The 56,915-nt window shown below is 58.2% G+C and carries 51 protein-coding genes, 1 tRNA gene and 1 pseudogene (2 of these 53 cut by a window edge); 24 read left to right on the forward strand and 29 right to left on the reverse strand.

All coding sequences use genetic code 11. The features are described 5' to 3' along the window. Nucleotides 1–3,417: the 3' portion of an alpha-2-macroglobulin family protein gene (locus ACYSMN_RS13810; RefSeq protein ID WP_488924481.1), read on the forward strand. 2,877 nt of this gene lie to the left of the window's left edge; only the last 3,417 of its 6,294 coding nucleotides appear in the window; the start codon falls outside the window, past its left edge; the stop codon is at nt 3,415–3,417. Between the two features lie 160 nt (nt 3,418–3,577). Beyond that, nucleotides 3,578–4,033: a hypothetical protein gene (locus ACYSMN_RS13815; RefSeq protein WP_488924482.1), complete on the forward strand. Its 456-nt coding sequence runs from the start codon at nt 3,578–3,580 to the stop codon at nt 4,031–4,033. Nucleotides 4,034–4,106: 73 nt separating this feature from the next. On the opposite strand, the gene ACYSMN_RS13820 is transcribed toward ACYSMN_RS13815, so the two are convergent. The 3 genes from ACYSMN_RS13820 to ACYSMN_RS13830 all read right to left on the reverse strand — a co-directional run bounded on the left by ACYSMN_RS13820 (nt 4,107) and on the right by ACYSMN_RS13830 (nt 6,087). Continuing rightward, nucleotides 4,107–4,433 (reverse strand): 2Fe-2S iron-sulfur cluster-binding protein, encoded by a 327-nt coding sequence (locus ACYSMN_RS13820; RefSeq protein WP_488924483.1) that lies wholly within the window; start codon nt 4,431–4,433, stop codon nt 4,107–4,109. A gap of 89 nt (nt 4,434–4,522) precedes the next feature. Beyond that, on the reverse strand, nt 4,523–5,536 hold the full coding sequence (locus ACYSMN_RS13825; RefSeq protein WP_488924484.1) for an NAD(P)/FAD-dependent oxidoreductase: 1,014 nt from the start codon (nt 5,534–5,536) through the stop codon (nt 4,523–4,525). Nucleotides 5,537–5,679: 143 nt separating this feature from the next. Beyond that, complete coding sequence (locus tag ACYSMN_RS13830; RefSeq protein ID WP_488924485.1) at nt 5,680–6,087, reverse strand: hypothetical protein; 408 nt, start codon at nt 6,085–6,087, stop codon at nt 5,680–5,682. Between the two features lie 511 nt (nt 6,088–6,598). On the opposite strand from ACYSMN_RS13830, the gene ACYSMN_RS13835 reads away from it, so the two are divergent. Next, a complete protein-coding gene (locus ACYSMN_RS13835; RefSeq protein ID WP_488924486.1) occupies nt 6,599–6,904 on the forward strand; it encodes a hypothetical protein in 306 nt (101 codons plus the stop codon). Nucleotides 6,905–7,122: 218 nt separating this feature from the next. Here ACYSMN_RS13835 and ACYSMN_RS13840 read toward each other — a convergent pair. From ACYSMN_RS13840 to ACYSMN_RS13885, 10 genes are all read right to left on the reverse strand, one after another. Further along, a protein-coding gene (locus tag ACYSMN_RS13840) for an IS5 family transposase (RefSeq protein ID WP_488924487.1) occupies nt 7,123–7,922 on the reverse strand; the annotation gives its coding sequence in 2 pieces (ribosomal slippage) (nt 7,123–7,592 and nt 7,592–7,922; 801 coding nt in all). A gap of 37 nt (nt 7,923–7,959) precedes the next feature. Next, a complete protein-coding gene (locus ACYSMN_RS13845; protein ID WP_488924488.1) occupies nt 7,960–8,991 on the reverse strand; it encodes a hypothetical protein in 1,032 nt (343 codons plus the stop codon). Nucleotides 8,992–9,072: 81 nt separating this feature from the next. Beyond that, nucleotides 9,073–10,593 (reverse strand): hypothetical protein, encoded by a 1,521-nt coding sequence (locus tag ACYSMN_RS13850; RefSeq protein WP_488924489.1) that lies wholly within the window; start codon nt 10,591–10,593, stop codon nt 9,073–9,075. Nucleotides 10,594–10,631: 38 nt separating this feature from the next. Further along, nucleotides 10,632–11,963, reverse strand: a complete 1,332-nt coding sequence (locus ACYSMN_RS13855; protein ID WP_488924490.1) for a hypothetical protein — start codon at nt 11,961–11,963, stop codon at nt 10,632–10,634. 6 nt (nt 11,964–11,969) lie between these two features. Continuing rightward, entirely contained in the window at nt 11,970–12,308 is a 339-nt protein-coding gene (locus tag ACYSMN_RS13860; protein WP_488924491.1) for a hypothetical protein, read from the reverse strand. Nucleotides 12,309–12,324: 16 nt separating this feature from the next. Further along, entirely contained in the window at nt 12,325–12,456 is a 132-nt protein-coding gene (locus ACYSMN_RS13865) for a hypothetical protein (protein WP_488924492.1), read from the reverse strand. 59 nt (nt 12,457–12,515) lie between these two features. After that, nucleotides 12,516–13,058 (reverse strand): hypothetical protein, encoded by a 543-nt coding sequence (locus ACYSMN_RS13870; RefSeq protein ID WP_488924493.1) that lies wholly within the window; start codon nt 13,056–13,058, stop codon nt 12,516–12,518. 147 nt (nt 13,059–13,205) lie between these two features. Further along, entirely contained in the window at nt 13,206–14,936 is a 1,731-nt protein-coding gene (locus ACYSMN_RS13875) for a T9SS type A sorting domain-containing protein (RefSeq protein ID WP_488924494.1), read from the reverse strand. Between the two features lie 405 nt (nt 14,937–15,341). Beyond that, nucleotides 15,342–16,019: a response regulator gene (locus tag ACYSMN_RS13880; RefSeq protein ID WP_488924495.1), complete on the reverse strand. Its 678-nt coding sequence runs from the start codon at nt 16,017–16,019 to the stop codon at nt 15,342–15,344. A gap of 143 nt (nt 16,020–16,162) precedes the next feature. Then, nucleotides 16,163–19,126 (reverse strand): sensor histidine kinase, encoded by a 2,964-nt coding sequence (locus tag ACYSMN_RS13885; protein WP_488924496.1) that lies wholly within the window; start codon nt 19,124–19,126, stop codon nt 16,163–16,165. Between the two features lie 69 nt (nt 19,127–19,195). Here ACYSMN_RS13885 and ACYSMN_RS13890 point away from each other — a divergent pair, with 69 nt between their 5' ends. Further along, nucleotides 19,196–19,453, forward strand: a complete 258-nt coding sequence (locus ACYSMN_RS13890) for a hypothetical protein (RefSeq protein ID WP_488924497.1) — start codon at nt 19,196–19,198, stop codon at nt 19,451–19,453. A gap of 236 nt (nt 19,454–19,689) precedes the next feature. Then, nucleotides 19,690–20,004: a hypothetical protein gene (locus tag ACYSMN_RS13895; RefSeq protein WP_488924498.1), complete on the forward strand. Its 315-nt coding sequence runs from the start codon at nt 19,690–19,692 to the stop codon at nt 20,002–20,004. A 2-nt stretch (nt 20,005–20,006) separates the two neighbouring features. On the opposite strand, the gene ACYSMN_RS13900 is transcribed toward ACYSMN_RS13895, so the two are convergent. From ACYSMN_RS13900 to ACYSMN_RS13930, 7 genes and pseudogenes are all read right to left on the reverse strand, one after another. After that, the gene (locus ACYSMN_RS13900; protein ID WP_488924499.1) at nt 20,007–20,531 is read right to left on the reverse strand and encodes a S24 family peptidase; all 525 of its coding nucleotides are present in this window, start codon (nt 20,529–20,531) and stop codon (nt 20,007–20,009) included. Next, nucleotides 20,525–20,884, reverse strand: coding sequence for a helix-turn-helix domain-containing protein (locus ACYSMN_RS13905; protein ID WP_488924500.1), 360 nt, complete (start codon nt 20,882–20,884; stop codon nt 20,525–20,527). Before ACYSMN_RS13905 ends, ACYSMN_RS13900 begins: the two co-directional genes overlap by 7 nt. A 156-nt stretch (nt 20,885–21,040) precedes the next feature. Further along, nucleotides 21,041–21,457: pseudogene (locus ACYSMN_RS13910) on the reverse strand (transposase). An 88-nt stretch (nt 21,458–21,545) separates the two neighbouring features. Beyond that, a complete protein-coding gene (locus tag ACYSMN_RS13915) occupies nt 21,546–21,980 on the reverse strand; it encodes a hypothetical protein (protein WP_488924501.1) in 435 nt (144 codons plus the stop codon). Nucleotides 21,981–22,177: 197 nt separating this feature from the next. After that, a tRNA-Arg gene (locus ACYSMN_RS13920) sits at nt 22,178–22,251 on the reverse strand. A gap of 143 nt (nt 22,252–22,394) precedes the next feature. Beyond that, the gene (locus tag ACYSMN_RS13925; RefSeq protein WP_488924502.1) at nt 22,395–23,105 is read right to left on the reverse strand and encodes a TVP38/TMEM64 family protein; all 711 of its coding nucleotides are present in this window, start codon (nt 23,103–23,105) and stop codon (nt 22,395–22,397) included. A 110-nt stretch (nt 23,106–23,215) separates the two neighbouring features. Then, nucleotides 23,216–24,061, reverse strand: a complete 846-nt coding sequence (locus tag ACYSMN_RS13930; RefSeq protein ID WP_488924503.1) for a DUF2167 domain-containing protein — start codon at nt 24,059–24,061, stop codon at nt 23,216–23,218. A gap of 234 nt (nt 24,062–24,295) precedes the next feature. Between ACYSMN_RS13930 and ACYSMN_RS13935 the strand changes: the two genes are divergently transcribed. Then, nucleotides 24,296–25,435, forward strand: a complete 1,140-nt coding sequence (locus ACYSMN_RS13935) for a cystathionine gamma-synthase (protein WP_488924504.1) — start codon at nt 24,296–24,298, stop codon at nt 25,433–25,435. Nucleotides 25,436–25,573: 138 nt separating this feature from the next. Here the strand turns inward: ACYSMN_RS13935 and ACYSMN_RS13940 are convergent, their stop codons facing one another. Beyond that, nucleotides 25,574–26,788, reverse strand: a complete 1,215-nt coding sequence (locus ACYSMN_RS13940) for a putative Ig domain-containing protein (RefSeq protein ID WP_488924505.1) — start codon at nt 26,786–26,788, stop codon at nt 25,574–25,576. A 718-nt stretch (nt 26,789–27,506) separates the two neighbouring features. Here ACYSMN_RS13940 and ACYSMN_RS13945 point away from each other — a divergent pair. Both ACYSMN_RS13945 and ACYSMN_RS13950 read left to right on the forward strand, forming a co-directional pair. Further along, nucleotides 27,507–27,980, forward strand: a complete 474-nt coding sequence (locus ACYSMN_RS13945; RefSeq protein WP_488924506.1) for an energy transducer TonB — start codon at nt 27,507–27,509, stop codon at nt 27,978–27,980. A 239-nt stretch (nt 27,981–28,219) separates the two neighbouring features. Next, complete coding sequence (locus tag ACYSMN_RS13950; RefSeq protein WP_488924507.1) at nt 28,220–31,213, forward strand: TonB-dependent receptor; 2,994 nt, start codon at nt 28,220–28,222, stop codon at nt 31,211–31,213. Nucleotides 31,214–31,386: 173 nt separating this feature from the next. On the opposite strand, the gene ACYSMN_RS13955 is transcribed toward ACYSMN_RS13950, so the two are convergent. Continuing rightward, entirely contained in the window at nt 31,387–32,394 is a 1,008-nt protein-coding gene (locus ACYSMN_RS13955) for an OmpA family protein (protein ID WP_488924508.1), read from the reverse strand. Between the two features lie 176 nt (nt 32,395–32,570). On the opposite strand from ACYSMN_RS13955, the gene ACYSMN_RS13960 reads away from it, so the two are divergent. The 7 genes from ACYSMN_RS13960 to ACYSMN_RS13990 all read left to right on the forward strand — a co-directional run bounded on the left by ACYSMN_RS13960 (nt 32,571) and on the right by ACYSMN_RS13990 (nt 39,272). Further along, nucleotides 32,571–33,623 (forward strand): class I fructose-bisphosphate aldolase, encoded by a 1,053-nt coding sequence (locus ACYSMN_RS13960; protein ID WP_488924509.1) that lies wholly within the window; start codon nt 32,571–32,573, stop codon nt 33,621–33,623. A gap of 109 nt (nt 33,624–33,732) precedes the next feature. Beyond that, nucleotides 33,733–34,629, forward strand: coding sequence for an acetyl-CoA carboxylase, carboxyltransferase subunit beta (gene accD, locus ACYSMN_RS13965; RefSeq protein ID WP_488924510.1), 897 nt, complete (start codon nt 33,733–33,735; stop codon nt 34,627–34,629). Nucleotides 34,630–34,828: 199 nt separating this feature from the next. Further along, nucleotides 34,829–35,575 carry a YiaD family glycine zipper/OmpA-like lipoprotein gene (locus tag ACYSMN_RS13970; protein WP_488924511.1) on the forward strand — a complete coding sequence of 249 codons (747 nt, stop codon included), beginning with the start codon at nt 34,829–34,831 and terminating at the stop codon, nt 35,573–35,575. 373 nt (nt 35,576–35,948) lie between these two features. Beyond that, nucleotides 35,949–36,665: a YiaD family glycine zipper/OmpA-like lipoprotein gene (locus ACYSMN_RS13975; RefSeq protein WP_488924512.1), complete on the forward strand. Its 717-nt coding sequence runs from the start codon at nt 35,949–35,951 to the stop codon at nt 36,663–36,665. A gap of 159 nt (nt 36,666–36,824) precedes the next feature. Continuing rightward, complete coding sequence (locus ACYSMN_RS13980) at nt 36,825–37,595, forward strand: endonuclease III domain-containing protein (protein WP_488924513.1); 771 nt, start codon at nt 36,825–36,827, stop codon at nt 37,593–37,595. 88 nt (nt 37,596–37,683) lie between these two features. Continuing rightward, nucleotides 37,684–38,664 carry a radical SAM protein gene (locus tag ACYSMN_RS13985; protein WP_488924514.1) on the forward strand — a complete coding sequence of 327 codons (981 nt, stop codon included), beginning with the start codon at nt 37,684–37,686 and terminating at the stop codon, nt 38,662–38,664. A 95-nt stretch (nt 38,665–38,759) separates the two neighbouring features. Continuing rightward, nucleotides 38,760–39,272, forward strand: a complete 513-nt coding sequence (locus ACYSMN_RS13990) for a gamma carbonic anhydrase family protein (protein ID WP_488924515.1) — start codon at nt 38,760–38,762, stop codon at nt 39,270–39,272. A gap of 385 nt (nt 39,273–39,657) precedes the next feature. Here ACYSMN_RS13990 and ACYSMN_RS13995 read toward each other — a convergent pair whose 3' ends face one another. Together ACYSMN_RS13995 and ACYSMN_RS14000 are read right to left on the reverse strand one after the other, a co-directional pair. Beyond that, nucleotides 39,658–40,032: an RDD family protein gene (locus tag ACYSMN_RS13995; protein ID WP_488924516.1), complete on the reverse strand. Its 375-nt coding sequence runs from the start codon at nt 40,030–40,032 to the stop codon at nt 39,658–39,660. A 66-nt stretch (nt 40,033–40,098) separates the two neighbouring features. Beyond that, nucleotides 40,099–41,430, reverse strand: a complete 1,332-nt coding sequence (locus ACYSMN_RS14000; RefSeq protein ID WP_488924517.1) for a hemolysin family protein — start codon at nt 41,428–41,430, stop codon at nt 40,099–40,101. A gap of 203 nt (nt 41,431–41,633) precedes the next feature. Between ACYSMN_RS14000 and ACYSMN_RS14005 the strand changes: the two genes are divergently transcribed. From ACYSMN_RS14005 to ACYSMN_RS14025, 5 genes are all read left to right on the forward strand, one after another. Further along, on the forward strand, nt 41,634–43,862 hold the full coding sequence (locus ACYSMN_RS14005; RefSeq protein WP_488924518.1) for a protein-disulfide reductase DsbD family protein: 2,229 nt from the start codon (nt 41,634–41,636) through the stop codon (nt 43,860–43,862). Between the two features lie 84 nt (nt 43,863–43,946). Beyond that, the gene (locus ACYSMN_RS14010) at nt 43,947–45,071 is read left to right on the forward strand and encodes an isoaspartyl peptidase/L-asparaginase family protein (protein ID WP_488924519.1); all 1,125 of its coding nucleotides are present in this window, start codon (nt 43,947–43,949) and stop codon (nt 45,069–45,071) included. Nucleotides 45,072–45,611: 540 nt separating this feature from the next. Further along, entirely contained in the window at nt 45,612–46,076 is a 465-nt protein-coding gene (locus ACYSMN_RS14015) for an Lrp/AsnC ligand binding domain-containing protein (protein WP_488924520.1), read from the forward strand. Nucleotides 46,077–46,375: 299 nt separating this feature from the next. Continuing rightward, the gene (locus ACYSMN_RS14020) at nt 46,376–47,272 is read left to right on the forward strand and encodes a TonB family protein (protein ID WP_488924521.1); all 897 of its coding nucleotides are present in this window, start codon (nt 46,376–46,378) and stop codon (nt 47,270–47,272) included. A gap of 71 nt (nt 47,273–47,343) precedes the next feature. Further along, the gene (locus ACYSMN_RS14025; protein ID WP_488924522.1) at nt 47,344–47,652 is read left to right on the forward strand and encodes a hypothetical protein; all 309 of its coding nucleotides are present in this window, start codon (nt 47,344–47,346) and stop codon (nt 47,650–47,652) included. A 102-nt stretch (nt 47,653–47,754) separates the two neighbouring features. Here ACYSMN_RS14025 and trxA read toward each other — a convergent pair whose 3' ends face one another. From trxA to ACYSMN_RS14045, 4 genes are all read right to left on the reverse strand, one after another. Next, nucleotides 47,755–48,087, reverse strand: a complete 333-nt coding sequence (trxA, locus tag ACYSMN_RS14030) for a thioredoxin (protein WP_488924523.1) — start codon at nt 48,085–48,087, stop codon at nt 47,755–47,757. Between the two features lie 196 nt (nt 48,088–48,283). Next, on the reverse strand, nt 48,284–48,673 hold the full coding sequence (locus tag ACYSMN_RS14035) for a hypothetical protein (RefSeq protein ID WP_488924524.1): 390 nt from the start codon (nt 48,671–48,673) through the stop codon (nt 48,284–48,286). A 70-nt stretch (nt 48,674–48,743) separates the two neighbouring features. After that, nucleotides 48,744–49,667 (reverse strand): TIGR01777 family oxidoreductase, encoded by a 924-nt coding sequence (locus ACYSMN_RS14040; protein WP_488924525.1) that lies wholly within the window; start codon nt 49,665–49,667, stop codon nt 48,744–48,746. An 81-nt stretch (nt 49,668–49,748) separates the two neighbouring features. Beyond that, complete coding sequence (locus ACYSMN_RS14045; protein WP_488924526.1) at nt 49,749–50,264, reverse strand: GbsR/MarR family transcriptional regulator; 516 nt, start codon at nt 50,262–50,264, stop codon at nt 49,749–49,751. 364 nt (nt 50,265–50,628) lie between these two features. Here ACYSMN_RS14045 and ACYSMN_RS14050 point away from each other — a divergent pair, with 364 nt between their 5' ends. Together ACYSMN_RS14050 and ACYSMN_RS14055 are read left to right on the forward strand one after the other, a co-directional pair. Beyond that, complete coding sequence (locus tag ACYSMN_RS14050; RefSeq protein ID WP_488924527.1) at nt 50,629–51,099, forward strand: YsnF/AvaK domain-containing protein; 471 nt, start codon at nt 50,629–50,631, stop codon at nt 51,097–51,099. 23 nt (nt 51,100–51,122) lie between these two features. Next, nucleotides 51,123–51,965: a YsnF/AvaK domain-containing protein gene (locus ACYSMN_RS14055; protein WP_488924528.1), complete on the forward strand. Its 843-nt coding sequence runs from the start codon at nt 51,123–51,125 to the stop codon at nt 51,963–51,965. Nucleotides 51,966–52,128: 163 nt separating this feature from the next. Here ACYSMN_RS14055 and dnaE read toward each other — a convergent pair whose 3' ends face one another. Further along, the gene (gene dnaE, locus ACYSMN_RS14060) at nt 52,129–55,815 is read right to left on the reverse strand and encodes a DNA polymerase III subunit alpha (RefSeq protein WP_488924600.1); all 3,687 of its coding nucleotides are present in this window, start codon (nt 55,813–55,815) and stop codon (nt 52,129–52,131) included. 341 nt (nt 55,816–56,156) lie between these two features. Between dnaE and ACYSMN_RS14065 the strand changes: the two genes are divergently transcribed. Both ACYSMN_RS14065 and ACYSMN_RS14070 read left to right on the forward strand, forming a co-directional pair. Then, a complete protein-coding gene (locus ACYSMN_RS14065) occupies nt 56,157–56,708 on the forward strand; it encodes a hypothetical protein (RefSeq protein ID WP_488924529.1) in 552 nt (183 codons plus the stop codon). Then, nucleotides 56,701–56,915 carry the 5' portion of a hypothetical protein gene (locus tag ACYSMN_RS14070; protein WP_488924530.1) on the forward strand. It continues 241 nt past the right edge of the window, so only the first 215 of its 456 coding nucleotides appear in the window; the start codon lies at nt 56,701–56,703; the stop codon falls past the right edge of the window. The genes ACYSMN_RS14065 and ACYSMN_RS14070 overlap by 8 nt, the downstream gene beginning before the upstream one ends.

Genomic DNA, 56,915 nt, shown 5'->3' on the forward strand with positions numbered 1-56,915 from the left:
AACGCCGGCCAGCCGGCTGCCACAACGGAACAGGCTTTCACGCTCTACTCCGCCGCGGCCAAAACGCTGCCCCTGCCCACTCCCAACTGGTTTGTGAGCTTGCAAGACAGCGTGGCGCCCGGCAGCGCGGCCCGATTTCTGGTCGGCAGTTCCGAAGCGCAAGCGCGCGTGTTGCTGGAAGTGGAAGCCAGGGGGGAAGGTATGCGTCGCGAGTGGCTCACACTACCAGCTGGTGAGCAGCGCCTGATAGAAGTAACAGCGCCCGCCGCTCTCGACGGCGGGCAGCTCTACGTACACCTCACGCAGGTGCGCGACAACCGCGTCTACACGCATTCGGTTACGATGCAGGTAGCTGCACCGCCCGCGCCGCTGGCTCTCAGCATCGCCACCTTCCGCGACAAGCTCCAGCCGGGCCAGAAAGAAACGTGGCGCGTTACCGTTCATCAAGCCAACGGCAAACCCGCCGCTGCCGAACTGCTAGCCACGCTCTACGATCAGTCGTTGGATGCTTTCCGCCCGCATTCTTTTGCTGCTTTGGCGTTTCCTAAGCCCTATTACCCGGCTATGCTGGCCTGGACGGGCCGCTTCGGAACGGCAGGGTCGAGGGTACTGGTTGATAAGCGTGACGAGCCAATAAGACCCTCCACCTTGGCCTACCCTTATCTCAATAAATGGGGCTATACAGCCTTGCGGGACGAGGCAGAGAATACCAATGAGTCCCAGGTTCGGAGGCGTATGCTGGAGGGTAAGGTGTATGGGAACATGGCTATAGGTGGAAGCGCAAGTGGGTCTTCGGATGGCTTGGAGCGAGAAAGTGCGTCCGATGCAGCCCCGAGAAGGGCGGTCATGGCGGCGCCAGCGCCTAGTATGGTACTCCGTGAAGTGGCCGATTCGGCTGCTCCCGCAGAGCGTCGGAATGAACCTGATAAACCCAACCAGCCCCAAGCCGACCTTTCCGGCGTACAGGCCCGCCAGGATTTTCGGGAAACGGCTTTCTGGCTGCCCGACCTGCGCACCAACGACAAAGGCGAAACGGTGCTCGAATTTCAGATGCCCGAAGCCGTGACGCGCTGGCAGCTGCTGGCCCTCGCTCACGACCAGCAGCTGCACTCCGGCCTGCTGCGCCGGAACCTGGTGACGCAAAAACAGCTGCAAGTGACGCCCAACGCCCCGCGCTTCTTCCGGGAGGGCGACCAGCTGCGGCTCACTGCTAAGCTCAGCAACCTCACTGACCAACCCATGCACGGCACCGCCCAGCTCTTCCTGCTTGATGCCCGCACCCAGCAACCCCTCGACGGCAAGCTGCTCAAAGGCGATGCCCAGCTCTCGTTCGACCTCAAAGCCAACCAAAGCAGCGCCCTCGGCTGGAACCTCATCATCCCCGAAACCGCCGAAGGCCAGCTGGCACTCGAAGCCATAACCTACCGCGTAGTAGCCCAGAGCCAATTAAGAATTAAGAATGAAAAATTAAAAATTGGCAGGAAGCCAAAAACGAAAAACCAACAACCAACAACTAACAATCAGCAAGCAACCTTCAGCGACGGCGAGGAAAACACGCTGCCCGTGTTGCCCAACCGTCTGCTCGTGACGGAGAGCCTGCCGCTGCCCATCGTGGGGCCGGCTACGCGAGAGTTCGAGCTGAAAAAGCTGATTAGCACCACCTCGCCCACGCGCCGCAACTACTCGCTCACGCTGGAAATGACGCAGAACCCGGCGTGGTATGCCGTGCAGGCTCTGCCCTACCTGATGGAGTACCCCTACGAGTGCTCGGAGCAGGTATTCAGCCGGCTCTACGCCAACCTGCTGGCCGCGAAAATCCTGCAAAGCAATCCGCGCCTCAAAACCGTGCTGGCCGAGTGGACCCGCGCCGCCCAGGCCGGCGACAAAACCGCCCTCACCAGCAAACTCGAACAAAACCAGGAGCTGAAAGCCTTGCTGCTGCAAGAAACACCCTGGGTCCGCGACGCACAGTCGGACACGGAGCGGATGCGCCGCCTCACAACGCTCTTCGACGAGCCGCGCCTGAAGGCCGAAACGGCCCGCGCCCTCACCAAGCTCGCCAAGATGCAGCAACCCAACGGCGCCTTCCCGTGGTTCGAGCAAATGCCCGACGACCAGTACATCACCCAGCTCATTGTCGCCGGTTTTGGCAAGCTGCAAAAGCTAGGTGCGCTGGACGTGCAGCAAAACGAGCAAGCCCGCCAGCTCCTCAACAGCGCCCTCGGCTACCTCGACAGCCACTTACAGCGCGACTACGCCGAGTTGCGCAAGCAGAAAGGCGTAAACCTGAAGCAAAACCACCTGTCGGACATTCATATTCAGGCCCTGTACGCCCGCAGCTTCTGGACGGCGCAGCCCGTAGCCTCAGCAGCCCGGCCCGCGGCCGCCTATTATCAGGAGCAGGCCGCTTCGTTCTGGCAGCAGCAGACGCGCTATCTACAGGCCCAAACGGCGTTGGCCCTCAACCGGCAGAAAGTGCAGCCCACCGCCGTCAAGAACATTCTCACGGCCCTGGCCGAAAACGCCTTGCACAGCGACGAGCTAGGCATGTACTGGAAGGAAGTGCGCGGTGGCTACTACTGGCGCGAGGCCCCCACCGAAACCCAAGCCACGCTTATCGAGGCGTTCGATGAAGTGCGCAACGACCAGAAAGCCGTGCACGAGATGAAGCTGTGGCTGCTCAAGCAGAAGCAAACTCAGAACTGGGAAAGCACCCGCGCCACCGCCGATGCTTGCTACGTCCTGCTGCTGCGCGGCTCCGACTGGCTGCAACCCGTCCAGCCCATTCAGGTGACAGTAGGCGGCGCGTCCGTGCAGCCTACCAAAGAGCAGGCCGGCACCGGCTACTTCAAAACCAGCTGGCCCGCCGCCGACATCAAGCCTTCCCAGGGCAAAGTAACGCTCAAGAAAACCGATACTGGCGTAGCTTGGGGTGCGCTCTACTGGCAGTACTTCGAGCAGCTGGATAAGATAACGCCCGCTGCCACGCCGCTGCAACTGGAACGCCAGCTCTATCGCGAGCAGCGCACCACCGGCGGCCCCACGCTCGAACGCCTCACCGCCACCACGCCCCTGCGCGTTGGGGACGTGCTGGTGGTGCGCCTCGTGCTGCGCTCCGACCGGGACTTGGAGTACGTGCACCTCAAAGATCAGCGGGCCGCTGGCCTGGAGCTGATTTCGCAGACTTCCGGCTACCGTTACCAGGGCGGGCTAGGCTACTACGAAAGCCCCCGCGATGCCGCTACCAACTTCTTCATGAGCTACTTCCCCAAAGGCACTCACACTTTCGAATACCGCCTGCGCGCCGCCCAGAGTGGCGATTTCAGCGGCGGCCTCTCGCAGTTGCAATGCCTCTACGCCCCGGAGTTTACAGCTCATTCGGCGGGTACGCGGGTCCAGATTGCGCCGCAGCCCTAAACCAACTCGTTCCTGCCCGATGCAAGAAGCACATAGTTTTTTATCAGAAAAAAGCACCCTTGAACGAGCCGGAATGGGCTTTGGACTAATTAGAATGCAGCGGGCCTTGAGTTTACAAGAGGCACGCAGTAGCTTTGTGGTTCCCTTTAGCCCATCTGGAATGACGAAGCGACTCATATTACTGCTGACCGGCCTGCTCTTGAGCAGCGCATCGGTGTTGGCCCAAGGCGAAAAGAAAACCACTTCTGTTACCCCTACCACGCTGCCCGGTGAAGAAAAGCTATCGGCTCAGGAGCGGGCCGAGCGGGACTTTCTGATGCCCGCCCGCCGCAAGCAGGCCGCTGCTCTCCGAGCCGCCGCGCTGGAAGAAGCCGCCGCCCAAAGTACTGGTGCCACTGATGTCTCGGCTCGCAACGAGGAAGCCTCCTTGGAAGCCAAGGCGCCGGAAGCCACCGAAGCCAAAGCCCCGGCCGCCGCGCACCGCCGCACCTATCACCGTCGGACTTCTTCCTCTTCGCGCCACCACACCACGGCCCGCAAAAAGAAGACCGTGCACAAATCTTCTTCTGCCAAGCGCAAGACCACCACGAAGAAGAAATCTAGCCGTCGTCGTTAATCACGCCAGCCTTAACGCAAAAGGGCGTTTCCATCTCTGGAAACGCCCTTTTGCGTTGTGTTTGAAATCGAGGCTACGTTGTCTGGGGCATTAGGCGCAGCACCAGGCCGTCGAGGCGCTCATTGATGCGAATCTGGCAGGAAAGGCGGCTGCCCTGGCTCATGACGGGCAGGCTTTCGAGCATGGCTAGCTCGTCGTCGGAAGGCTCGTCCAAAGCCGGGCCGGCCAGCACTTCTATGTGGCAGGTGCCGCACAGCGCCATGCCACCGCAAGTAGCCTGAATATCGTAGCCACTGGCCTTGAGCAGCTCCATTAAACTCAGGCCCATATCGGTGGGGCCCGTTACTTCCGTGCGCTTACCGGGCGCCTCTTCTACATATACGCGTACTTCGTCGGTCATCTTTTTTCAATGAGTGAATGAGTAAATGAGCGAATGAGTGAAGGTGGTTTAGAGAATTCACCCATTCACTCACTCGCTCATTCACTCATCTATAAAGTTGGTACCCCGTTCACAGTGGTGTACTTGAGCACGTACTTTTTGTCGGGGTTGATGTACTTAAAGGCACCCTGGCACATAAGAGCCGCCTCATGGAAGCCGCACAAAATCAGTTTCAGCTTGCCAGGATAGGTGTTGATATCACCGATGGCGAAGATGCCGGGCTCCGAAGTGGAGTAGTCCAGCGTATTCACCTTCACGGCGTTGTCTTCCAGCTCCAGGCCCCAGTCTTCAATCGGGCCGAGCTTGGGCGTGAGGCCGAACAGCGGAATGAACGAGTCCACCGGCAGGTCTTCGGTAGCGCCATCGTTGGCCGTGATGGTAACGGCCTGCAATTGTCCGTTACCGTGTACGTGGGTCACGTTGCTGCTGAGCACGAGGCGCACTTTGCCGGCGTCGTGCAGGTGCTTTACTTTCTCGGCCGAGTCGGCGGCGCCGCGGAAGGTGGTGCCGCGGTGCACGAGGGTTACTTCCTTGGCCACATCAGCCAGGAAGATGGTCCAGTCGAGGGCTGAGTCACCGCCGCCAGCAATGACGAGGCGCTGGTCGCGGAAGGTTTCGGGGTCCCGCACCATATAGTACACCCCTTTGCCGCTCTCAAAGTTTTCCAGGCTTTCGATGGCTGGCTTGCGGGGCTCAAACGAACCGAGGCCGCCCGCAATGGCAATGGCCTTGCACATAATCTCGGTGCCATCGGTGGTGAAGAGCTGAAACGAGCCATCTTCCAGCTTCGCGAAACGCTCCACTCGCTCACCCAGCGTGAAAGTAGGGTGGAAGGGCTCAATTTGGCGCATCAGGTTGCGCACCAAATCACCGGCCAGAATATCGGGGAAGCCGGGAATATCGTAGATGGGCTTCTTCGGGTAAATTTCGGAGAGCTGCCCGCCCACCTGGGGCAACGCATCAACCACGTGGCAGCGCAACTTCAACAAGCCGGCTTCAAACACAGCAAACAGCCCCACCGGGCCGGCCCCGATGATGCAGATATCGGTGGAAATGGAATTCATCAGCAAAGAGTGAGTACAAGAAACGGCCCTTGAGGCCATTGTTATAACAACCTACCGGGGCAAAACGTTGGCCCAAGCTGTCACAACTGCCACAAAGATAGGCACGCCGCCGCAACCCTACATCGCACCGAACAGGCGGCTTGTTAGCAAGCCATCCGCATCCGGAACTGAAAGAGGAAAGCCTCCGCTTCGGCCGGATTAGTGAATTGCCGTACCTGCACCGGCGACTCTTCCTGCAGCAACCGACTCAACTGTTGCATAGTAGGCGCGGGCGGGTGTAGTTCGATGAGCACGCCGATACCAGCTTCGTGTAGCAAGCGCCGGCCAGCGCGAAACAGAGAAAGAAGGCGCAGGTTGGGGCCAAGCGTACGCCGCAGATCACAGAGCATGGTGAAGCTCGGTTGTAGCCGCTCAATGGCTCGTTGCAAGTCGCTCAGGTAACCCGGCAGACTAGGTGCCAAGGTGAGTTCTTCCAGCCGCTCGAACACAAGATGATTGTTCGCCTCATCCAGATAAATGCGGTATTCAGGACGATAGGCTATCAAATTCATAACGGTTGCAAGCGGTTGTATTGAGCGGAACAGGTGCTTGTTCTAACGTCAACAGTAGGAAAAAATTCCGGAATTGGGAGCCAAATCCAAAAATGAAACTAAGGCATCTTGCGCGTCAACTGCTTTCATCACCAATTGTGGTTGCTGAACAGACGAGAACTGTAGAAAGCAAGCAGACGATGGGCGGAGGACAAAAATCATTTTGAGCAAGAGGCCAGTGTTCACGTTGCAATAAACTCCTGTTTAGAGGAACTGCTAGAATGAAGAATACCTAGCACTCATTCTGCTGTGTGCAAATTCAAAGCTTTTCAAGTACTTTAGAATGCATATCAAGCTTCATATTCCACGCGACATGTATTCAGGTCATGATGAATTGCTGGCTGAAGACAGTGGCCTTCTCCGCAGTGAGGGAAATACTCTAACTCCCCCGGCATCTGCTGAAGCCACTGGAACTCTGGCTAGCAGCAAGCGGCAACGGCTAGAAGGAGCAGTTGTTAGCACGGCAACCAAGTTGTTGCCACTAATCAAGCTACTCGACGCTATCCAGCCGCACGTGGCGAATGAGTCAGTATTCCACACGAGGCGAGTGAAAATCAATGCTCAAATCGCGCTGGCATATGAGCAACTTAAGACGGAGCGGCCGAAACGGAAAACCTTGACTCGTGCTTTCAAAACCATGAGCGACCTGGTCCGGGAGGAAGCCCGCGACATCAGCAAGGATGAGTTGAAAGAAGCTACCAAAGAGTTTGTGTTAGCTACCATCATGAATGCGCCCGCCATCATCAATGCCGCCCACCAGGCTAAGTTGCTTTCTTAGGAGCGACAATGTTTAAGCGAAGCGGCTCCGCCAGGAAAAGCTAAAGCAATTTTCAACAAAAAAAGGCCTCTAGCGCAAAGCTAGAGGCCTTTTCTGTGGTCGTGTAAGGAATAAAGTACCCCGCCCATCCCGACTCTACAAGTGCTAAAACTCTCCCAAACCCACTAGAAACGCTTTTTTCAAAATTCCAGCGTCGGTTAGTGCCCGATTTAGAGCCCCTAACAAAACCGTTTGACGGCTCCGAAAGTAATAAGGGCACAAGCGAGCTTGGTAAAGGCGAGGAGGATGTCGTCGCGGCGTTCGTAGCGCACACGCAGGCGACGGAAGCGGTTGAGCCAGGCGAAGGTGCGCTCGGCGACCCAGCGGTGGCGGCCCAACCGCTCGCTGGACTCGATACCACGGCGGGCGATGTGGCCTTTTATGCCGCGTTTGCGCAGTGCCAAGCGACATTTTCGGTACTCGTAGCCTTTGTCCGCGTGCAGTTTGATGAGGCGTTTGCGTGGCCGTCCGCGGGCTTGGCGGACAGGCTCGACCGCATCCAGCAGGGTTTCGAACACGGTTGAGTCATGCTGGGTGGCGCTCAGTTGCAGGGCTAGCGGGGTGTCGCGTCGGTCTACCAACAGGTGGCGCTTGGCGCCCGGTTTGCCGCGGTCCGTGGGGTTGGGACCGGTCTGCGCCCCCCTTGTGCGGCCGGGAGGCTTTGCGCGTCTAGGCTGGCGCGGGACCAGTCGAGTTGGCCGGCGACGCTGAGCCGGTCCAGCAAGACCTGGTGCAGGTGCTGCCACACGTCGGCTTCGTGCCAGTCGCGTAAACGCCGCCAACACGTCATGCCGCAGCCACAGCCCATTTCGGCCGGCAGCATCTCCCACGGAATGCCGCTACGCAACACGAATAGAATACCGCTTAACGCGGCGCGGTCCTCCACCCGCGGCCGGCCGCCTTTCGGGTGCGGTGGAGAAACGGGTAGCAACGGGGCTACTACGGCCCATAACTCATCATTAACTAACGGCTTTTCCATACCACCAGCATACGCATACCGGTTTTGTTAGGTACTCTTAAGGCTGAGGCTGCGGCACCGCCCGGCGGCCCGGCCAGAGCATCCAGCCCAGCAGCCCCCAGAAAAACAGCGGCGGCAGCAGCGCCTGCCAGCGCGGGGCGTAGCCGGCGGCGATGAAATCGTCGTAGGCAGGGGCATAGCGCACGGCCAGTGAGGCACTGGGACTGGCCCGCAGGCGGTCGTAGTCGGTTTCCTCGATGGCCACCTCGCGCCCCCAGCCCGCGTAGTCGAATGTGACCGTGTACTGGTAGGTGCGCCACCACCGGTAGTGTTTGCGCCGGCCGACGCGGCGGTCGATGTGGCGCTCGGCCCGCCGTACGGCCACCGTCAGGGGTTGGCCTTCGCGGGCCAGGGCCGCCGCGTAGCGATAATACTGGGCGGTGTCGTAGGTGAGGTACAGGGCCAGGGCCGCCAGCGCCGTCACTCCCACCGGCCGAACCAACCCCGCGGGTGCCCGCCACCCGGTGAGCGCATGTAGCAGCGCGCCGACCACCGCCAGCAGCGCCCCCGCGGCCAGCCCCAGCCCCAGCAGCGCCCGCGTTTCGGCCGAAAAATCGGGCAGCGCCTGCCAGTTCACGAGCCGCGACACGCGCAATCGGGGACCGGGAGTCGGAGCCTCCTCCAGCTGCCCGAACACATCGCGCCGCCGGTCGTGCAGCAGCGGCAGCTCGTCGCCGGCGGCCAGCCAGCGCGCGGGGGCCACGCAGCGCACCTCGTAGGGCCGGCCCTGGTAGTGAAAGCCCACATAGACGAAGTTGCCGAGCGCGTCCCACGGCTGCCGGGATGCGCGGTCGGTGCGCTCCACCCGCACCGTCACCGGCTCGCCCGCGGCTTCGAGCTGGGCGCGCTGGTGCGCTTCCTGGTAGAAGTGCCAGGCGGCTCCCGTGGCCCCGGCCAGCACCGCGGCCACCGCGAGCGTGGCTACATAAGTGTAGAGGCGGCCCAGTAAGCGAAAGAAGGCGAAGAGCATGGGCGGGGGTGAAAAGAAATTGGGCCCGGCAGCAGACGCCCTCCACGGCCGAATGACCATCGGCGTCCCGATTGATGACCGGGCAGCCGACCAAGCGGGCGAGCCAAACCGAAGGCCGCCGCGCGGGCCGGTACGCCCGGCTCAGGGCGCGATGCGGGCGCAGTTGCAATAGACGCGGACGACGCGTCCGACATCCGCGCTGTTGCTCATCATGACGCGCCACTTATGCTCGGGGTCGGCGGGGTCGGGGCCAGAGTAATGGACCGTAATGTCAGTGGCTTCGATGATGTTGTCGCGGTGGCCGCCGCCGCCGCCCATCACCCGCGTGCCGCTGGGGCAGGTGAGGGTAAAGCCTTCGTAGGATTTGAAAAACATCGTGTACGTGCCGGACACCTGGGTCCAGCCCATGCTGACGCTGCCTGTGGCCGCTATGTCGCCTCTGAACAGCCCGCTGCCAACCACCTCCAGCTTCTGGCCGGGGTTGCTCGTGCCGATGCCCACGTTTACGGCGTTTGGCCCGGTGCCGCCCAGCGCCAGGCTGTTGCTCGCGCTCACCTGGGCTCGGTAGCCGATGGCCCCGGCGTTGGTCAGGTCGCCCGTGGTGGGGCCGGCACCGTAGCCGAAGGCCCAGTTGTTGCTGCCCGTCGTGTTGCTGGAGCCACTCCCAAAACCGCTGAACTGATTGCCGCTGCCAGTGGTGTTTTTAAAGCCGCTCCCAAAACCGCTGAACTGGTTCTGGTTGCCGATGGTGGTGTTATAGCCGCTTTGGTAGCCATCGAACTGGTTGGGAGATCCTGAGGTGTTGCTATAGCCGCTCTGGTAGCCGCTGAACTGGTTCTGGTTGGCTGTGCTGGCGCTGTTGCCACTTTGGTAGCCGGTAAATTGGTTTTGGTTGCCCGTCGTGTTAGAAAAGCCGCTCCCGACGCCGTCGAACTGGTTGTTGTTGCCCGCCGTGTTGCTATAGCCACTCGCGGAACCGCTGAACTGGTTGAAGCTGCCCGTTGTGTTACGGTTGCCGCTCAGGTGGCCGTTGAACTGGTTATTGTCGCCCGTCGTGTTGCGGAAACCGCTCTGGTACCCGCTGAACTGATTTCGGTTGCCCGTGGTGGTGCTGGCCCCGCTCTGGTACCCGCTGAACTGGTTTCGGTTGCCCAGGCCGGCACTCGAATTGGGCAGCAGGCTTTGCCCGGCCTGGTAGCCCAGCAGCACGTTGTTGCCCGCCCCGTTCTGCCCGATATTCAGCCCGCCGTCGGCGCGCACGCCCAGCCCCACGCCGCCGATGCTGGCCCCGGTGCCCACCAGGGCGTTGCCTTGCAGGTTGACGGGGGTCGTGGCGATGCCGTTGCCCAGGTTGTCGGCCCCGCCGCCGGCTGGGTTGATAAACACCCAGGCCGGGGCGGCGGGCGGGCCGGCGTTGAACCAGAAACCCGCCTGCGCGCCGTCGGTCTGAAACACAAGCAGGCCCGTGGCCGGGGCGGCGATGGCCGCGCGCTGGGCCTGGCTCAGGCGCGGCACCAGCACCCCGCCCGTCGTGGAGCGCACGTCGAGCGCGGCCGACGCGTCGGGGACCGTCGTACCGATGCCCACCGATTGGGCGCGGCCCGCGCGTCCCAGCAGCAGGAGCAACAACAGGGCGAGTAAGAGAGGGCTGAGGTGTCTCATGGCAAAGCGGTGAAAATGAAGCATGGGCAGGGGTCGACTTAGCGGAGGCTGGCCTGGGCCCGTGCCCCGCCGGCTTCCAGCGCCCGCAGACGATGCTCAAAGGCGGCTGTTGTAGTCTCGGCCCGGTCGGCGCGGGCCGCGTCGTTGCCGGCCTTCAGCTCCTTGATGGCCTCGATGAGCACGGGCGCGAGCTGGGCATAATTGACGGCCCGGTAGCCGTCGGCCGTGCCGTCGCGGTCCACCTGCCGCAGGCGGTAGTATACCACCGCGGTGCCGTAGCGTAGCAGGTTCGGGTCGAGCCGCTCGTAGTCGGTGGGTGCACTGGCATTGCCCTGGCCCGCCACCTGCGCAAACTGCTGGAAGCCGCGCCCGTCCACGCTCACCTCCACGCCGAAGTAGTCGTTGTTTTGCTCGCTGGCCGTACGCCAGCACAGGCGGGCCGCCTCGCCCACGCGCACCGCCCCGAAAGCCACCAGCTCCACGGGCAGCGGCGCGCTGGCCGCGCTTACCGTGAACTGGTCGAGGGCGCCAGCCACGGCCTGGGTCAGGACGCGGCCGCTGGCGTTGGCGGCGGGGCCCACCGGCGCCCAGCCGGCGCCGTTGCGGCGCCAGAGCTGGGCGCCGGTGAAGTTGGTCAGGCCGTTGTCGTTGGCCGCCAGCCAGCGCACTTCCAGCGTTACCGGCGCGGCGGGCTGGGTGGCCGGCAACACCCGCCACACTTGGTCGATGCCCTTTTTGGTGGGGTCCAGCGGGTTCACACCGTAGCTGACGTTGGCCAGCTGCAGGTCGGCGGTGCGCACCACGGACACGTTGCCCAGGGCGTTGCCGCCGGGGTCGAGGCGCAAGCCGTGGCCGAAGTCCACGAAGCCCGTGCCGCCCACCGCGCCGCGCGCCGCGCGCAGGTTGCCGGCCACGTAGCGGGCGCTGGTTTCGCCGAGCAGCGCCGCGCCGTCGGGCAGGGTGAGGGCGGCGGTGCGCACCAGCCCGGCGGCGAGGGTGAGCTGGTGCGTTACGGTCGCGCTGGTCGGCACGGCCACGGCGGGCGCGACAACCGCCGGGTTGTTCACTATCAGATCGTAGAGGGCCGCGCCGTTCAGGTCCAGGGTCTGGGCCGCGGGGCCGACGAGCAGCACCGCGCACGTGCCGGGCATCAGGGTGCCGGCGTTCACGAAGTCGCCGCCCACGCGCAGTTGGCCGCCCGTGCCAAGGTCCAACGTGCCGCCGGCCCGGTTGGTCAGGGCGTCGGGTACTGCCAGCACGGCCCCGTTGGCGAGGGCCAGGGTGCCGCCGGCGTTGGTAACGTCCTGGGCCGCTGCGGGCCGCCCGGTCGCAGCCACGAACAGCAGCAAGAAAGTGAGTAAGCGCTTCATAGCTAGTCAAAGAATCAAGGTGTCCAGCAAACGTCTTTCCACTCCCGGCCCGCCGTAGGCCACGCCCCTTCCCGTGCCGCTGCCCGCCACATTGAAGCTGGCGCTGTTTTGCCGGATGGTCTGGTTGCGCCCCCAGGTTGTGCCCGGGGTGCAGCAGTGGCCGGCTGACCGGTTTGCTACACGAGCCATCCCGTGGCGCGGCCGAGCAGGGCCGCGCTCACGTTGTCGGCCCCGGCCGGTGAACGGGGGGCGCGGGCCAAGGTCCATCAACTGGGCTTGCTCCAGCCGGGATAGCCAAAACAACAGCAACAGGGCCGTACCCCGGTGGATAAAATCGGGTGGCATGGAGCGGGGGTGGGCCTCACTCGGCCACGGCCACGCGGCTGCTCACGGGCCGGCCCGCCAGTTCGGTGCGCAGCGGCTCTACCGCGCAAGTACTCTCTCGTACTCCTGCGGTAGAGCTGCTGCGGGCCCGCTTGGCATGACGTTCCAAAGGTTTCGAAGGCCTTCCAAACAGCTTCACTCGGTAGATGGCTTCACCCGCTGATTCCGTCAATTCGACGGATACGGAAAGCGAAAAAACCCGTCCGTCACTGTCCTTTTACTGCCGGTTTTATTGCCTATCGACGTATAATAAAATTTGCCCTCTACCCATTGACTAGTCACTTTCGTGATTTCCATCTCCCCTTTGAGGGTTCCATCTTCGGACGTTGCGGTGAGCGGAAGAAAATCAATGGTTTTTTGGACAAGCGGGGTTTTCTTCCCTACTACCAAGTATTTTGGGATGTACCTCCCACCCCCAATGGTAGGATAAGGCAACTGCAAGCCGATGTATTCCTGGCGGTAGTAACCGAGAATTCTTGCTGCATCCTTCGGCGGCAGCATGGCATCGGCCACCCAGCTTTTACCATTCACTTTGGCCCTCATCGTGTAGCCGGTGGCGCTGGTAGCCACGGTGCCCGGCCGATTGGCCTTCATGGTTGTCTGAATCTTGTCCAGCTGCTGCTGCGCTTGCTGCCGCGGGGTACCCTGCGCCTGGGCGTAGCCCGAAAACAGCAGCCCCACCGCTAGCGAGAGGAAGATTTCTTGTTTCATGGGTTTGGTTTTGTAAGTGATTCAATCAATTTTCAACGGCGGGTTTGGGCGGGGGGCCGATACGAGGGCAGCCACCCCCGTTTCAGCAAAGCGGCGACGTCACCTCCTTAGCTACGCTGACCTTCGGTTGGTAAGGAGGGAAGTTTTCTACTCCACCGTCACCCGGCAGCTCACTTCCTGTCCGGCCACGGTGCCACGTAGCACGTACAGTCCCACCGGCAGCCCGTGCAGGGGCAGCGCGGCGGCCCCGTCGGCAAACGTTCGTACCAGGCGGCCCCGGGCGTCGTAGAGGTGCAGCCCGGTGGGGGCCGGGCCGGCGGCCGGGTAGCGCAGGCGCAGCTCATCGGCGGCGGGGTTCGGATACACTCCGAAGCCCAGCGCGGCGGCTGCCCGGCTGGCTGTGCTCAGCAGCGAGCCCGAATTCTGCACCCGGCCGGCGCTGATGTCCTGGCCCGTGGGTGCCACCCCAATCGTGGCCCAGAACACCTGCACCGCGCCGTTGGGCTGGCCCACGGGCACGTAGTCCAGCAGGTTCACCCGGTTGTCGGCCGCCGTGTTGATACTCGCGCTCGGCACCGAGTTGAGCAATACCCCATCCACGGCAAACCCGACCCCGCCCGTGGGCAGCAGCTTCTGGGCGCGGAAGTTGGCCAAGTTGGTATCGGTCTGGAAAAAAGCCAGCACCGCGCCGTTGTCGGACGGGGCCAGCTTGGGCCGCGGGTAGCCGGCCGGCGGCGCGTACAGCGGCACCCCGGCGGGGTCCCAGGCCGGGGTGCCGGCCGCGTCTATTTTCTGAGCATACACCCCGTAGTCGAAATTGCCCGCGCCCGCCCGACTGTCTTCCCACACCATCCACAGCGCGTTGCTGTGCCAGATGGCGTGGGGGTTGGTTTGGCGCGAGGCAAACGTGCACAGGGTTACGTAGCCAGGGGCGGCCCAGCCCAGCGCGCCGCCGGGCAGTACCTTGGCCGCCAGCGGGTCGCCGCCGCTCGAAGTCCAGGCCACGTACAGGTTGCCGGCTGGGTCCACCAGCGGCAGCCAGTCCGACCCCCGGCCCGCGTTGCCGACCGGCGCGATGGTGGCGCTGCTGGCCCAAACTGCCGTGCCCGCCGCGTTGAAGCGCTGGGCGTAGATGGCGTCGCCGATCCCCCCGCTGCTGGCCACCGCGTAAAACCCGTCGGCGCCGTCGCCCACGGTCCGGTAGGTGTTGGGGCTGAAGGCGCCGCCCGCCACCGACAACTGCTGGCCGTTGAGGGGCAGGGCCAGAACCCCGGCCGCGTTCACCCGGTTGAAGGCCAGCCGGGCGCTGCCTCCGCTTAGGAGCAGCGCGTGGGTGATGGTGGCGTCGGTGGCAGTGGGTAGGATGGTAAGGCCCTGCTCGCTGACCTCGGTGCCGGACGCCACCAGCGTAGGTGCGGCCCACTGCGGGGTGCCGGCTGCATCATAAAACTGGCAGCGCACGCTGTCGCTACCCACGCTGAAGGCACCCTGCACCCAGGCCACCAGCAGCCCGCCGCGCCAGGCCACGGCCCGCATCCCCCAGATTTCCCGGCCCCGTGTCTGGAACAGGCGCTGGCCACCAGCGGCCAGCAGCGGCCCCCCAGCCGCGTCGAGGCGCTGGGCGTAGAGGGCCGTGCCAGGGCCGGAATTGTTGCCCCCGCGCCGGTCAATCCAGACGGCGTAGGAACCGCCCGCCCCGTCGGCAAAGGCCTGCACGCCCAGTTGGTTGCCGGGCGCGTTGCACACGAAAAACGGTGTGGTCGCCGTGGTCGAAAACTGAGCCTGCGCCGCCAGGCTCAGCAGCAGCAGCCCGGCCAGCAACCCGCGCCGGCCAGCAGCCCGGCAAAGTATCAAGAAGAAAGTCAACGTCTTTTTCATGGAAAATTAAAATTTATGGGCGTTAATAAATACTCCTCCGGGCTGACCTAGCGCATCTGGTTTGGCCTCAAAATTCTGGCCTGCCAGCCCAACCAAGCCGGGTAGTAGTTCAAATCCGGGCGGTTGGCGGGGCCTAGCAAACATGTTTTTTGAGTAAGTTCTAAGCGAACTGAAACTGCCGGGCCCGGGCACCCACCTGCACAAGCTGAAAACCACTGAACCCAGACGAGCTTCCATCAGGTGGTCCCGGCGGCCCTGGCCCGGCGGTTGAGCAAAGGTCCCGCGCTGGGCCAGGGCCCGCAATCCCATAAGTATGGGAGGGTGCTTTGAGCGGCTGGTGCGCGGCTGGCCGCGCCGCAAGCCGGCCGCCGCGCGCCGGTGGCAGCCATTTAGTTGGAAATGGGGCTAAGCCAAGCCCTGGCGCAGGGCTTTGCTCACGGCTTCGGTGGCCGAGCGCACGTGCAGCTTCTCGTAGATGCGCTTGATGTGGGAGCGCACGGTTTCGAGGCTGACGGCCAGCTCGGCGGCAATCATCTTGTAGCTGAAGCCCTCTACCAGCAGCCCGAGCACCTGCTGCTCGCGGGCGGTGAGGTGGGCCGCGTCGGCCTCGGCCGCCGGGCCGGCGGGCGCGGGCGGGCCCGGCCCGGTGGCGCTTCCGAAAAACCGCAGCACCTGCCGGGCCACGCTCGGCGTGAGCGGGGCCCCGCCGGTGCGCACCTCCCGGATGGCGGCCAGGATGTCGACCGGCGCGGTGCGCTTGAGCAGGTAGCCGTCGGCCCCCGCCTGCAAGGCCCGAAAAATGCGGTCGCTGTCGTCAAACACGGTCAGCATGAGCACCGCCGGCGCTGGCTCGCCCGCCGCCTTGAGGCCGCGCACCGCCTCAATGCCCGAGCGGCCGGGCAGGTCGATGTCCATCAGCACCACGTCGGGGCGCAGCTGGCGCACGTCGGCCTCGGCCTGCCCGCAGTGGCCGAGCGCGGCCGTGAGCTGCAAATCGGGCGCCGCGCCGATGAGCACGGCCAAGCTGGCGCGCAGCACGGCGTTGTCCTCGTAGAGCTGCACGCGAATGGGCGCGGTTTCCATGCCCGCAAAGATGCGACGGCGCGGGCGGGCGGCCAATCACATAAAAGGGGGGGAGGAATTTTTAGGGCAGGGAGGTGAGAGGGTAGAGGTTTAAGAATCACTCCTACCTCCTTACCTTCCCACCCTCTTACCCTTAAAACCCTTTACACCGGCACGACCAAGCGCCAGCGGGTGCCGCGGCCAGGGGCCGTATCGAGGGCCAGGGTGCCCCCGAGCAGGGCGGCGCGGGCCCGCACGTTGGGCAGGCCGTGGCCGCTGCCCCGGGCGGGGGCGGCTGTGTCGAAGCCGCAGCCGTCGTCGGCCAGCTCCAGTTCCAGGCGGCGCGGGGCAAAGCGCAAGGCCACCCGCACCTGGCCGGCCTGGGCGTACTTGGTGGTGTTGTGCAGTAGCTCTTTAAAGATGAGGAACACCTCGCGCCGGGTTTGCATGGGCAGCTTGAGGCCGGGCGGGGGTGGCGCGGCCACGAAGTGCAGGGCCAGGCCCTGGGCTTCGAGCAGGTCGGCGGCGTGGCGGCGCAGGCGGGCGCTCAGGTCCTGGGGCTGGTCGTGGGCGGGGTTGATGGCCCACACGATGTCGTCCATAGCGGCCAGGGTCTGGCGGGCGCTTTCGCCAATCTGGGTGAGCAGCGGGCCAGGGGGACCGGGGCCGGCGGGCGCGGCGGCGAGCTGGCTCAGGATGGAGATGCTGCTCAGGGTCGAGCCCACGTCGTCGTGCAGGTCGCGGGCGATACCCAGGCGCAGGCGCTCGACGGCCAGCACCTGGCGTAACCGCAGCCGGTAGAGCCCGTAGCCGGCGGCGGCCAGCGCGAGCGCGGCCAGGCCCCGAAACCAGGCCGTGTTCCACCACGCGGGGCGGATGACGAAAGCGTAGGCGGCGGGCCAGATAGTCCAGCGGCCGTCGGCGGTGGCGGCTTGCAGCTCGAAGCGGTAGGAGCCGGCGGGCAGGCTGGTGAAGGTAGCTTCGGTCTGGGCCGTGAGCGGCTGCCAGGCGGCTTGCAGGCCCACCAGACGGTAGCGGTAGCGCACTTGGCTGGGGTCGCTCAGGCTGACCCCAATAAAACTAAAGGTGAGCTGACTGCGGTCGTAGGGCAAGGTCAAATCAGGCACCAGGGCCGTATCGCGGCGGCCCACGCGCAGGCCGGTCAGCTCCAGCACGGGCGGGCGGTGCACGGCGGCGGCGCGGGTGGGGTCCACCACATACAGCCCGTCTTCGGTCCCCACCCAGAGCCGGCCCAGGCTGTCGGGCCGCAGGGCCCCGAACGTGCAGGCGTTGTCGGTCAGGCCTTCGGCTGCGCCGAAGTGGCGGCGCTCGTCGGTGGCGGGGTCGAACAGGTCGAGGCCGCGAAAGGTACCCAGCCAAAGGTGCCCGTTGGGCAAAGCCCACACGCTGGTGGGCGCCGGGCCGCTGGCCCCGGCCGACACCGGCCACAGCCGGTGGCCGTCGTAGCGGCGCAGCCCGTCGCCGCCCACGCCCAGCCAGAGGTTGCCGGCCGCGTCGTCGGCTATTGCCTCAATGACGAGGGGCACGCGGCCGGGGTCGGGCAGGCCGGGGGCGGGGCGCAGCACGCCGGCCGGCTCATCGAGCCAGAACAAGCCATAGGAGCCGCCCGCCACCCATAGCCGCCCGCGCCGGTCGCAAAAGAAGCGGTGCGCACCCCGCGCATCCGTGGGCCGCAGCTGGAGCGAGTGGGTGGTGACGCGGTCTGTGGCCGGGTCGTAGCACGTTACGCCCCCCGCCGCCGCCCGCAGCCAGAGGCGGCCCCGGCCGTCTTCGGCAAACCCTGCCTGGCTGGCCTGCGGCGACGACCACGGGGGCACCCACCAGTGGCCGGTGGCCGGCTCGTAGCGGGCCACGCCTTCCAAGTAAGCGGCCACCCAGAGCCCGCCCCGCCGGTCGGCCAGCACGGCGCTAATCGCGCCCATCGCCCACGTCCCGGGCAAGGCGATGCGCACGGCGCGCGGTGCCTGCCGCGGGCCGGCGGGCCAGTAGCGCACCAGCCCGTTGACGCCGCCCACGTACCAGCTGCCCCCCGGCGCCGGGGTTAGCGCCATGACGTCCGGCTGCGGCTGGCCCTGGGCGAGCCCGACCCGTTGGCACTGCTCATCGGCCAGGTACTGGGTGAGGCCGTTGGCGGTGCGCCGCCAGAGGTTGCCTTCGGCATCGGGCAGCAGCGTAGCCATGTGCCCTGCCTCGGCCACCGAATCGGCCAGGACCCAGGGCCTGCCGGAGCGGCCTACGTAGAGGCCGGCTTTGGTTTCAACCCAAGTTCGGCCGGCCCGGTCCTGGACAGCGGCATAAACCGGGCTATCGGCGGGTAGGCCCTGGGCGGCGCCCAGCAACTGGCAACGCCAAGGCTGAGCGGGGCCCCGGCGCGCCCGCACCAGCCCCCGGCTGGTAGCCAGCCAGGCCAGGGTGTCCGCTACGCACCACGTCCGCCGCACCACCGCGCCGGCCGGCACGGGCGGGGCCGCGGCGGGCAGCCGGCGCCCGGTGCGGCGGTCAAGCACGCACAACCCAGCTCCCGACACCACCCAAAGCTGCCCGTCCGGCCCCGGCCCCAGGCCTGCGAAAGCCGTGCCGGGCGGCACCCCCAGCGCGGCGGCGGCGTAGCGCGTCAGGGTAGTGTCGGGGCCGGGACCGAGGCGCAGGCGCAGCAGCTCGTCGTGCTCGCTGAGCAGCCAGAGGTCGGTGCCGCCACCGGGCAGCGCGCCGGCCCAGAGGTAGCGTGGCCCGCCGAGCTGGCCGTTGAAGCGGCGCAACACCCGCCCCCGGCCGGCCCGGTAGCAGCTCAGCCGGCCTTCTAAGTGGTTCAGCCACACGGTGCCGTCGGGGCCGGTGGCCAGTCCCATGATCTGGGTAGTGGGCAGGCCCTGGCGCGGGCCGAAGGTTTCGAAGCGCTGGCCGTCGTAGCGAAAGGCACCCCCCATGGTGCCGCCCCAGAGCCGTCCGGCGGGATCAATGGCCAGGTCCGAAACACCGTTCTGGGGCAGGCCCTGAGCCACGCCAAACGGCCGCGGCCGCGCCTGCCCCCAGCAGGCCGCCGGGTCAGTTCCGGCCGCTAACAGCGCCATCACCAAGAGCCGAAGACGAAACCAATGGTTTGCCATAGCCACCGTTCGCCAAGCCGAAACCACGCAGCAAGCAACGGCTGGCGCGGGTATGATGGACTGAGAGGGGTGGGGTTCAATTGCCACCGTCGGGTGCAGCACGGGCAGGACGAGCGGGTGCCGGGCGTGGCGCATATCAACGGCATCGCGTCGTTTCGGGGCTTTGCTAAAAGTTGCTTGCTGCTGTTTGCCGGCGTGCCCAAGCATACTTTTCTGCTGCATTTGAAAGAATGGGCGTTTCGCTTTAATCACCGCTACCAGAACTTGCAGAAAATCCTACTCAAGAATTTTCGCCAATACCCCTTACAAACTGCTTCTGCTTCCTAAACCCCTTCGAGGTCTGTGCCGGTCGGAACACGGCATTTGAGGCAGCCTCATTAGATATTTCATTGCCAGAGTTTGCTGAAATATAAAAATAGCAGCGTAAATGTTTAGCTGAACAGAAATTTTTTTCATGCGGCTTCAATCTGTTTCATACAAACTTCATGCGGACGATTAACCCCGCACGAAAAACAGGCTCCCTTTGGGTTGTCGCTGGCCAATAATCCCAGCAGCGCACCCTCATGAAGCCTGTTTTGCTTACCCCCGTTCCCTACGCCCAACTGCTCGAAGACCTGCGGGCCATCTTCCGGCACAAAACCACCCAGCGCCCCGGCCGGCCCGCTAGATGCCCCCGCCGCCGACCTGCTGACCGTGCAGGAGGCCGCCGAAATGCTCGACGTGTGCCCCCAGACGCGGTCCACGAATGGAAACGCCGGCGCTTGCTCACCTACCACAAGATGGGCCGCCGCACCTACCTCAAACGCGCCGAGGTGCTGGCCGCGCTCAAAGCCGAAAAGCGCACCGTTAAAACCGGTAAGGGCACCGGCCGTGCGTAGCGCTACTTCCGCGCCGGGGTCGTGGCTCCCTGGTTCAGGAAATGCCGCACCTCGTTGTAGTCGTGGCCCAGCAACTCAATCACTTCCTGGAGCCGTTCCATCAGGCGGGCCGCCGTGTGGTCGGGCTTGCCCGGAATGCTCGTCGAGAGGTGGTCCCGCACCATCCAGAGCTGCTGCAAATCAACCACCGGCAGCGTGTAGGGCTTAAACGCCGGGTTGTCCGAGTGCAGTCCAAACGTGCCGCGCCGGTCGGTAATCACGGCCGGAATGCGCTTGAGCAGCAGGTTTTCCGACGTTACAATGACGTAGCACTCGTCCGGCTTGAGCAGGTCCAGCCGGTCCACGTTCTTGCACACCACGATGTTGCGGTGCCGAAACGTCGGGTACATGCTGTCCCCATCTACCTCGAATGCCCGGTACTCGCCATATTCGAAGCCGGGTAGCTCATACGACTTCATGTCCTGAAGGTACACCGCCTCGTTGCACAGCGTCGGGTAGCCCGCCTGCACCGCCAGCGGCATCAGCATCGTGGTTTCATTGCCATCCGGTCCACCGTTATGGTCTGAATTTGGGCGCTGCTGAACACAGCTCGTGACGGCTGCATCGTCGGTTTGGGCAACTCAATGGGTGCCGCCGGCGGCGCGCTGTGCAGCATTGGCCCCTTGCCCATCAGCAGCCACTCGGCCGACACGTCCGGGAAAGCAGCCAGCAAGTCGGTTGTCGTTTCATACGACGGCTTCACGTCCCCGCTGAGCACTTTGTAGAGCTTGGAAGACCGGGCGTAGCCCAGCTTCTGGTTCGCCTCGTAGGTGCTAAGTCGGTAGTGCTCAAAAATCTGCTTGATGCGGCCTCCCGTGTCTCCATCTACCCCGGCTGGCATCTCTTTTTTGGGTTGTTGCTCAACAGATCCGATAAATGTGGACCAGGTTTAGTGTACATTAAGCAGTGTGTTTCCACATTTATGCGTTAATAATTCTCACAAATGTACGTCACGGATAACAAAATGGACAACAAGGATACCAGAGCAGTTTTCAGGTTAGTGTACGTGGTAGCCACAATGGTCAAACCAGTTTTTCGCGTCGGCTCCGGTCACCCATTCCGTGGCCATTTGGCTGACGGCCTCCAAGGCGTCGCGGGTGCGGGCTTGCGCCGTGCGTAGCCACGATTTGAGCTTGCTAAAAGCGCGTTCGATGGGATTGAAATCGGGCGAGTAGGGCGGCAACTACAGCAAGCGTGCGCCGCGGGCTTCGACGCGGGCGGCCAGGCCAGCCACTGTATGGGCCGGTAGGTTGTCGAGCATGACTACGTCGCCGGGCACGAGCGTGGGGCCGAGTACTTGGTCGAGGTAAGCGGCAAACACGTCGCAGTTGACGGCTACGCTCACGGGCATAGCCGCTTGCAAGCCGTTTGGGATCAGCGCCGCCACGAGCGTTACATTCGGGCCACCGTGCAGCGGCGTGGCCTAGTTGGCGCGTTGCCCGCCTGCGGCGCGAGCGTACCGGCGGCAGTACGTCAGGTTCGTGCTTGTTTCGTCCACAAACTTAAAGCAGGTAACGTCTTCGCTTTGCACGGCTTCGAGGAAGGCGGCCCGCACGCGGGCGGTGTCGCACTCGGCGGCGTGGACGCTCTTTTTTTTGCCGCCAATCCAGTCCCTGTACGGCCCGCTTCCGCCTGGCCCGGCTCACGGCCGGGCCGCCCAGTGCGGTTACCCACACGCGCACCTGGTTCAGGGTCGCGTCGGGCTGCTGGCGCCAGCAGGCCACTAGTTCCGTGCGGGCCTCGCTGCCCCACCGCAGCGGCGCCGGGCCGCTGCGGTGGGGCAGCGAGGCCACCGAACCGCTCGCCCGCTGGCACTGGCGCAGCTTTTCGACAAACGAACCTGATACACAGAACCGGGCGGCGACGGCGTGGGTGGCACCAGGCTCGGCACACGCCGCTGCTACACGCTCCCGCAAATCATTCGAATAGGCTTTCATGCGCAAAAGACATATCCAAACCCATACACCAACTTGAGATTTGCTCTAATTTCCCTTGGCGAGAGAAAAAGTATATTCAGCGGAGGACAAGCTCGAAAAAACTTTGTCCTTCTAGCCCCGGTCAAGCCCGACTGTCCGATATTCTGTCCGATGGAAAAGCAAAAACCTCATTCACAGCGTGTGAATGAGGTTTTCTGTGGTCGTGTAAGGAGTCGAACCTTAAACCTTCTGATTCGTAGTCAGATGCTCTATCCAATTGAGCTACACAACCATTTTTACCATTTTGCGGAGCGTTTTTCCGTTTTGGTTTTGCAAAGATAGCAGGGAAGGACGGCGCTGTGCAAGCCAGGAATAGTTTTTAGGCCACAAATTTTGTAGTAAAGCCTGCAAGGTGCTGAATTTCAGGGAAATTTTTTACTCCATTTTAGCGCCTTTGCTTAATGCCCGTCGCAAGGCCCGAGTGAATAAGTAATAAAGCCCAAAGAAAGAAACCGTAACCAAAACCGCTACGAGCAGTTTGCCAGCAGTGCCGGTATCAGGGTCACGGAGCAGCGTAAATACATCCTGCGCTTTGGTGCCAAGCCAGAAGAAGAAGAGGCTGCGCGGCAGCATGCCGACCACCGAAGCCAACAAGAAGCGCCGCCGGTCTACGCCCATCACCGCCAGAATAAAAGTCATCAGCGCAAACGGTGTAACGGGAGAAATCCGAAGCAGAAACACAAACTGCCAGCTGTCGTTTTTCATTTCGCGCATCACGGCATTGGCCTTGGGAAAATGGCTCAGAAAAGTGAGCATCTTGCCGTGGTCGAGGCTGGAGGCTAGGTAGTGGCCCGTGAGAGCGGCTAGTGTGTACGCCACCAGCATGCCAGGGAAACCAGCCCAACCAAAGTAGAAGCCCGTGAGCAACACGGCCACTGTAGTATGGAGCAAGGAAAAGGCCATAGCTACTCCGATGGCCAAAAAGTACAGCACGGCCTCCAGTAAGCTCGGCTGCTGCAACCAATCTTGGTGGCGGTAAAGCAGAAAGCCTAGCGAGGAGCTACCCACAAACGGTAGGCCCGCCAGCAATAGCATTGAGAGTAGCGTGGAGGCGTTTTTTTGAAAAAGCTCCCGGAGAAAAGCCATAAGCAGCAGTAAAACAATCGGGCCGGCGTGAAGGCGCCGGCCCGAAGGTAGAACGTAAGAAAATGGCGGAAGGCTGCGCTAGCCTGCAGCTCGGGGCAGAAGGATGCCGCTTATTCGTCGTCAGTTTTGGCTCCGAAGAAGCGTCGAATAGCTGCCCAGCCGCCGGCCACCAGTGCCAGCAGTACTTTCCAGAATTTCGCTAGCAGCGCAAAGGCTCCCACTTTAGCCAGCACCTTACCCGCTACGAGCCCGCCAATGCCGTAAGCCGCTACCTCATCAATTTTGGGGTCGAAGTCGGCGTACTGCTGGCCTTTGGCAAACTCCACGCTTTTAATAACGGATGGAATGGTGCCCCGAATTTCGGCTAGCTGCGGAATTTCACCCACAGCATTCAGGTTGAGCACGCCCTTGCGGCCTAGCACCCGCACGTTGTAGTTGAGCGTGGTAGTAGACGAGCCGCCGAAACGCAGTTCCTTGGCCCAGTGCAGCACGTTCAGCTTGGCATCGTAATAAGGCTTGGCGGCCCAGCCGACCAGCAAAATACGCTCATAGCCGTTGGCCTGGCGCTCTGCATTGCTTTCTTCGGTGTCTTCCTGCATTTCCTTCAGCAGGTCATCATAGTTGATGTCGGCGGCATCATCGTCTTCCACATAGCCCGAAGGGTCGTACTCCACTACGAAGGCCCAGTTGTTATCGTCGAGCGGGCCTCGGTCAGCGGGAAACAACATACCTAGCGACTCGCCATCGGGGTTGCGCCAGAGCTTGGTGAGCACATAGTCGCTCTGCGGGGCGTCGAGGTAGCGGAAACCAGCCGGCACGTTGATGGCACCTATTCCTCCAGGCAGCGTGATATGGCCCGTCTGGTAGTGAAGTGTGGCCTGCACCGAGTCGATGTAAGCCTGTTCGGCGGCCAGGGAATCGGTGGGAGAGGGAGCAGCGTAGGTGGCCAGTTGCATACCTACGCAGAATAAAAGGAGTAGAAGTTTCTTCAAGCTGCTGGAGAAAAAGGTGAATACAATTTTGCCGAAAGATAATGATACATGCCAGAAGCAGTGGCTTTTTACAGAAAGAGTTGAAGAACTTTTAGTTGCCGCGTGCGGTAGTGAAGTCCGTCCTGCGGCTCGTTGCTGCCAACGCGTGGTTACCTTTGCCGCCCAACCCCCAATTTCCCCAGCTCTTAGTCTCACGATATGAAATTCGGAACCAAGGCCATTCACGCCGGCGTGCATCCCGACCCCGAAACCGGAGCCATCATGACGCCTATCTACCAGACGTCGACCTACGTGCAACGCTCGCCCGGCGACCATAAAGGCTTCGAGTACTCGCGCACCCACAATCCCACCCGCACGCAGCTGCAAGACGCCCTCGCGGCGCTGGAAAACGGGCAGCACGGCTTGGCTTTCGCCTCCGGCATGGCAGCCATCGATTGCCTCATCAAGCTGTTGCAACCCGGCGACGAAGTCATCAGCACCAACGATTTGTACGGCGGTTCCTACCGGCTCTTCACCAAGGTATTTGCCAACTACGGCATCAAGTTCCATTTCGTGCCCATGCACGACATGCAAGCCGTGGAGGAGAAGGTGACGGAGCGCACTCGGCTCATCTGGGTGGAAACGCCCACCAACCCGCTCCTCAACGTCATCGATATTGCCGCTGCTGCTGCCATAGCCAAGAAAGCCGGGGCCCTGCTCGTGGTAGACAATACCTTCTCGACGCCTTACTTGCAGACGCCTCTGGACTTAGGTGCCGACGTAGTGATGCACTCCCTAACTAAGTACATGGGCGGCCATTCCGACGTGGTAATGGGCGCCCTCATTGTAAAGGACGACGAACTGCACGAGCGGCTGCGGTTTTTGCAGAATGCCTGCGGCGGCACGCCAGGCCCTCAGGATTGCTTTCTGGTACTGCGTGGCCTCAAAACCCTACACTTGCGCATGCAACGCCACTGCGAAAACGGCCGCGCCATAGCCGAGTACCTCAACAGCCACCCGCGAGTGGAGCGAGTGTACTGGCCTGGCTTGGCCGCGCATCCCAACCATGACGTAGCCGCCCGCCAAATGCGCGACTTCGGGGGCATGATTTCCTTCGTGCTCAAAGGCGACCGGAAAGAAGATGCCGTAGCCGTGCTGGAGAAGTTTCAACTGTTCTCCCTGGCCGAAAGCCTCGGCGGCGTAGAAAGCCTCTCGGGCCATCCCGCTACTATGACGCACGCCAGCATCCCGGCCGAAGAGCGCCGCAAAGCTGGCCTCTCCGATTCTCTCATTCGTCTCAGCGTAGGCATTGAGGATGTCGAAGATTTGATTGAGGACTTGCGCCAGGCTATCGGCTAAAAGCAGCTTGTAGTTGAGCCTGCTTAAGCCGTCATAAAAAGGGTGCCCTAACTACCGATAGTCTGGTAGTTAGGGCACCCTTTTTTATGGATGGGAAGTCAGGTGACTGCTGTAGCAACTAATAAATGCGCTGTGACTCTATTCGCGCAGCAGCCGGAAAACATACTTACCGTTGTTGGAGCGAGCGAAATAGGCACCCGCGGCCACAGTGGCTGCCGGGCGCCATTCCACGTTCCCATCAGAGCGGCTCATGAGCGTAGTCACTACACGGCCTAGGCCATCGATGATAGTAACCGGCTGTACAGCAGCAGTGGGCAGTTGAAACTGCACTCGCTCAGTGAAGGGCATGGGGTAAGCCGCTAAAACCACCGCGCGGCTAGACGAAGTAGCTAAGGTCCGGGCGGGTACTATAAAAGAGATAGTACGAACCTCGGAGCCATTTATCGGGCAGCCATTGTCGGCTACTGTTACGGTGAAGGTATAACGGCCTGGCTGAATATTCGCAGGTACTTGCCAGCTTAAAACACCTTGGTTGATGCCTTGCGTCTGGAAGGAGGCACCAGGAACCGTGGCCGCTACGTCGCTGCTGAGTCGTATTATCTGGCCAGCGTCTTGGTCGGCGGCGGTGAGGGTAAGGGAAACTAATTGACCAGGCTGGGCTACAATAGCTTGGTCGATGGGTTGGGGAGCAGAAGTTCCCGTTAACGTAAGGTTGGTGAAGCTGGGGTTACGGTTGCCGTCACCATTGAACACGGAATAAACAACATCACGGGTTACACTGCCTATCTGCGTCCAGGTACCATTCACCCGGCGGTACTCATCTACCCGCACCGCTACCACGTTGTCGCCAACTTGTAGCACCGGAGTAGTGAGCAAATCTCCAGTAGCGGCATTCAATTCAAATTGTGGCACCGCTACACCATTGTTGGCCCGGAAAGACAAAAGGGGAAGACTGGTCGAAAACTGACCAGCTAGGTAAGATGCCGTTTGTCCATTAACAGGATCCTGAAACTGCCCACCAGGGTAATTGCTGTAGAGCGCAGGAAAAGGGCAACCAACAGTAGGGGTGGGCAGAATAGCACTGGTAAGAGGCTCCACTGAGCGATACACCAAAGAGTCGCCATCGGGCTCGAAGGTGCTGAAGCTGTAGCGGTACGGTTGGCTAGCACACACGTAAGGCAGTGTAAATGAAGTAAAGCGGGGCGAAGAGTTAGTTAGGCCACTGGAGTTATCTAAAAAAGCCTTGAGGTACATGGTATAGGCATCCCCGTTTCCATTGCCGAGGTTGCTGCCACTGGAACGGTTTTCAGAATTGACTATAAGTGTCCATTGACCGGGAAGCAGCGTTACCACGCCTTCAAATTGCGATATTCTATAGGATCGGCTGCCTACGCACCTTAGCTGTCTGGCAACCACTGAAGTTCGGTTGAGACTAGCAACAAAACTGCCTGAGGCAGGATTCGCGCAGCCATTTAGGTTGCATTGCAAAAAGGCAGTATCCCCGAAATCAGGTACGCCTTCAGGCTCCCGGCCATACAAACGGGCAACAACACGATACTGTGAAGTGGATCCTTCAATGTAAGTGTAGGTCAAGTCGCCGCCTATTGCGTGTGAAGCGGTAGCTATTTGCCTACTTCCTGTTAGAAGGGCTACTATCAGAAAAAGACGGAAGTAAAGAAATGAGCGCATAAGAGGAAATGAATGAACGTGTGAAGAATAATGATAGTAGCAAAAAATGTTCCTCAAAGCTTAGTAACCAGAATTTTATAACACAACTCTTGCCGAAGCCTAAGGCACAGGTACATATGCTTCGTGGGCTAGATAGTCGCGCTGTCAGCTTGCAAGAGGCTAAGACACACAAAGAAAATTTGAGGGATAGCCGGTCTGTATGAAGAATACGTCATATATTGTTCGAAACTAACACCTTTAGGCTGTAGAATATCCCTATGGCCTATTCCATTTGAAATATTTGAATATGGTTCGAGTTTTACTGCTGATGTTGTTTACTTCACTAAGTTGCTCCTTTACTGCCGAGGCGCAAAAACTACGAACCAGTAAATGGGAAAGTGGAATGGTGGAGAAGAACGAAAAGGTTGGTGAGTGGGAATACTATAGCTATGCTGCCAATGGCGAGCAAATCTTAGCGCAGAAATACGACCATACCACTGGTCAGATGACCTACTTCCGCCCCGATGGAAAGGAATATCTAGCCGAAATACAGCCAGGAGTGTGGGAGAAGACTTTGCTTAGCCAGCCGCCTTGGTGTATAGGGGGCCACGATGCTTTAGCCAATTATATGGTCAAGCTTAATTATCCGGCGCAGGCGCAAAACCGCAACGTACAGGGCAAAGTGGTAGTGAGCTTTCTAGTAGATACGTTGGGCAACATCTCCAACCATAAAGTGGTGCAAGGCATCGGCAGCGGCTGCGACGAAGAGGCGTTGCGTGTGTCCCGTACCGTGGAAGCCAAATGGACCCCCGGCCGCATTGGCTCCCGCGCTGTTCCGGTGATATACGAGCTGCCTTTTACTTTCCGGCTCAGATAAGTAAAGTTCGTGGCGGGAGAAATCACTTAGGTGAAGCCCAGGATGTTAGCTGCCTGAACGTCAATAATTCAGCTTGAGCTACATTTTGCTTCTGCCACCACCTGCATTATTACTTTTTTCACAGTAGCTTCATTTTTCACAAATCGTCCTTAGCCGTGCTTCTGGTCAATTCTAAATAGAAGACACCGCTACGAAATCAAGCTTTTTACATTTCAACTTTCCACTTCTCTTTTTTGCGTATGAAAAAGCTGTTACTCTTCATGTTGCTGCTCCTTACGGGGTTAGCCTCAAGAGCCCAAACTGACGCCGACAAAATCTCCGTGTCGGGTCACGTGCTGGATAGTAAAGGAGAGAATATTCCGGGCGCCACTGTATTGGAACGCGGCAGCACCAATGGCACCGCTACCAACAGCGAAGGCCGGTTTGTACTCAAGGTTTCGCCTAACTCCACGCTCACTTTCTCCGCCATAGGCTTCGTGCCCCAACAGGTACCGGTACAAGGCCGCACCGACATAGAAGTGAAGCTGGAAGTGAGCAGCACCGACCTCAACGAAATTGTTGTAACCGGCTCACGCGCTACCGAAGGCCGCTCCAACATCCTCACCACTTCGCCGGTCGATGTAATATCACCCCGCGAGATTCGCGCTTTCGCCCAAACCGATGTTTCGCAGGTACTGAGCTTTACGGCACCATCATTCCAGTCCGCCCGCCAAACCATTTCCGATGGTACGGACCACATCGACCCAGCCAGCTTGCGCGGCCTGGGCCCCGATCAGGTGCTGGTGCTTGTGAACGGTAAACGCCGTCATACGTCCTCACTGGTCAACATCAACGGTACCGTAGGCCGCGGCTCGGTAGGAACCGATTTGAACGTGATTCCGCCCGCCGCTATCAAACGTATCGAAGTGCTGCGCGATGGTGCCGCCGCGCAATACGGCTCCGATGCTATTGCGGGCGTTATCAATATTCAGCTCAAAGACGACTCTACAGGGGTAAACGTGAGCAGCACCGCGGGCCAGACTTACGAAGGCGACGGAGATTTATTTCAGGCGGATGCCAACGTTGGTATTGGTCTCGGCGGCCGCGGTTTTATTGATGTAAGCGGCCAGTTCCTGAATCGTGGCTACACCAACCGCAGTGGGGTAGATACGGCTCCGCTAATTTACCTGGGTGACAATGGCGGCAACTACCCTAGCAAGCCCAACCCAGTTTGGATGCCAGGTGATCCTTCTACAGGCCCCAACGCCGTACCTCGCACAGTACCCCTCTCTAGTGACGAACGCGCGGCGTTAAAAGAACGGGATGATCAATTGGTAAGTGAGCGAGGCTATGATCGTCGCAACTTACGCTTTGGCAATTCGCAGGCGCGTAACTACAGTGGCTTTGTCAATGCAGCCTTCACACTGGTTCCCGCCCGAAGCCTCGAAGTGTACATTGCTGGTGGTGTAACGCAGCGCGAAGGTAAAGCGGCTGGCTTCGCGCGCTTGCCGGGCCGGTATAGCCAGCAGACGGACAGTACTTTGTATCCTAACGGCTTCTTGCCGTTCATTGAGCCTGTCATCAAAGACCGTTCGCTCATTGCGGGCGTGCGTGGAGTAGTAGCAGGCTTCAATTTCGACCTAAGCAACACTTACGGCAGCAACAGCCTCGAATATAACGTCACGAACTCGCTGAATGCTTCGCTGCCAACCGGCACCAGCCAGACCGAGTTTTACGCTGGCAAAATTTATTTCCGTCAAAACACCGTCAACCTAAACTTTGCGCGCAAGCTGATGAACGTGCCAGCCGTCAGCACCTTGAACGTAGCGTTTGGTGGCGAGTTCCGCGACGATAACTTTCAGATTGAAGCGGGTGAGCTTGCCTCGTATGAGCGCGGAAACCGTACCGTGCAGACTGGCGTGACATGGTCCAACACTCGCCAAGTGACAGCGGCTAATGGTCCCGGCTTACCAGGTGCGCAGGTATTTCCAGGCTACCAGCCCGGCGACGAGCTTGATAGATCCCGTACCAACGTAGCGGGCTACCTTGATTTGGAAAGCGACATCACGGAGAAACTTTTGGTTGGTTTGGCAGGCCGCGCCGAAAACTACAGCGACTTTGGCTCAAACGTGAGCGGTAAGGCTTCGCTGCGGTTTAGCATCCTCAACGATCTGGCCGTGCGCGGTACGGTCGGTAATGGTTTCCGGGCTCCTTCGCTGCAACAGCGCTATTTTACTAGCTCCAGCACCCAATTCGTGCAGGGTAACCCGCAAACGGTACTCACGGCCAACAACGAAAGCACTGTAGTAGAAGCGTTCGGAGTGGGCTCGCTGAAACAGGAAAAATCTGTCAACTACAGTGTGGGTATTACCGCTCGCGTGGCTAGCACGGCTACTTTGACGGTTGATGCTTATCAAATTGATATCAATGACCGAATTGTGCTATCATCACAGTTTAGCAGAGGCGATGGTAACCCGGCTGTAGCAGCAGTGGTCAATGGTATTCTAGGTCCTAATACTCCTCCCGGCCCCAACGCTGGTATCGGTATCGTACAGTTCTTTGCCAACGCTGTAGATACTCGCACGCGTGGTATTGACGTAGTCCTAAACAATAGATTTGCTATTGGTGAGAAAAGCCGGTTGAATGTGACAGCAGCAGCTAACTTCACTGAGACTAAAGTGCAGAACGTCAATATTCCTAGCACACTTGTCGGCAATGATGCGGTGCGTAATATTTTCTTTGACCGCCAGCAGCGCGGACGGTTAGAGAACGCACAGCCGCGTACCAAAATAATTTTGAGCGCCAACTACACGATTGGCAAGCTAGGGTTGGATGTGCGGACCGTGCGCTTCGGTGAAGTAACGTACCGCGATGCTCGCCTTGATGCCCCCACGACTTTCAATGGTGGCTTCCTATTTTCGTCTATCGACCAAACGTTTGCGGCCAAATGGGTAACGGATGCTACAATCAGCTTTCAGGTCCTGAAACAGTTGAGTATATCAGTTGGTGCCAATAACTTGTTTGACGTATATCCTGATAAATACCGCGTCAATCCGCGTAACGACCCAAACAACTTCAATCAACCACCTCTTAACGCGCAAGGTGGCATTGATCAAAGTCGCACTGACCTGAGCTACGTATCAAACCTCGACAACACCAACCGGGGCCGGACGCTCTACAATCCCAACCAATTCGGCTTCAACGGCGGCTTCTACTTCGCTCGTCTGAATGTGACCCTACCAACCACCAGATAAGCGGTACTTTTTGCCAACACAACACGATAAAGCAAAGCCGGCCCCATAAGGCCGGCTTTGTTATGTCAGGTAGTTGGCGCCAGTAACCAAGCAGAGAGCATTCAACGAAACTAGTCAGGTCAGACCATCATCCACGCCCCAACGCCCTACAGCCAAGGTCTCTATCCTGCCCTCTACTTACTTGTCACCGAATTGCTGTCCAGAATCTTGAGCAGCTCATTCAGTTTAGGCGTCAGAATGATTTCGGTACGACGGTTCAATGCCTTGTTGGAAGGAGAGTCGTTTTGAACTACGGGCACGTATTGCGAGCGGCCCGACGCCGTGACGCGCTCCGGCTGCACGCCGCCCGTGGTGAGCAGACGCGCAATTTCGGTGGCACGGAGCACGCTTAGGTCCCAATTGTCCTGCATGGCGGCGGTAGGACGGCTGAAGGCGACGTTATCGGTGTGGCCTTCGACTACCACGTTTACGTCGGGCTGGGTTTTAAGCACGGCGGCCAGCTGCTTCAGCGCCTCTTGTCCTTTAGGATCTACTTTGGTGGAGCCGGTTTTGAAGAGCAGCTGCTCGGAGAGCGATACGTACACTTTGCCATCCTTCATCTTCACCTGCAAATCGGTGCCCTGAAAGCCGCGCAACGCATTGGCTACGCTGGCGCGCAGGTCGTTTACGGCCTTGTCTTTTTCAGCCAGGGCTTTTTCCAGTTCGGCCAGCTTGGCTTCGCGGGTTTTGAGGTCCGCATTGAGCCGGTCGATGTCGGCGCGGGTTTTTCGCAGCGACACGTCCAGGTCGCCTAATTCGGCTTCGCGGCGGGCTAGGTCCTGAGCCACCTTGTTGTAGTCGGATGATTTATTGGCCAATTCTCGGTCCGAGTTTTTGAGCAGCTTGTCGTAGCTGTCGGTGAGCTGAGTGTAGAGCTGGCGGGTGCGGCGCAGGGCATTGCCCGTCTGGGCCGAGTCATCAACGAGGCGACGGTTGGCTAGGCGCATTTCGGCCAGCTCGTCGGTGGCTTTTTTCAACTCCGCCACGGCGGTGCGCTGCTGCCGTTCCGCATCCGCTTTGCCCAGCTCCGTCGATGCCTGGCGGGCTTTTAAGTCATCGTACTTCTTGGAAGCCACGCAACCCGGCAGCACGAAGGCAGCCGCCAAGGCCAGCATGGGAAAATAGTAAACAGTTTTTTTCACAAGATACAGCAGTTGAAAAGGCAAGGTTTGGGTCGTCGGGCCAATTGCCCGCAATATCCCACGGCAAGGTACTCAGCAATAGGCCCACGTCCCAGCGCTGGCCCCGGAAGCAAGGGAATTTCGCCCTATATTTGGCCCGCCAATCCGGCCCGATTTACCACGTAACCACCCAACCAATGGCTTCCATCACGGCCCACCTCAATGCCGAATCTCAGGCATTGCTTCAGCACGAGTGTAAAACCATTAGTAAGGACCTGCTGCACCTGCCCGGCCCCGATTTTCTGGACCGTTGCTTCGTGCCTTCCAACCGGACGCCGCAAGTGCTGCGAAGCCTGGGGCAGCTATACAATCACGGCCGACTGGCGGGCACGGGCTACCTGAGCATTCTGCCCGTCGACCAAGGCATTGAGCACACGGCGGGTTCGTCTTTCGGCCCAAATCCGATGTACTTCGACCCCGAAAATATCATCAAGCTGGCGGTAGAAGGTGGTTGCAACGCGGTAGCTACTACGTTTGGTACGTTCGGCACGGTAGCGCGCAAGTATGCCCACAAGATTCCGTTCCTGGTCAAAATCAACCACAACGAGCTGCTGACCTATCCCAATAAGTTCGACCAAATTCTGTTTGGCTCGGTAGAGGAAGCTTGGAACCTGGGGGCTACAGCGGTGGGCGCTACCATCTATTTTGGCTCTGAAGAATCGAACCGCCAGATCATAGAAGTGAGCCAGGCGTTTGAGCGGGCGCACGAGCTGGGCATGGCGACGGTGCTGTGGTGCTACACGCGTAACAATGCCTTCAAGACTGCCGACAAAGACTACCACGTAGCCGCCGACCTTACGGGCCAGGCCAACCACCTTGGCGTTACTATTCAGGCCGACATCATCAAGCAGAAGCTGCCGGAAAACAACGGCGGTTTCTCTACCTTGAAGTTCGGCAAGACCCACAAGGCCATGTACGAAACGCTGGCCACCGACCATCCCGTCGACCTGACGCGCTACCAAGTAGCCAATTGCTACATGGGCCGCATCGGACTCATCAACTCGGGTGGTGAAAGCCTCGGCGCCGGCGACCGGGACGCGGCCATCAAAACGGCCATTATCAACAAGCGCGCCGGCGGGCAAGGTCTCATTTCGGGCCGTAAAGCTTTTCAGCGCCCCTTCGCCGAAGGCGTGGAACTGCTCAACACCATCCAGGACGTGTACCTGGACGACAGCATCACGCTGGCGTAATTTGAATGAAGAGTTAGGAATCAGGAATGAAGAATTTTTTAGTTCTTATTCTTCACTCATCTCGGGTCTAATTCTTCATTCCTCATTCTCAATTCCTAATTCAGTAAGAATGTCTTGGTTTAAGCGCGTAGAGAAGGGCATCGTCACGCCGACGGAGCAGAAGAAGGAGACGCCGGACGGGCTGTGGCACAAGTGCCCGGAGTGCAAAGTGGTAGCCACAATGGCGGAGCATAAGCGCCTGCTATTTACCTGCGGCAACTGCAACCACCACGAGCGGATTGACGCGGCCGACTACTTCGACATCCTCTTCGACGAAGGCCGGTACACGGAACTCGATGCCGACATGCACTCCGATGACCCGCTGCACTTTGTGGACACCAAAGCCTATCCGCAGCGCGTGGCGGCCACCGAAAAAACCACTGGCCTACGCGATGCCGTGCGGACCGCGCACGGGCAGTCCAACGGCCAGGGTTTAGTGGTAGCGGCTATGGATTTTCGTTTCATCGGCGGCTCCATGGGTTCGGTGGTAGGGGAGAAGATTGCCCGTGCCATCGACTACGCCCGTCAGCAGCGCCTGCCGTTTCTGATGATTTCGCGCTCCGGCGGGGCGAGAATGATGGAAGCCGGCTTTTCGTTGATGCAGATGGCAAAAACGTCGGCTAAGCTGGCACTGCTCTCGGAAGCTGGGGTGCCCTACATTTCACTTCTAACCGACCCCACCACAGGCGGCGTAACGGCTTCGTTTGCCATGCTCGGCGATTTCAACATTGCTGAACCAGGCGCGTTGATTGGCTTTGCCGGACCGCGCGTTATCAAAGAAACTATTGGTAAAGACTTGCCCAAAGGCTTTCAAAGCGCGGAATTTGTGTTGGAGCACGGCTTCCTCGATTTCATCGTAGATCGTAAGCAACTCAAGCACCAACTCTCTGATTTGCTGGCCATGCTGCGGCCCGCCGAGGAAGCTACTGTGGTGCCCGTAGCCAAAGCAACCCAGCGCACACACTAAATCCGGCACGCTTGTTGGAAAAGCCTGTTCCGTGCAGTAAATCTGTACGGAACGGGCTTTTTAGTTTTGCGCGTGAAATGTTGCTCAACGCTCTTTTGCGTATTGTAAAAGAACTATGTTCGGCAAACATTTTACGGGTAACAGCAGTAAAGCACGACCAAACCCCAACTGGAATCTCTCATTCCCTAAGTACATCCCAATGAAAACTCCTAAGTCGTTTCTCTCTTTTTTCATGGCGCTGACGCTGCTCCTTGGCTCGTGCGCCACTTCACAAACCCGCAACCCCAACATTCCGGACGCGCCTGATACTAATGGTACCGGCCCCCGCAAAACCGGTATGAGCAAAACCGCGAAGGGCGGCCTGATCGGTGCTGGCGGTGGCGCCGTGGTAGGTGGGGTGCTCGGCCGCGTAATTGGTGGTAAAAATGGTACCGCTGCCGGCGCCATCATTGGTGCTGCCGTGGGTGGCACGGGTGGTGCGCTCATCGGCCGCAAAATGGACAAGCAAGCCGAAGATCTGCAGCGCGATATGCAGAACGCCAAGGTAGAACGCGTAGGGGAAGGCATCAAAATCACCTTCGACTCGGGCATTCTCTTCGACGTCAATAGCGCCACCTTACGTGCCGCTTCGCAGTCGGAAATCCAGAAGATGGCGGCGGTTCTGCAGAAGTACCCCGACACCAACGTCCTCATAGAAGGCCACACCGACAATACGGGCTCCGACGCTATCAACAACCCGCTTTCGCAGCGCCGGGCGCAAGCCGTGGCTGACTACACGGTTGCCCAAGGCGTGGACGCCTCGCGCGTAACGAGCCAGGGTTACGGCTCGGCGCAGCCTGTCGCCGATAACACCACCGCGGAAGGCAAGCAAGCTAACCGTCGGGTAGAAATTGCCATTTACGCCAACGAGAGAATGAAGAAAGCTGCCGAGGCTGGTCGCCTGTAATCCTTCTTGATCTTAGAAAAAAGACCGTACGGACAGTGCGGTCTTTTTTTGTGCGTAATTTAGAGCAAGCTCAACGATTGCCAAGGCACGGAACCTTTGGTGCGAGAAAGTTTTTTCTTAGGTCAGTATCCAGATAAAATGCAGCGCATCAAGGTTTTTTATAAAACGTGAGATGCTGAAAAAATGCATTTGAAATGAAATAAGCTCGATTTTCAATAATTTTCGGCAGCTTGTACCGTTTTTGGCAAGGTGGTTGCAAATTACCTTATCACAGACTGGTCACCGCTCTTATAAATAATTGTAAGGCCGGTGTAGTGTTAGCCCAAACTGTTCTTTTTTTACCAACTCCGAAACTCCTTAAACTTTTTCACTCATGAAAAACCTCCGTTCATTTTTCGCCCTGATGATGGCCATGCTGTTGCTTGGCACGGGTACTCTGCAAGCCCAGGATGAGGGCACCACAACTACCACTAAGAAGCCTTGGAGCAAAACTGCCAAGGGTGCTGTAATTGGTGGTTTGGGTGGTGCTGCCGGTGGCGCTATTCTCGGCCGCGTAATTGGTGGTAAGTCGGGCACGGCCAAAGGTGCCATCATTGGTGCTGCCGTAGGTGGCGCGGGCGGTGCTCTAATTGGCCGCCGTATGGACAAGCAAGCGGCTGAATTGAAGAAAGAAATGGCTGGCGCTAAAGTGGAGCGCGTAGGGGAAGGCATCAAAATTACCTTCGACTCGGGCCTGTTGTTTGCCAAGAACTCTTCTTCGCTGACCTCGGCCGCGCAAGCCAACATCCAAGACCTGGCTAAGACCCTCATCAAGTACGGCGACACCAACGTTATCGTAGAAGGCCACACCGATAATACTGGTACCGACGCCATCAACGAGCCGCTCTCGCAGCGCCGCGCTCAGGCTGTAGCCAACTACGCTCAGCAGCAAGGGGTAGATGCTTCGCGCTTCACGGTGAATGGTTACGGCTCGCGCCAGCCCGTTGCCGACAACTCGACCGAAGCCGGCCGTACTGCCAACCGTCGTGTGGAAGTAGCCATCTTCGCTAACGAGAAGCTGAAGAAAGCTGCTGAAAAAGGCACCATCTAAGCTTCACGCTGAATCATCACATAATTGAAACCGGTGGTGCCTTTTGGTGCCGCCGGTTTTTCATTTTCTGCGACCTGCGGTGGGCGCAGGCAAGTGCGCTGGACCGGGATTGAAAGCGGCTAGTGCAACCCAGAGCCAAGCCGAGCGGTACACCCTGGTATGCTACTTACTACCGCCACCTATGATTCGCCGCCGGCTGAGAAGAGCTGGCAAGACCATCTTATTCTAAACGAATTCTACGACCCACTGTCGTTGGAGCAGCCGCGCCGCTCGCCTATGCGGGAGCTGATTTCCACTATTCTCTCGCACCGCACTACGCACGCCGACGAAGAACTGGCCTACGACCGTATGCTGGAAGCTTTTGGCGACTGGGCCGGCGTGCTGGCCGCACCTACGACCGAACTAGCCCACGCCATCCGTACCACCCGCTGGCCCGATACGCAGGCGCCGCGCATCCAGGAAGTGCTGCGCCGTATTTTGGCCGAACGGGGCGAGTACGCCCTCGATTTCTTGGAAGAATGGCCCGTGGAGCAGGGTTTGAAATGGCTGACTGATATGCCGGGCATTGGTCTGAAAACGGCTTCGTTGGTGCTGCTCTTCAACTTCCGCAAGCCAGTATTGCCCATCGATACGCACGTACACCGTATTGCGCAACGCGTGGGAATGATAGGCCCCAAAGCCTCCGCCGACAAAGCTCACCAAGTGCTCCTGGAACAACTGCCCAAGGATCCGCTGGTGCTGTTCAATTTTCACAAACATAATTATTGGCACGGCCAGCGCGTATGTTTGTTCACGAAGCCGGACTGTGCCCGCTGCCCGTTGAAAGGCTTCTGCAACTACTATCTGGAACATTACGGCCCCGCTACCCAGGAAGCCCTAGCCGCCACTCCCACTAAGTGGGACAAAGCCTGGGGCACCCTCCCGCATTGAGGCTGTTGGTTTTGTTGAGGGCGTAAGTGGTAAGACTAGCCATGAAAAGAACGTACTTGCGGTAGCATACCAACAACCCATAACCTCAATGCGCTTAGTTCGTCATCCGGTGTTGTGCAATTACTACGTCACGTACCGGTGTAATGCGCGTTGCTCGTTCTGCGATATCTGGGAGAAACCATCACCTTACATCCAGCTAGCGGACGTAGAGCGCAACTTACGTGACCTGAAGAAGCTCGGTGTATCGGTAGTGGACTTTACCGGTGGCGAGCCGCTGCTGCACCGGCAGATTCACGAGTTTGTAGGGCTGGCGCACAATATGGGCTTCATCACGACGCTCACCACTAATTGCCTGCTCTATCCCAAATACGCCGAGAAGCTGCGGGGCAAGGTGGATATGCTGCACTTCTCGCTCGATGCTTCGGAAAAAGAAGTGCACGACAAAGGCCGGGGCGTAGCTTGCTACGATTTCGTGCTGGAAAGCATCCGGGTGGCGCGCGAGCTAGGGGAGCGGCCGGACATTCTGTTTACCGTCTTCCGCGAGAACCTGTCCGACCTCGAAGCTGTATACCGCGACATCGCGCAGCCCAACGGCTTAGTGCTAATTCTTAACCCAGCCTTCGAGTACAACAGCGTGGAAACTGGCGAGCAACTGACCCGCGAGGAGCTAGATTATGTGTCGGCATTTGGCAAGCGCCGGGGCGTGTACCTCAATGACGCCTTCATTCAGCTCCGCCGCGACGGTGGCAACCACGTGGCCGCACCAGTTTGCCGGGCCGCCAGTACCACGCTCGTCATTTCGCCTAGTAATGAGTTGGTGCTGCCATGCTATCATCTTGGCGAGAAGAAGTTTCCCATCAATAGCCAGTTATTCGACCTGTACAACTCAGCAGAAGTGCAGCAACTCGCCGCCCTAGAAGGCCGCCTGCCTCAGTGCGAAGGCTGCACCATCAATTGCTACATGCAGCCTAGCTTTGCCGTAGAAACCAGCAAGTACTTTTGGCAGGCGCTGCCGAGCACGCTCAAGTATAACTGGGAGAAAGGCACCTGGAAGCGGATGCTCCAGTAGTTTCCTTCACTTTGTCACTGGGCGTCACCCGGAACTTCCTCTTTTCAATAGCCAACTGAGCGCGCAGCCGACGCTTCGTTCCACCATTCCGTAATATGCCTGCACTCATTCTGCCCGTTCAGGGCAAGCTGCCCCAATTCGGCCCCGACTGTTTTCTAGCCGACAACGCCACCATCGTAGGCGACGTGACGCTGGGCCGGGAGTGTACCGTGTGGTTCAATACCGTGATTCGCGGCGACGTAAATAGCATTCGCATCGGCGACAAAACCAACATTCAGGATGGCGCCGTTTTGCACTGCACGTACCAGAAGGCTGCTACTACTATCGGCTCGCGTGTTAGCATTGGGCACAAGGCCATCGTGCACGGATGTACCGTGGAAGATGACGTGCTCATTGGGATGGGCGCCATCGTGATGGACCACGCTGTGGTAGGAGCGGGCTGCATTATTGCGGCTGGGGCCGTGATACTAGAAAACACGCAGTGTGAGCCTGGTTTCCTTTATGCCGGTGTACCCGCCCGCCGCATCAAGCCCGTAAGTGAGGAGCAGCACGCCAACATGCTGCGCACCGCTGACAATTATGTGCTGTATGCTAGTTGGTTGAAGTAACAAATCCCATTAATCGACACAAAAACGAGCCTGCATATAGTACAGGCTCGTTTAGCTTTCAGTGTTGAAGGAAACGGAATTACTATTTTGCAGGGGTAGCGGCAGGTGCTGCAGCGGCTGGTTGTGGCTTATAGATTGCGCCAGTAGCGAAGTCAACAATGGTACCGGGCCAGAAAAGCAAAATATCGGCAATCAACGCTCCCACCCGAACATCACGCTGCGGCTGCCCATCGGCGGGTTTGGTTTTTTGATATGCGGTGACAGGACCTCCAAATACAGTAGCACAGCTGGAGAGAGTCAGAGCGGCAAGGCCAATTAGCAAAAAGTGTCTAGCTCGGTTCATATTAAAAGTGAAAAAAGGAAGAAATGATAGCCGAAACTAGAATTAATAATTTACAAAAACCACTTTTGTACCTGAAAGCTTGTCGTGCCATGCCATATGCTGACGGCTTATCAGCAAACTGAGGGGCTCTAACGGCAGGAAGCGGCATACAGTACGCAGTAGTATAGATAATATATCTGGTGCCTCATCCCCCTCATCAACAACCATGGTTTTGGTTAGCATTTTGCCCAAAGTGCGCTGAAAAAAATACTCCATTAAGATATAATAGGCAAACAACGCAGCTAGCGCTAATAGACGCAAAGTTAGTTGCGAGGTATCCGGGCCAGTTACCAGCCGGAGCAGGATTGCCAGTACCATCAATACTCCAACAGAATCAATTAGCCAGTTAATGAACCGGCGCATTTTAGAAGCCTTCACGAAGTGTAGAGAAGTATGAAGGCGTAAAAATGCGTTTTTATGTCAACACTTCAGTTCTCGCTTCACCTACAAATTCAACGCGTCTTCAGCTTCTTCCTCCCGCTCCTCCTCCGTTGTGACGCGCAACTGCACTAGCTCTACCGTGCGGCGGGAGCGTTTTAGAACCCGAAACTCGTAATTGTCGAGCACGGCCACGTCGCCGACTTCTGGAATGTTGCCATAGATGACGTTGAGCAGGCCGCCAACGGTTTCGTAGTCGTCGCCTTCAGGCAGCGAATACGGCAAGTATTCGTTGGCGTCGGAGATGGAGGTGGAAGTGTTGACGCGAAACTCAGTGCTCGAAATCTTCTCTACCACTGGTACTTCGTTGTCATACTCGTCCTGGATTTCACCGACCAACTCCTCGATAATATCTTCAATGGTAACGATGCCCGACACGCCACCGAATTCGTCGCTAACGATGGCCATGTGCATGTGCTTGCGCTGAAACTGGCGCAGCAGGCGATTTATTTTCTTGGTTTCCGGCACGAAGTAAGCCGGGCGCATAATTTTCGGCAACTCGATAGCCTCGTTGCGACGAATGATTTGCAGCAAGTCCTTCACGTAGAGCACCCCCACAATATTGTCGATGTTGCCCTCGTACACCGGAATTCGTGAATAGCCTTCGTTGTACACCATTTCCAGAATTCCGTCCTGGGGCGTATTCAGATCAATGGCTGAAAGCTTGGTGCGCGGCACCATGATCTGCTTCACCATCCGGTCGTTGAACTCGAACACGTTTTCCAGCAACTCGTGCTCTGACTCGTGAATTTCGCCACTCTGCTTGCTCTGGTCGAGCAGCAGGCGCAGTTCTTCCGTGGTATGCACCTCGGCCCCGTGCGTAGAACCAACCCCAAATATGCGGAGCACGAGATTCGACAGCTTATCAAGGAGCCAGATGAAGGGAAACGTAATGAACGCGAAGGCTCGAAGCGGTATGGCAATGGCCATGCTCGTGCTTTCCGGCTTTTGAATGGCCAGTACTTTCGGGGCCTGTTCGCCCAACACGATGTGCATGATCGTGATGAGAGAAAACGAAGTTGCTAGCGCAATCTGGTGTACAGTGTTGGCCGAGAGCGTAATACCAAACCGGTGAATAACGGCCAGCACTATTTCCGCCACCACGCTCTCGCCAATCCAGCCGAGCGCCAGTGAGGCCAGCGTAATACCGAGCTGCGTAGCCGATAAATAGTAGTTCAGATCGAGCAGCATGTTCTGCACTAGCCGGGCAATCCGGTTGCCACTCTGGGCCTTCAGCTCTATCTGCGATAGACGGACTTTGACGAACGCAAATTCAGCCGCCACGAAAAAACCGTTCGCCACCACGAGCAGAACAGTAAATAATATTTTTAAACCCATAGGTGCGGCAACTCGGGCTCACGCGGCCCAGTCGCCTTTCTGTTACAAAAGTACGAGATTCCGCCCAAGCGGTTCCAGTGGAGTTGTGCCCCGGAAACCAGATGCAAAAAAGAGCGCCACCAAAAACTAGCAAACTCATCTCGCTGTTAGCCTTTCTGCCGACCTTTGTTGGGTCCGCTATTGCAGTTGTTTCTTTCTCGCTGATGTTAATCCGCAAAATTCTAGTTCTGCCCCTGCTGCTCGTGTTGCTCACGGCACTCGGGGCGGCTGCCCAGATTCTGACGCCCACCAAGCTGAGTGTGGCGCTAAGCAAGCCGGCCGTCAAGGTAGGGGAGGAGGTTGACCTGATCGTGAATGCCCGCATCGACGATAAGTGGCACCTCTACGCCACCGATTTCGACCCCGACCTGGGACCAGTGACGTTTACCTTCAACTTCACCAAAAGCTCTGCCTACGAGCTAGTGGGCAAGCCGAAATCTATCGGCTCAAAGCACGTTCACGATGATGTGTTCAATGGTGAGGTCGCTTATTTCGAGAAAACCGGGCAAATAAAGCAGCGCATTCGGTTGTTGCAGCCTGGCCCCCTCACCATTAAGGCTGGCGTAGAGTATCAAAGCTGCACCGATGTGGACGGCCGCTGCATTCCCGGCGAGGAGGCGCTGAGCTTTGGCCCCATCGACGTGACAGGCAGCGCCGCATCGGCTACCCCAGCTGCGCCTGGCAAAGCCTCTAAACTCCAATCTCCCGACGGCGCCGCCCTCACTCCCGCAGCACCCGCTACGGTTGCCACTGGCGTCGCGGCTACCGACAGCCCGGCACAAGCAGGTACTATCCCGCCTCAGGCAACTCCCGGAAAAATAACGGCTACAGATAAGATGCCGGCTACTAATTCAGTGGCGGCAGCCAGCGGCGGTACGCCAGATAATGGCATCGTGGACCCCGGCAAAGAAGATCTCTGGGCGTTTGCCTTCGGGGCCTTTTTGTTTGGGCTTGGCGCGCTCATCACCCCCTGCGTGTTCCCGCTGATTCCCATGACCGTTTCGTTTTTCACGAGCGGCTCCGACACGCGGCAGCGCGGCATCCTCAAAGCCACCGTCTACGGCCTGTCCATCATCTTTATTTATGTAGTGGTGGGGCTGTTAGTGACGGTTCTGCTGGGGGCCGATGGGCTCAACCTTATCAGCACGCACTGGCTGCCCAACCTGATTTTCTTCGCTGTCTTCGTAGTGTTTGGGCTATCGTTTCTTGGGCTGTTTGAGATTACGCTGCCCCACGGCATGGTGAACAAGATTGACGCACAGGCCGATAAGGGAGGCTGGGGCGGCGTGTTTTTCATGGCTCTTACGCTGGTGGTCGTATCTTTTTCCTGCACCGGCCCCATTGTAGCTACCATCCTCACGATGGCCACCCAGGGGCAGCGCCTTACCCCGGTTATTGGCATGTTCGGGTTTTCGCTGGCTTTCGCGCTGCCCTTCACGCTGTTTGCTATTTTTCCGGCCTGGTTGAAAAGCCTGCCCCGCTCCGGTGGTTGGCTGAATACGGTGAAGGTGACGCTGGGCTTCGTGGAGCTGATGCTGGCCCTTAAGTTCCTAAGCATGGCCGATCTGGCTTACCACTGGAACCTGCTCCCGCGCGACATCTACTTGGTGCTGTGGATTGCGCTTTCGGGGTTGCTAGGAATTTATCTGCTGGGCCGGTTCAAACTTTCCCACGATTCTGACCTGCCACATTTGAGCGTGGGCCGGCTGCTAATGGCCGTGTTGGCGTTCAGCTTCATGACTTACTTGGTTCCAGGCTTATTTGGCGCACCGCTGCCGTTATTGGCCGGCTACCTGCCGCCCCAAAGCAGCCGCGACTTCACGCTCGGCGGCAACTCAGGCCTGCTCGCCACCACAGTGGCATCGGTGCCCAACAACGCCGAGTGTGAGACGCCGCGCCACGGCGAATTTCTGGAATTGCCCCACGGCCTGCCTGGCTACTTCGACTTGGCTCAAGCGCAACGTTGTGCCCGCGCCCTGGGCAAGCCGCTGTTTATCGATTTTACGGGCCACGCCTGCGTCAACTGCCGCAAGATGGAAGCCACTGTTTGGAAAGATCCCCAAGTGCTTCGGCGGCTGCGCGAAGATTTTGTAGTGGTGGCGTTGTACGTGGACGACAAATCCGAACTACCAAAAAACGAGCATTACGTGTCGAGCTACGATAACAAGAAAAAAACTACGCTAGGCAAGAAAAACGCCGATTTACAGCTTTCCGGCTTCAATGTAAACGCCCAGCCGTACTACGTGCTCCTCGACCCCAATGCCCCCGCCGACTTGCAGCATGTTCTTGCTACGCCCATTGCCTACGAGCCGGATGTAACCTCGTTCGTAAAGTTTCTGGACAGCGGGCTGGCTCGTTTTCGGCAGCAAAATACTGTGGCTGTCCGCCGCTAGTTCTAGGTTGTTTACTTTGCACAACCCGCGCATTGGCTTAGCCCGATGGCGGGTTGTATTGTTTCCCACGCTTTGTACCGAACTATGAAGAAGCTTGTTCTACTCGTAGCGCTGCTTTGGGGTGCCACTACCACCAAAGCCCAAACCGCTGCTACAGCCCCCGATCCTAAACGCATCACACTTGTTATTCATGGTGGGGCCGGCACTATCACGCGGGCGAACATGACCCCCGAGAAGGAAAAGGCTTACAACGAGGCCCTAAACCAAGCATTACAGGCCGGATACGCCATTCTCAAACGAGGTGGCACTTCCCTCGATGCTGTGGAGGCGGCCGTACGGGTAATGGAAGATTCTCCGCTTTTCAATGCTGGCAAGGGAGCAGTGTTCACTCACGATGGTCGGAATGAGATGGATGCAGCTATCATGAATGGCCAAAACTTGGCGGCTGGTGCCGTAGCAGGAGTTACGGTGGTGCGTAACCCCATCACGGCCGCCCGGGCTGTGATGGAAAAGTCGGAACATGTGATGATGACCGGGGCAGGAGCTGAGCAGTTTGCCCGGGAGAAAGGCCTGGTTATCGTAGAGCCCTCTTATTTCTACACGGAGGCGCGCCACGAGCAGCTGCAAAAAGCCTTGTCTGAAGATCGAGCAGCTGGCACCCCCGACCAATTGAACGCCCCCACCAAAGCCGCTACCCCAGCAGCTCCCGTCAAACCCAAACGGAAGTCGAAAGCCGGCAAGCCAACTAGTGCGGTGCAGCCAGCCACGGATGAGGAGAACATCTTCACTGAAGGTAAGAAGTACGGTACAGTAGGTGCTGTGGCCTTGGACCAGTTTGGCAATTTAGCCGCCGCCACCAGCACCGGCGGCATGACCAATAAGCGTTACGGCCGGGTTGGTGATGCCCCCATCATCGGCTGTGGCACGTACGCCGATAACCAGTCTTGTGCTGTCTCCTGCACCGGATGGGGCGAGTATTTCATTCGAGCCACGGTAGCGCGCGACGTAGCGGCTCGCGTGGAATTTCAACAGCAACCAGTAGAGAAGGCAGCCCAAGCTACTATTGATAAAGTAGGCAAGCTAGGCGGCGACGGTGGCCTCATTGCCGTGGATAGACAAGGCAACGTAGCTATGCCGTTCAATTCTGAAGGCATGTACCGCGGCGTTATCAAAGCCGATGGCCAAAGCCAAGTGCAGATTTATCGTTGATCTTTTTGAAAGTGCACAAGCCGAAGCCGCTGATTTGTGAATATTATCTCAAATCAGCGGCTTTTTTGAAATACAGGTAGGCTCGCCCGTCAGATTTTCCGACCTTTGCAGCCGCATAGGGGATACGGAGCATTTTAGCCAAGTTCTGACAGTCAATATTGCGCGTCAATCGGGCACAAAAAAGGCGGCACCCACCCAGATGCCGCCTCTTGCAAAGGAACGCACCCACCCAGATACGCCCCGGTTTTTTCCTCCTCACATGACCAACCCAGTAAGCTGTAGAAGAAGGATTCGAACCTCCACGGTGCAGTTAGCCGGCCGCCGGACCAGTTTTTCCCGAATCACCACCCTCGAGAGAGGAGGGTATGTCTGCCAGTTTCATCACTCTACAAAGTAACCCTCGTCGTTCACGTGGGATTATGACAAATGTAGAAGTTTGGCTTGGAACGTAAAATTTTAGCATGCATTTAGCTAAAATTTTACAATATTTCTGAAAAACACCTGCTGCAATTTTAATATAGGTAGCTCAAGAGCTTCAAAATGGCTAAGAATTACGAACTTGACGACACCGATCGGAAGATTCTGGATCTGCTGATTCAGGATGCCAAGACACCCTACACGGAGATTGCCCGCAAGGTGCACGTTTCGGGGGGCACTGTGCACGTGCGAATGGCTCGACTGGAAGAGCTAGGCATTGTAAAAGGTGCTACCCTCCAAATCGACTACCAAAAGTTGGGGTACGGCGTGAATGCCTTTTTGGGCATCTATCTGCTCAAAAGCTCCGTGTACGCCAGCGTGGCCGAGCAGCTACGCGGCATTCCCGAAGTGGTTAGTATTCATTTCACTACCGGTGCCTACGGAATTTTCGCCCGCCTAGTATGCCGCGATACGCAGCACCTGCGTGATGTACTGCACGACAAAATGCAGCTCATTGAAGGTATTGAACGGACGGAAACCCTTATTTCCCTGGAAGAAACGCTGAGCCGCCCAATTCAGCTGCTCTAGACCTCTCAGTAACGTATAGGTGAAGGCCACTTCTGTCCCTGCAGAGGCGGCCTTTGCCTTTAGCAAGCAATTTGCTTGAGAAGCTCAGCATTGCACCGAGTAATGGGCCGACCATTGGTATCTGATGCAATAGGAAACCATTCACATTTTTATGAATAATTACTGAAGATCTTGGCTAACAGTTACGTAGGTGCTATATTTCCTGCACTCATCCGTGTTGCACTCTCCGCATGAAAGCCTACCTTATTATATTTTGCGCTTTGTTGCTGGCCACTTCACGCCCAGCAGCCGCACAAAGTATGCCTGCTGTGTACCTCAATAGCCGGGACGAAGCTACCATACCCGATAGTGCTACTCATTACCGCATCGTTGATCGGAAGAATGAACTCTTGGGTACGTACGCCATGCGCGAGTATTCCCTGACCGGAACTTTGTTGTTGCGCGGTACTCTTTCTTCCATCGAGCCAGTAATACGTAACGGCTTGGTTATGTGGTACCACCCGAGCGGCGCCAAAGCAGCGCAAGTGCATTATCGCAACGACGAAGCCGAGGGCCTGTACATTGCCTGGTACGAGGATGGAAAAGTGAGCTTGCGGGGTGAGTATACAGATGGCCAGCGCACGGGTGCCTGGATAAGCGTCCACCGCAACGGCCAGAAACGCTCGAAAGGCAGCTACGCCGCGGGCCGACCCGTGGGCGAATGGCGCTACTTCTACAACACCGGCCAACTAAGTGCCATTGAGTTGCCGAGCCGGGAGAAGGGCCCTGCATTGGCATTTTTCAATGAAGATGGTTCAGCGTACGCGGGCAAGCTGCAAAAACGGGAACTTCCACAATTTCCAGGTGGCGAGGCAGCATTTCTCAGCTACGTAGCTCGCAACACGGTATACCCGCGCAACACTCGGCGCAAAGGCATTACGGGCAAAGTGTACGTGAGCTACACCGTAGACGAGGAAGGCCGAGTGGGGCAAGTGTACGTGGTACAAGGCCTGTGCCCAGAGGCTGATCAAGAGGCCCGGCGCGTAGTAGCGAGTTTGCCATCTTTCCAGCCGGGCCGCGAGTACAACGTCCCGACGGCCATGACGTTCACGGTACCAATTCATTTCTCGCCGAGCTTCTCACTTTTTAGTGGCGTACGGCCCCCGCAGGTGCGCCCCACCGAAGCCCGCGCCGCCCGCCCGGAAGAAATGTATTAAGCTCCCTATTAAACTTCAGGAGATGGGAAGACTCCAAGCGGCATACCAACGCTTCATAATCCTTCTCCCTCATGAAAATCTCTGCTTTCGTCTGTGCTACGGCACTTAGCCTGTTGGCTACCGTGGGTGCTTTCGCCCAAACTACTCCGCGCCACGACCAAGCCCGGATTCGGCAAGGAGTGCGCTCCGGCCAACTTACCCGCGCCGAAGCCGCCCGTGCTCAGGCTCAGCAGGCTGATGCCCGGCAAGCTCGCCAAGCCGCTCACGCCGATGGGGTAGTAACCTCAGCGGAACGCCAAGGCATACGCCGAGAAGAGCGCCAAGCCGACAAGGTGCTTTATCGCCAAAAGCATGACGCTCAGACTCGGCGTCGGCGTTAGTAAGACTATGACCCAAAAAGCCCCGCTCTCGACAGAGGACGGGGCTTTTTGAGTTCTTAATTGAAAGAACGTATTCTGCTTATTGGCCTTGCGGTGGCCTACCTAGGCTACGGTTACCTGGGCGTCAAGCTTCTGGGCCAGTACGTGTTTCGGCACGGCACCTACTTGCTTGTCTACCACTTGGCCATTCTTGAACACGAGCAGCGTCGGGATGCTGCGGATGCCGAATTTGGCGGAAGTCTGCGGGTTAGAGTCCACGTCAACTTTGCCAATCACGGCTTTGCCTTCGTATTCGCCAGCCAACTCCTCCACTACCGGACCCACCATGCGGCAGGGGCCGCACCACTCGGCCCAGAAGTCCACGAGCACTGGTTTATCGGAGTTGATGATTTCTTCGAAGTTAGCATCGGTAATCTCGATGGTTTTATGTCCCATGACGGAAGGGGTTTTGTGACGGTGAAAATTACTTCTTACGATTCTTGGGGGCTGCAAGGTAGCAGATTGCGTTTCAACAAGGTGCTGCCCGGAAAGTTCACTTCGTTCAATCCCCCGAATCCCCCGCCCAACTCCCCCAACGCCCCGCTGATGTTGGCCGTACGCTCGTCGGCACCAGCAGGGCGTTGGAAACAGGTTATTTATCGGATTTATCCATTACAAAATTTAACGTCTGGTTGTACTCTTGCGCTCGGTTGCGAAGCTTGTAAAAGACGTATAGGTTGAAGAAGTGCATGCCCCCCAGAATCAAGATGATAGTCCCGATTTTGATGCTAAGGGTTTCCACACTTTGCTGGTAGCTGGCAATGTCGTCGGTGCTGCGGAGCGTGAGAGTAGCGTAGCCGATATTAATAAGGTAAAAGCCTGTGAGCAGCAGCTTATTCACCGAGTCGGCCAGGGCCTCATTGCCGTGGAAGATGTCGACGAGGAACGTGCGACCGTTTGTGAAGAGCGTGCGCGCCACCCACACCGTGAGCAGCACCGTGACGGGCAAGTACACACCGTACACCAGCAGATAGTAGTTCATGACAGTAAAGGGAAAGAGGTGAAAAAGTGAAAAGAAGAAAGCGTGCGTACTGAATTCGTTGGAATACTCCTCAACTCAGAGCCGGCAGCAAGTCGGCCAGGGCTAGGTCGCAGGTGGGGTAGTGGAAACGGAAGCCGGCCTCTTGCAGCCGCTGCGGCACTACTTTGCGGCTTTTGAGGATGAGCTCCGTTTCGGTCTGGAGCAGAAAAGCCCCTATTTCCAGCAGCCACCGGGGTTGCGGCAAGTGCCACCGCGGCTGGAAGTACTGGTCGAGCAGGCCATTGAAATCTTGGTTGCGCAGAGGCTCCGGGGCGCAGATGTTGAAAGTACCCTCCAGGCTAGGATGCGCCAGTAGGAACTCGATGCTACGGCAGAAGTCAGCTATGTGCAGCCAGCTTATCCACTGCTGCCCATTGCCCTGGGGAGTGCATAACCCAAGCCGGGCCAAACGTGCCATTACGGGTAGTGCGCCACCATCATTGCCAAGCACAATAGACGTGCGCAAGGCCAAACGGCGCGTGCGAGGAGTGGCTGCCACCCAAAATTCGGCTTCCCATTTCTGCGCCACCATTTCAGAAAAGTCGCGGCCAATCCGGCCGCTTTGCTCGGTGTTAGCGGGAGTATCAGCCGGGGTCGACTGGTAGATAGTTGCGGTAGAGGAATTCAGCCACACCGCTGGCGGGTTCTGGCAAGCCGCAATGGCGTTGCCGAGCACGCGGGTACTTTCCAGGCGGCTCTGCGTGATGGCGTATTTATTGACAGCATTATAGCGACAATCAACAGTGCGCCCGGCTAGGTTGATAACTGCGGCGGCACCTTCCAACTCCGCGGCCCAAGCGCCCAGCGTGCGGCCATTCCAATGAACGAAGCCAGCTTCCGATTTTCGGCTGCGGCCCAACACGACTACCTCGTAGCCTAGTTGCGTGAAGTGACGAGCTAAATGCTTTCCTAGAAAGCCAGTGCCACCGGCGAGTATCATCTTGGGCTTTTTCATCGTGAGGAAGAAGACGAGATGTTTGTTGTTATTAAACTTTCAGTAAAAAATGAAAGAAATAGCCAAAAAAATAAGCACTGCTTAGCCTGGCCGCATGAGCTTCATGAAAGTGCTGAGAAACCAGTTCTCGTCGGCTCGGATGATAGTGCCAGCCGTTCGGTCGGCGAGGCCAGCGAAGCTGCGGATGCTGTTCACCATGCCTACAAACGACTGCGCGTCGGCGGCAGGAGCACCGTTTAGGTCTACGTGGCTGACGTCTTCTAATACTCGCATAATAGGTTCTAGCTCACGTTTACGGCGCTCTTTCAGAATAAGAGTTGCAACGCGATGAATGTCCTTTTCGGCAGAGAAAAACTCCCGTCGCTCGCCCGGTCGTAGCTCTTTGCGCACCAAGCCCCAATCGATGAGGGCGCGCACGTTCATGTTGGCATTGCCACGGGAAATCTGCAACTGCTCCATAATATCCTCGGTGCTCAAGGCGCCGGGCGTCACGAGCAATAAAGCGTGAACCTGCGCCATCGTCCGGCTCACGCCCCAGGCTGAACCTAGGGTGCCCCAGCCTTCCGTGAATTTGCGCTTGGCTTCATCGAGTTGCATGCCTCAAATGTAAAAGCATATTTCAAACTTTCAATAAGAATTGAAAGAATATTTTTTAACCTACTATTCGTGCATATTATTTATATGCTCTTGCTGAGTAAGAAGGAGATTACAAACTGCAAAACTGCCCTACAAGCTGAAGAATAGCAGTAAGGCAAAATTTTATTTGACATGAGTTATGTCTTATTGTAGCTAGAGAGGGCATAAGCAGTAAAATAGGCACTGGCGTGGTAAATACCACTTACTATTAAGTATTTATAATATAATTTATGTAGCGTCATAGTGCAAGTATAAGCTGATTGGCAGCGGAATAAGATAACTCGGCAGTGGAAACTAGCGCAAGCTGGTGGCGTAAAGACCTTCCATGAATACAGCGTCTGAACCTTTTGCTGATAACTCGCAGTCAACCCGTCTGCCAGAATCGCCGCAGGCTGCTCCCGTGGTAATTCCGGTGATTGAGGAGCAGGTTGTTATTACGCGTGAGGTGGTCGAAAGTGGCCGCTTACACGTGAGTAAGCGAGTTATTGAGCAGGAGCAACAGGTCGATGTAGCGCTTCAGCACGACGAAGTGCAGGTGGAGCATATACCCGTAAACCGTTTTGTTGCCGATGGGGCTTTGCCACCCGGCATGCGGCAGGAAGGCGACACCATCGTTATTCCAGTGCTGCGGGAAGTGGTAGTGACTCGCACCTTGGTAGTGGAGGAAATCCGCATCACCAAGCAAGCCGTGCAAACGCACCAGACGGAAACGGTATTGCTGCGCCACGAAGACGTTCAGATCAACCGCCGCTCATCAGCTTCAGATGAGACAACACCATCACCCACTCAACCTTAAATACTCACCTAAATTCTTTCCCCATGCAAACCGTAGTAGGAATTTTCGATACCGCCGAAGAGGCACAAAATGCCGCCCGTCAACTGGCTGCTGCCGGTTTTACTCAGGAGAATGTAGACGTGGCTTCGCGTAACATCGGCCAGTCAGGCAGCAATTACGCTGGTGGCACTACTGCCAGCGCCGCGACTCGCACTGACGCAGACCGCACCCACGATACGGGCGACAGCATCAGCAACTTCTTTAGCAATCTGTTCGGGGGCGACGATGATGATTCGGCGCACCGTTACACGCACGTGGCCCGCAACAGCGGCTCCATTGTGACAGTGCACTGCCACACTGCTGAAAACGCACGCGAAGCCGCCGAAATTATGGACCGCGCTGGTGCCGTCGATGTAGATGACCGTGCTACTCAAACGGGCTACGCATTAGGCAACAACCTGCAAGCCGGTGCTACAACCGAAAACGCGACTTCAGCTAAAGTGATTGAAGAAAATATGCAAGTAGGTAAGCGCGTGGAGCAAACCGGTGGTGCTCGTCTGCGTAGCCGCATTGTAGAACGCCCCGTAGAGGCCAGCGTCCGGTTGCGGGAAGAACACGTGAACGTAGAGCGTCACCCCGTAAACCGTCCGGCCACGGAAGCTGATTTCGCCGCTTTCAAAGAAGGTGACATCGAAATCACGGAAAGCGCTGAGCGTGCCGTAGTAGGTAAAGAAGCGCGCGTAGTGGAGGAAGTAACGCTCGGCAAAGAAGTAACTGAGCGCGAAGAAACCATCCGCGACACCGTACGCAAGACGGAAGTGGACGTGGAGCGCCTCAACGACACCGACGCCCGTCGTAATCTCAATAACGACGAACGTCTTTCGTAGTCTTTGTAAATTCGTTTGAATTGTACAGCAAAAGAGGTGGCCAGTTTCTGGTCACCTCTTTTTTGTTTATGCGGTTCGGCATTGGTACCGCTCCATAGCTCAGGGTTTAAACCCTGGGCCAGGAGGGTCATTAATTCTGTTCGCGCTGACTGTGGGAGGAAATCTAGATCAGCTGACAAGCCTCAATTTCCATTTCGCGCATCTTCCGAATAAACTCTTTGGGCTCGATACGATAGCGCCGCGAGTAGGTGTCGACGGTGAGGTGCTCGTGGGGTTCGGCGAACTTGATTTCTAGCTTTTTGGAGCCAGAACTGCCTTCTACAGCTTCCATGAAACGATCCATGAAGGGTTCCGTGATAGTGCGCAGGTCGAGTTGGACGCGGACACCGTTAGCGAGCTTTTCGGCCACCTGGTAAAGCGGCTCCATTGTCATGATTTTGAACTCGAACTGGTCGGAGTCGCGGAAGCGCTGCTGGTATTTGCCGCGGATGAACATGGGCGGCACTTGCTCCTTATCGTAGTTGCGAGGATTGATGAGGGCGGAGAAGCGGCTGTAGTCGTCGCGGAACAGGGCCAGGTTGAGAGAGGATTCGTAATCCTCGACGTTGAACGACACGAAGGGTTGGCCAGTCTTGGTGGTTTTGAACAGCACGTTGGAAATGAGCCCAGCTACTGTCACCTCACGGTTTTTGTAGTTTTCCACTTTATCGAGCCCGCAGGTGCAGTAGGAGTCGATTTCGAGCTTGAAATCATCGAGCGGGTGGCCGGACAGGTAGAAACCTACCACTTCTTTTTCGCGGCGCAGCAACTCGGTAGCGGGCCAGGGCTCCATCTCCGGTACTTTGGGCAGCGGCATGGCTACGGCCCCAAATGCGCCGCCGCCAAACAAGCTCTGTTGCGCCGATTCCAGCTCCGCCTGGTACTGCTGGCCCATGCGCACCGCCTTGTCGATGAGGTTTTGGTCGCCGCCTAGAGCTTCCACGAACTGGCGGCGATGGTAGCGCTCAAACGAGTCGAAGGCGCCGGATAGCGCTAAACTTTCAAAGGTCTTCTTGTTGACGGCCCGCAGATTGACGCGCTTCGAGAAGTCGAAAATATCGGTATAGGGACCCTTTTTGTCGCGCTCCTGCACGATGCTTTCGATGGCAGCTTCCCCGGCACCTTTTACGGCTGCCATACCAAAGCGAATCTGCCCTTTCTCGTTCACGTTGAACTTGAGGATGGATTCGTTCACATCGGGGCCGAGTACGGACACACCCTGGCGGCGGGCTTCCTCAATGAAGAAGGTCACCTTCTTAATGTCCGACATGTTGTTGGTGAGCACCGCAGCCATGTACTCGGCGGGGTAATTGGCCTTGAGGTAGCCGGTCTGGTAGGCTACCACGGAGTAGGCGGCGGAGTGGCTGCGGTTGAAGCCATAGGCCGCAAACTTCTCCATCACGTCGAATACCTCGGAGGCCTTCTTGGCGGGAATGTTATGCAGCTTTTTGGCGCCTTCCACGAACTTCTCGCGCTCCTGGGCCATCTTTTTCATGTCCTTCTTACCCATGGCCCGGCGCAGCAAGTCGGCGCCGCCGAGGGAGTAGCCGGCCAGAATTTGAGCGGCTTGCATGATCTGCTCCTGGTACACCATGATGCCCTGGGAGTAGTTGAGGATGGGTTCCAGCAACTCGTGCGGGTATTCCACCGGTTCGCGGCCGTGCTTGCGGTTGATGAAGTTGGGGATGAACTGCATAGGACCGGGCCGGTAGAGGGCGTTCATGGCAATAAGGTCCTCGATGTTGGTGGGCTTGAGGTCCTTGAGGTACATGCGCATGCCCTCGGACTCGAACTGGAACGTGCCGATGGTGTCGCCGCGCTGGTACAGCTCGTAGGTTTTGGGGTCGTCGAGCGGGATGTCGTCGATGTCGATTTTGACGCCGTGGTTCTTCTCAATCAGGGCCAGGGCATCGACGATAATCGTGAGCGTTTTGAGCCCCAGGAAGTCCATCTTGAGCATTCCGGCACTCTCAATCACCTTGCCGTCAAACTGCGTGACGAGCAGGTCCGAGTCTTTGGAGGTGGAGACGGGAATATACTTGGTGATGTCGTCGGGGGCAATGATGACGCCGGCGGCGTGGATGCCGGTGTTGCGCACCGAGCCTTCGAGCTTCTCGGCGAGGCGCAGAATATGGCCGCGCAGGTTGTCGGGCGCGTCGTCGCGCCGAATCATATCCAGCTCCTGGTTTTCGGCGAAGGCTTTGGCCAGCGTGGTGCCTACTTGCTCGGGCACCATCTTGGCCAGCTCATTGGTGGCGGGCAGGGGCAGCTCCATGGCCCGCGCTACATCCTTGATGCTGGACTTAGCGGCCATCGTACCGAAGGTGATAATCTGCGCCACCTGCGTTTTACCGTACTTATCGACCACGTAGTCAATCACACGCTGGCGGTTCACGTCGTCGAAGTCGATGTCGATATCGGGCATGGACACGCGCTCCGGGTTGAGGAAACGCTCGAACAGCAGGCTGTACTTGATGGGGTCGATGTTGGTGATGCCCACGCAGTACGCCACCGCTGAGCCAGCCGCCGAGCCCCGGCCCGGACCTACGGCCACGCCCATGTCGCGACCCTTGTTGATGAAGTCCTGCACGATGAGGAAGTAACCCGCAAAGCCCATCGTTTCAACAATGCGCAATTCGTAGTCAAGCCGCTCTTCGATTTCGGGAGTACGCTCGGAGTAGCGGGGCTTGGGGCCTTCGAAAGCACCTTTGTAGGTGAGGTAGCGCAGGTAAGCGTCGGCGGTGGGGTGCTCGGGCGGCAGCGGGAAGTTGGGTAGCAGAATGTCGCGCTGGAGCTTGGGCGGCGTGATCTTGTCGACGATTTCGTTGGTGTTGTCCACGCTTTCCGGCACGTCCTGAAACAGCCGGTTCATCTCCTCCTGCGTTTTGAAGTAGAATTGGTCGTTGGGGAAGCCGAAGCGCGCGCGCGGCCTGGGCATCTGCGCTTCCTCATCAATGCGCATGAGCTGGCGCCGCACTTGGTCGTCGGAGGAAGAAAGGGGCCGCAGGTTGTCGAGGTGGTCGTAGAGCACCTTGCTGTCCTGCGACATCAGCCGGAAATACTTGGTCTGGAAGTCACCAACCGGAATGCTGTGTTCCTCGCCGGTGTTCACGCACAGCAGCAGGTCGTGGGGCGCGAAGTCAGTTTGGTCGACGTAGTGGGAGTCGTTGGTGCAGATGACCTTGAGGTTGTACTTCTTGGCCCACTTCAGGAGCACCTGGTTGAGGTCTTCCTGGTCTTTGCCGGTGTTGTCGATGTTCTTGAGGCCGTGCCGCTGGATTTCCAGGTAGTAGTCGTCGCCAAAGAGGTCAAGCCACCATTTGAGTAGTTTCTCGGCTTCTTCTTCCGACTTCCAGAGCAGCGCCTGCGGAATCTCCGCGCCAATGCAGCAACTCGTGGCAAGTAGGCCCTCGTGGTATTGCTCAAGCAGCTCCTTATCGATGCGCGGGTACTTGGAGTACACGCCTTCGATGAAGCTCATGGAGCAGAGCTTGGCCAAATTCTGGTAGCCGGCCTGGTCTTTAGCCAGCAGCAATTGGTGGTGCCGCACGTCCCGCTCGCCCTTTTCCCGGCTGAAGCTCTTTTTGTGCCGGTCTTCCACCAAGTAAAATTCACAGCCCACAATAGGCTTCACGTTGTACTTATTCGCCTCCGCCACGAAGTTGAAAGCCCCAAACATGTTGCCGTGGTCGGTGAGGGCAACAGCGGGCATGCCATCGGCCTGAGCCTTTTTCATCAACTGGCCAATGCTGGCTTGGCCGTCGAGAAGGGAATATTGGGTGTGGCAGTGCAGGTGTGAGAAGACGGGCATGGGCAACGGGCTCCGGGCCGTTAGGGAACGAAGCTTCAAGTAAAGTTACCGCCGAGACAGGGGAAAGGAAACGTTGTGGTGTCAGATGTTTTTGCGTATCGTCGCTGGTAGTGCGCACCGAAAAAACTATATGTGATACGCACTAGCTACTGACCATGCAATCAAGTAACAGAACTGTGAGATGCCTGTGTGCTCTTGCGCACCGCCAAAATGCGCGCAGTTTTGGAGCCAGATAGACGTGCGTCCGAAGTAGATGATGCCTTCCATAACTAATACAACAAGCTTTATCGTGAGCTTATTCGGTATTGCATATCGCAATACGCGATAAATAAGTTGATATTATGGCAGAGCACAAAGGTATGCGGCCCCAGGATGTGGTTGTTCTGTTGAAGCTGGTCAGTTTAGGCCGACGGGTAGAGCAGTTATCGGAAAGAGAGTTTGCACGGTTAAGTGGGCAGACTTATTTGGCCGTTGCGCTTGGACTGAGCCAGTCGGAAGTATCAGGCTCGTTGCGTCGTAGCCGATTGGCCGGGTTGTTAGGAGAGAACAAAAAACTAGTCTACCAACGTAATCTGCTTGATTTCCTCGTTTTCGGGCTGCGCTATGTGTTTCCAACAAAGCCCGGACCTATAGTAAGGGGGATGACTACTGCTCATTCAGCAGAGCCGCTGCGTAACAGCATTCTAAGCCAGGAGCAGTACGTATGGCCTGATGCTGAGGGAGAGGAGCGGGGGCATTCCATCGAGCCGCTCTATGCAAAAGTGCCCTATGCCGCGCGCCAAGACGCGGACCTGTACGCGCTACTAGCTTTGACCGATGCGCTGCGGGTAGGCAAGGCTCGCGAAATCAAATTGGCGCGACAGAAGCTCACTGATTACTTGGCCCATGAGTAAGCACCAAAATATGGTGGCGCTACAGGCTGTAGCCAACGCTCTTGGTGATATGCTGCCAGAAGTTGTATTCGTGGGCGGTGTAACTATTGGTCTGTATGGAGACCAGAAAATAGCTCCTGAGTCTCGGCCAACGGATGACGTAGATTGCATAATGAATGCGCCACACTTATTGGCTACCAAGTTTTGCGCTTTACAAGATCGGGGTGA

Source organism: Hymenobacter sp. M1-2, assembly GCF_057808495.1.

Bases quoted from the DNA above. Each gene is read 5' to 3' on its own strand.
- ACYSMN_RS13820 (WP_488924483.1), bottom strand. From the start codon at position 4,433: ATGACCGACGAAGTACGCGTATATGTAGAAGAGGCGCCCGGTAAGCGC.
- ACYSMN_RS13860 (WP_488924491.1), bottom strand. From the start codon at position 12,308: ATGCCACCCGATTTTATCCACCGGGGTACGGCCCTGTTGCTGTTGTTT.
- ACYSMN_RS14065 (WP_488924529.1), top strand. From the start codon at position 56,157: ATGGCAGAGCACAAAGGTATGCGGCCCCAGGATGTGGTTGTTCTGTTG.
- ACYSMN_RS13990 (WP_488924515.1), top strand. From the start codon at position 38,760: ATGCCTGCACTCATTCTGCCCGTTCAGGGCAAGCTGCCCCAATTCGGC.
- ACYSMN_RS14050 (WP_488924527.1), top strand. From the start codon at position 50,629: ATGAATACAGCGTCTGAACCTTTTGCTGATAACTCGCAGTCAACCCGT.
- ACYSMN_RS13985 (WP_488924514.1), top strand. From the start codon at position 37,684: ATGCGCTTAGTTCGTCATCCGGTGTTGTGCAATTACTACGTCACGTAC.
- ACYSMN_RS14045 (WP_488924526.1), bottom strand. From the start codon at position 50,264: ATGCAACTCGATGAAGCCAAGCGCAAATTCACGGAAGGCTGGGGCACC.
- ACYSMN_RS13895 (WP_488924498.1), top strand. From the start codon at position 19,690: ATGAAGCCTGTTTTGCTTACCCCCGTTCCCTACGCCCAACTGCTCGAA.
- ACYSMN_RS13830 (WP_488924485.1), bottom strand. From the start codon at position 6,087: ATGAATTTGATAGCCTATCGTCCTGAATACCGCATTTATCTGGATGAG.
- ACYSMN_RS14020 (WP_488924521.1), top strand. From the start codon at position 46,376: ATGCCTGCTGTGTACCTCAATAGCCGGGACGAAGCTACCATACCCGAT.
- ACYSMN_RS14000 (WP_488924517.1), bottom strand. From the start codon at position 41,430: ATGGGTTTAAAAATATTATTTACTGTTCTGCTCGTGGTGGCGAACGGT.
- ACYSMN_RS14005 (WP_488924518.1), top strand. From the start codon at position 41,634: ATGTTAATCCGCAAAATTCTAGTTCTGCCCCTGCTGCTCGTGTTGCTC.
- ACYSMN_RS13885 (WP_488924496.1), bottom strand. From the start codon at position 19,126: ATGGCAAACCATTGGTTTCGTCTTCGGCTCTTGGTGATGGCGCTGTTA.
- ACYSMN_RS13935 (WP_488924504.1), top strand. From the start codon at position 24,296: ATGAAATTCGGAACCAAGGCCATTCACGCCGGCGTGCATCCCGACCCC.
- ACYSMN_RS13855 (WP_488924490.1), bottom strand. From the start codon at position 11,963: ATGAAGCGCTTACTCACTTTCTTGCTGCTGTTCGTGGCTGCGACCGGG.
- ACYSMN_RS13880 (WP_488924495.1), bottom strand. From the start codon at position 16,019: ATGGAAACCGCGCCCATTCGCGTGCAGCTCTACGAGGACAACGCCGTG.
- ACYSMN_RS13970 (WP_488924511.1), top strand. From the start codon at position 34,829: ATGAAAACTCCTAAGTCGTTTCTCTCTTTTTTCATGGCGCTGACGCTG.
- ACYSMN_RS13980 (WP_488924513.1), top strand. From the start codon at position 36,825: ATGCTACTTACTACCGCCACCTATGATTCGCCGCCGGCTGAGAAGAGC.
- ACYSMN_RS13975 (WP_488924512.1), top strand. From the start codon at position 35,949: ATGAAAAACCTCCGTTCATTTTTCGCCCTGATGATGGCCATGCTGTTG.
- ACYSMN_RS13915 (WP_488924501.1), bottom strand. From the start codon at position 21,980: ATGAAAGCCTATTCGAATGATTTGCGGGAGCGTGTAGCAGCGGCGTGT.
- ACYSMN_RS13930 (WP_488924503.1), bottom strand. From the start codon at position 24,061: ATGCAACTGGCCACCTACGCTGCTCCCTCTCCCACCGATTCCCTGGCC.
- ACYSMN_RS13900 (WP_488924499.1), bottom strand. From the start codon at position 20,531: ATGCTGATGCCGCTGGCGGTGCAGGCGGGCTACCCGACGCTGTGCAAC.
- ACYSMN_RS14015 (WP_488924520.1), top strand. From the start codon at position 45,612: ATGGCTAAGAATTACGAACTTGACGACACCGATCGGAAGATTCTGGAT.
- ACYSMN_RS13905 (WP_488924500.1), bottom strand. From the start codon at position 20,884: ATGCCAGCCGGGGTAGATGGAGACACGGGAGGCCGCATCAAGCAGATT.
- accD (WP_488924510.1), top strand. From the start codon at position 33,733: ATGTCTTGGTTTAAGCGCGTAGAGAAGGGCATCGTCACGCCGACGGAG.
- ACYSMN_RS13845 (WP_488924488.1), bottom strand. From the start codon at position 8,991: ATGGTCATTCGGCCGTGGAGGGCGTCTGCTGCCGGGCCCAATTTCTTT.
- ACYSMN_RS14040 (WP_488924525.1), bottom strand. From the start codon at position 49,667: ATGAAAAAGCCCAAGATGATACTCGCCGGTGGCACTGGCTTTCTAGGA.
- ACYSMN_RS13825 (WP_488924484.1), bottom strand. From the start codon at position 5,536: ATGAATTCCATTTCCACCGATATCTGCATCATCGGGGCCGGCCCGGTG.
- ACYSMN_RS14025 (WP_488924522.1), top strand. From the start codon at position 47,344: ATGAAAATCTCTGCTTTCGTCTGTGCTACGGCACTTAGCCTGTTGGCT.
- ACYSMN_RS13925 (WP_488924502.1), bottom strand. From the start codon at position 23,105: ATGGCTTTTCTCCGGGAGCTTTTTCAAAAAAACGCCTCCACGCTACTC.
- ACYSMN_RS13850 (WP_488924489.1), bottom strand. From the start codon at position 10,593: ATGAGACACCTCAGCCCTCTCTTACTCGCCCTGTTGTTGCTCCTGCTG.
- ACYSMN_RS13875 (WP_488924494.1), bottom strand. From the start codon at position 14,936: ATGAAAAAGACGTTGACTTTCTTCTTGATACTTTGCCGGGCTGCTGGC.
- trxA (WP_488924523.1), bottom strand. From the start codon at position 48,087: ATGGGACATAAAACCATCGAGATTACCGATGCTAACTTCGAAGAAATC.
- ACYSMN_RS13870 (WP_488924493.1), bottom strand. From the start codon at position 13,058: ATGAAACAAGAAATCTTCCTCTCGCTAGCGGTGGGGCTGCTGTTTTCG.
- ACYSMN_RS13950 (WP_488924507.1), top strand. From the start codon at position 28,220: ATGAAAAAGCTGTTACTCTTCATGTTGCTGCTCCTTACGGGGTTAGCC.
- ACYSMN_RS14055 (WP_488924528.1), top strand. From the start codon at position 51,123: ATGCAAACCGTAGTAGGAATTTTCGATACCGCCGAAGAGGCACAAAAT.
- ACYSMN_RS13960 (WP_488924509.1), top strand. From the start codon at position 32,571: ATGGCTTCCATCACGGCCCACCTCAATGCCGAATCTCAGGCATTGCTT.
- dnaE (WP_488924600.1), bottom strand. From the start codon at position 55,815: ATGCCCGTCTTCTCACACCTGCACTGCCACACCCAATATTCCCTTCTC.
- ACYSMN_RS13815 (WP_488924482.1), top strand. From the start codon at position 3,578: ATGACGAAGCGACTCATATTACTGCTGACCGGCCTGCTCTTGAGCAGC.
- ACYSMN_RS14035 (WP_488924524.1), bottom strand. From the start codon at position 48,673: ATGAACTACTATCTGCTGGTGTACGGTGTGTACTTGCCCGTCACGGTG.
- ACYSMN_RS13945 (WP_488924506.1), top strand. From the start codon at position 27,507: ATGGTGGAGAAGAACGAAAAGGTTGGTGAGTGGGAATACTATAGCTAT.
- ACYSMN_RS14010 (WP_488924519.1), top strand. From the start codon at position 43,947: ATGAAGAAGCTTGTTCTACTCGTAGCGCTGCTTTGGGGTGCCACTACC.